This is a genomic window from Pedobacter sp. Bi126 (assembly GCF_918698245.1).
Classification (GTDB): Bacteria; Bacteroidota; Bacteroidia; order Sphingobacteriales; family Sphingobacteriaceae; genus Pedobacter.
Genome location: NZ_CAKKMS010000001.1, coordinates 749,729 through 807,399, shown reverse-complemented (window position 1 = coordinate 807,399; position 57,671 = coordinate 749,729). Strand labels below are relative to the sequence as shown.

Annotated in this window: 58 protein-coding genes (2 of these 58 running past the window's edge); 27 read left to right on the top strand and 31 right to left on the bottom strand. The window is 36.8% G+C overall.

The features are described 5' to 3' along the window. The 7 genes from LQ201_RS03045 to LQ201_RS03015 form a co-directional block, all read left to right on the top strand. A protein-coding gene (locus tag LQ201_RS03045; RefSeq protein ID WP_230143592.1) for a porin family protein crosses the window boundary here: on the top strand, positions 1-9 show its end. It extends 648 nt beyond the left edge of the window; only the last 9 of its 657 coding nucleotides appear in the window; its start codon lies beyond the left edge, outside the window; it ends in the stop codon at positions 7-9. Positions 10-527: 518 nt separating this feature from the next. Beyond that, complete coding sequence (gene gldF / locus LQ201_RS03040; RefSeq protein WP_230143593.1) at positions 528-1,253, top strand: gliding motility-associated ABC transporter permease subunit GldF; 726 nt, start codon at positions 528-530, stop codon at positions 1,251-1,253. Beyond that, entirely contained in the window at positions 1,253-2,938 is a 1,686-nt protein-coding gene (gene gldG, locus LQ201_RS03035) for a gliding motility-associated ABC transporter substrate-binding protein GldG (protein WP_230143594.1), read from the top strand. Before gldF ends, gldG begins: the two co-directional genes overlap by 1 nt. Before the next feature lie 33 nt (positions 2,939-2,971). Continuing rightward, positions 2,972-4,096: a DNA polymerase III subunit beta gene (gene dnaN, locus LQ201_RS03030; RefSeq protein ID WP_086545224.1), complete on the top strand. Its 1,125-nt coding sequence runs from the start codon at positions 2,972-2,974 to the stop codon at positions 4,094-4,096. Between the two features lie 86 nt (positions 4,097-4,182). Further along, on the top strand, positions 4,183-4,860 hold the full coding sequence (locus LQ201_RS03025; protein ID WP_230143595.1) for a DUF4397 domain-containing protein: 678 nt from the start codon (positions 4,183-4,185) through the stop codon (positions 4,858-4,860). Between the two features lie 59 nt (positions 4,861-4,919). Further along, positions 4,920-5,621 (top strand): DUF4397 domain-containing protein, encoded by a 702-nt coding sequence (locus tag LQ201_RS03020; RefSeq protein ID WP_230143596.1) that lies wholly within the window; start codon positions 4,920-4,922, stop codon positions 5,619-5,621. A gap of 64 nt (positions 5,622-5,685) precedes the next feature. Continuing rightward, positions 5,686-6,372, top strand: coding sequence for a DedA family protein (locus LQ201_RS03015; RefSeq protein WP_057932398.1), 687 nt, complete (start codon positions 5,686-5,688; stop codon positions 6,370-6,372). On the opposite strand, the gene LQ201_RS03010 is transcribed toward LQ201_RS03015, so the two are convergent. The 6 genes from LQ201_RS03010 to LQ201_RS02985 all read right to left on the bottom strand — a co-directional run bounded on the left by LQ201_RS03010 (position 6,373) and on the right by LQ201_RS02985 (position 13,104). After that, on the bottom strand, positions 6,373-7,329 hold the full coding sequence (locus LQ201_RS03010; protein WP_230143598.1) for a zinc dependent phospholipase C family protein: 957 nt from the start codon (positions 7,327-7,329) through the stop codon (positions 6,373-6,375). It abuts the gene before it with no gap. Between the two features lie 53 nt (positions 7,330-7,382). Next, on the bottom strand, positions 7,383-7,808 hold the full coding sequence (locus LQ201_RS03005; protein WP_230143600.1) for a VOC family protein: 426 nt from the start codon (positions 7,806-7,808) through the stop codon (positions 7,383-7,385). 115 nt (positions 7,809-7,923) lie between these two features. Continuing rightward, positions 7,924-8,376: a DUF1569 domain-containing protein gene (locus LQ201_RS03000; protein ID WP_230143601.1), complete on the bottom strand. Its 453-nt coding sequence runs from the start codon at positions 8,374-8,376 to the stop codon at positions 7,924-7,926. Positions 8,377-8,378: 2 nt separating this feature from the next. Then, on the bottom strand, positions 8,379-9,500 hold the full coding sequence (locus LQ201_RS02995) for a suppressor of fused domain protein (RefSeq protein WP_230143602.1): 1,122 nt from the start codon (positions 9,498-9,500) through the stop codon (positions 8,379-8,381). A 15-nt stretch (positions 9,501-9,515) separates the two neighbouring features. Further along, entirely contained in the window at positions 9,516-10,736 is a 1,221-nt protein-coding gene (locus LQ201_RS02990; protein WP_230146596.1) for a DUF3999 family protein, read from the bottom strand. Next, positions 10,726-13,104 (bottom strand): DUF2339 domain-containing protein, encoded by a 2,379-nt coding sequence (locus LQ201_RS02985; protein WP_230143604.1) that lies wholly within the window; start codon positions 13,102-13,104, stop codon positions 10,726-10,728. Before LQ201_RS02985 ends, LQ201_RS02990 begins: the two co-directional genes overlap by 11 nt. Before the next feature lie 305 nt (positions 13,105-13,409). On the opposite strand from LQ201_RS02985, the gene LQ201_RS02980 reads away from it, so the two are divergent. Further along, positions 13,410-13,853, top strand: coding sequence for a DUF4395 domain-containing protein (locus LQ201_RS02980; RefSeq protein WP_230143605.1), 444 nt, complete (start codon positions 13,410-13,412; stop codon positions 13,851-13,853). Between the two features lies 1 nt (position 13,854). On the opposite strand, the gene LQ201_RS02975 is transcribed toward LQ201_RS02980, so the two are convergent. The 4 genes from LQ201_RS02975 to LQ201_RS02960 form a co-directional block, all read right to left on the bottom strand. Next, complete coding sequence (locus LQ201_RS02975; protein WP_230143606.1) at positions 13,855-14,886, bottom strand: Atu2307/SP_0267 family LLM class monooxygenase; 1,032 nt, start codon at positions 14,884-14,886, stop codon at positions 13,855-13,857. Positions 14,887-15,008: 122 nt separating this feature from the next. After that, positions 15,009-16,316 carry a hypothetical protein gene (locus LQ201_RS02970; RefSeq protein WP_230143607.1) on the bottom strand — a complete coding sequence of 436 codons (1,308 nt, stop codon included), beginning with the start codon at positions 16,314-16,316 and terminating at the stop codon, positions 15,009-15,011. 337 nt (positions 16,317-16,653) lie between these two features. After that, positions 16,654-18,510: a molecular chaperone DnaK gene (gene dnaK / locus LQ201_RS02965; protein WP_230143608.1), complete on the bottom strand. Its 1,857-nt coding sequence runs from the start codon at positions 18,508-18,510 to the stop codon at positions 16,654-16,656. A gap of 759 nt (positions 18,511-19,269) precedes the next feature. Then, positions 19,270-20,505 (bottom strand): glycosyltransferase, encoded by a 1,236-nt coding sequence (locus LQ201_RS02960; RefSeq protein WP_230143609.1) that lies wholly within the window; start codon positions 20,503-20,505, stop codon positions 19,270-19,272. 153 nt (positions 20,506-20,658) lie between these two features. Between LQ201_RS02960 and LQ201_RS02955 the strand changes: the two genes are divergently transcribed. Then, a complete protein-coding gene (locus tag LQ201_RS02955; protein ID WP_230143611.1) occupies positions 20,659-21,240 on the top strand; it encodes a tRNA-(ms[2]io[6]A)-hydroxylase in 582 nt (193 codons plus the stop codon). Between the two features lie 65 nt (positions 21,241-21,305). Here the strand turns inward: LQ201_RS02955 and LQ201_RS02950 are convergent, their stop codons facing one another. The 3 genes from LQ201_RS02950 to LQ201_RS02940 form a co-directional block, all read right to left on the bottom strand. Next, on the bottom strand, positions 21,306-22,439 hold the full coding sequence (locus tag LQ201_RS02950; RefSeq protein ID WP_230143613.1) for a DUF3810 domain-containing protein: 1,134 nt from the start codon (positions 22,437-22,439) through the stop codon (positions 21,306-21,308). 4 nt (positions 22,440-22,443) lie between these two features. Beyond that, positions 22,444-22,824: a hypothetical protein gene (locus LQ201_RS02945; protein WP_230143614.1), complete on the bottom strand. Its 381-nt coding sequence runs from the start codon at positions 22,822-22,824 to the stop codon at positions 22,444-22,446. An 80-nt stretch (positions 22,825-22,904) separates the two neighbouring features. Continuing rightward, a complete protein-coding gene (locus tag LQ201_RS02940) occupies positions 22,905-24,239 on the bottom strand; it encodes a dihydroorotase (RefSeq protein ID WP_230143616.1) in 1,335 nt (444 codons plus the stop codon). 293 nt (positions 24,240-24,532) lie between these two features. Between LQ201_RS02940 and LQ201_RS02935 the strand changes: the two genes are divergently transcribed. The 4 genes from LQ201_RS02935 (at position 24,533) to LQ201_RS02920 (ending at position 27,257) form a co-directional block, all read left to right on the top strand. Further along, positions 24,533-25,879 (top strand): DEAD/DEAH box helicase, encoded by a 1,347-nt coding sequence (locus LQ201_RS02935; protein ID WP_230143617.1) that lies wholly within the window; start codon positions 24,533-24,535, stop codon positions 25,877-25,879. Positions 25,880-25,977: 98 nt separating this feature from the next. Beyond that, the gene (locus LQ201_RS02930; protein WP_230143619.1) at positions 25,978-26,250 is read left to right on the top strand and encodes a hypothetical protein; all 273 of its coding nucleotides are present in this window, start codon (positions 25,978-25,980) and stop codon (positions 26,248-26,250) included. A 100-nt stretch (positions 26,251-26,350) separates the two neighbouring features. Beyond that, positions 26,351-26,686 (top strand): gliding motility protein GldC, encoded by a 336-nt coding sequence (gldC, locus tag LQ201_RS02925; RefSeq protein ID WP_057932380.1) that lies wholly within the window; start codon positions 26,351-26,353, stop codon positions 26,684-26,686. A gap of 172 nt (positions 26,687-26,858) precedes the next feature. Then, entirely contained in the window at positions 26,859-27,257 is a 399-nt protein-coding gene (locus tag LQ201_RS02920; RefSeq protein ID WP_230143621.1) for a hypothetical protein, read from the top strand. 224 nt (positions 27,258-27,481) lie between these two features. On the opposite strand, the gene LQ201_RS02910 is transcribed toward LQ201_RS02920, so the two are convergent. From LQ201_RS02910 to LQ201_RS02875, 8 genes are all read right to left on the bottom strand, one after another. Next, positions 27,482-28,546, bottom strand: a complete 1,065-nt coding sequence (locus tag LQ201_RS02910; protein WP_230143623.1) for a hypothetical protein — start codon at positions 28,544-28,546, stop codon at positions 27,482-27,484. Next, a complete protein-coding gene (locus LQ201_RS02905; RefSeq protein ID WP_230143625.1) occupies positions 28,533-30,188 on the bottom strand; it encodes an NAD(P)/FAD-dependent oxidoreductase in 1,656 nt (551 codons plus the stop codon). The genes LQ201_RS02910 and LQ201_RS02905 overlap by 14 nt, the downstream gene beginning before the upstream one ends. Beyond that, complete coding sequence (locus tag LQ201_RS02900) at positions 30,166-31,677, bottom strand: polyamine aminopropyltransferase (protein ID WP_230143627.1); 1,512 nt, start codon at positions 31,675-31,677, stop codon at positions 30,166-30,168. The genes LQ201_RS02905 and LQ201_RS02900 overlap by 23 nt, the downstream gene beginning before the upstream one ends. Position 31,678: 1 nt before the next feature. Then, a complete protein-coding gene (locus LQ201_RS02895; protein ID WP_230143628.1) occupies positions 31,679-31,903 on the bottom strand; it encodes a DUF350 domain-containing protein in 225 nt (74 codons plus the stop codon). Between the two features lie 181 nt (positions 31,904-32,084). Beyond that, entirely contained in the window at positions 32,085-33,398 is a 1,314-nt protein-coding gene (locus LQ201_RS02890; RefSeq protein ID WP_230143629.1) for a DUF4178 domain-containing protein, read from the bottom strand. Continuing rightward, positions 33,398-33,772 (bottom strand): S-adenosylmethionine decarboxylase family protein, encoded by a 375-nt coding sequence (locus tag LQ201_RS02885; protein WP_230146595.1) that lies wholly within the window; start codon positions 33,770-33,772, stop codon positions 33,398-33,400. Before LQ201_RS02885 ends, LQ201_RS02890 begins: the two co-directional genes overlap by 1 nt. A 45-nt stretch (positions 33,773-33,817) precedes the next feature. Then, positions 33,818-34,216: a hypothetical protein gene (locus LQ201_RS02880; RefSeq protein WP_230143631.1), complete on the bottom strand. Its 399-nt coding sequence runs from the start codon at positions 34,214-34,216 to the stop codon at positions 33,818-33,820. 21 nt (positions 34,217-34,237) lie between these two features. Continuing rightward, positions 34,238-34,717 (bottom strand): methylated-DNA--[protein]-cysteine S-methyltransferase, encoded by a 480-nt coding sequence (locus LQ201_RS02875; protein ID WP_230143632.1) that lies wholly within the window; start codon positions 34,715-34,717, stop codon positions 34,238-34,240. 242 nt (positions 34,718-34,959) lie between these two features. On the opposite strand from LQ201_RS02875, the gene LQ201_RS02870 reads away from it, so the two are divergent. From LQ201_RS02870 to LQ201_RS02855, 4 genes are all read left to right on the top strand, one after another. Further along, the gene (locus tag LQ201_RS02870; protein WP_215125769.1) at positions 34,960-35,625 is read left to right on the top strand and encodes a heme exporter protein CcmB; all 666 of its coding nucleotides are present in this window, start codon (positions 34,960-34,962) and stop codon (positions 35,623-35,625) included. Between the two features lie 81 nt (positions 35,626-35,706). Then, positions 35,707-36,369 (top strand): cytochrome c biogenesis protein CcsA, encoded by a 663-nt coding sequence (gene ccsA / locus LQ201_RS02865; RefSeq protein ID WP_230143634.1) that lies wholly within the window; start codon positions 35,707-35,709, stop codon positions 36,367-36,369. Position 36,370: 1 nt separating this feature from the next. Continuing rightward, a complete protein-coding gene (locus tag LQ201_RS02860; protein WP_215125768.1) occupies positions 36,371-36,589 on the top strand; it encodes a CcmD family protein in 219 nt (72 codons plus the stop codon). 651 nt (positions 36,590-37,240) lie between these two features. Continuing rightward, the gene (locus LQ201_RS02855; protein ID WP_029275363.1) at positions 37,241-38,662 is read left to right on the top strand and encodes a Glu/Leu/Phe/Val dehydrogenase; all 1,422 of its coding nucleotides are present in this window, start codon (positions 37,241-37,243) and stop codon (positions 38,660-38,662) included. Positions 38,663-39,290: 628 nt separating this feature from the next. On the opposite strand, the gene LQ201_RS02850 is transcribed toward LQ201_RS02855, so the two are convergent. Genes LQ201_RS02850 through LQ201_RS02840 form a run of 3 tightly spaced genes read right to left on the bottom strand, consistent with a single transcriptional unit; the run spans position 39,291 to position 43,501 of the window. Further along, the gene (locus LQ201_RS02850) at positions 39,291-40,691 is read right to left on the bottom strand and encodes a hypothetical protein (protein ID WP_230143635.1); all 1,401 of its coding nucleotides are present in this window, start codon (positions 40,689-40,691) and stop codon (positions 39,291-39,293) included. A gap of 46 nt (positions 40,692-40,737) precedes the next feature. After that, positions 40,738-42,765 carry a hypothetical protein gene (locus LQ201_RS02845; RefSeq protein ID WP_230143637.1) on the bottom strand — a complete coding sequence of 676 codons (2,028 nt, stop codon included), beginning with the start codon at positions 42,763-42,765 and terminating at the stop codon, positions 40,738-40,740. Between the two features lie 55 nt (positions 42,766-42,820). Further along, a complete protein-coding gene (locus tag LQ201_RS02840) occupies positions 42,821-43,501 on the bottom strand; it encodes a hypothetical protein (RefSeq protein WP_230143638.1) in 681 nt (226 codons plus the stop codon). Positions 43,502-43,756: 255 nt separating this feature from the next. Between LQ201_RS02840 and LQ201_RS02835 the strand changes: the two genes are divergently transcribed. From LQ201_RS02835 to LQ201_RS02795, 9 genes are all read left to right on the top strand, one after another. Further along, positions 43,757-44,191 (top strand): cytochrome c maturation protein CcmE, encoded by a 435-nt coding sequence (locus LQ201_RS02835; RefSeq protein WP_230143640.1) that lies wholly within the window; start codon positions 43,757-43,759, stop codon positions 44,189-44,191. A 5-nt stretch (positions 44,192-44,196) separates the two neighbouring features. Further along, a complete protein-coding gene (locus LQ201_RS02830; protein ID WP_230143643.1) occupies positions 44,197-46,662 on the top strand; it encodes a heme lyase CcmF/NrfE family subunit in 2,466 nt (821 codons plus the stop codon). Between the two features lie 4 nt (positions 46,663-46,666). After that, positions 46,667-47,431, top strand: a complete 765-nt coding sequence (locus LQ201_RS02825; protein WP_230143645.1) for a Rossmann-like and DUF2520 domain-containing protein — start codon at positions 46,667-46,669, stop codon at positions 47,429-47,431. A gap of 40 nt (positions 47,432-47,471) precedes the next feature. Beyond that, the gene (locus tag LQ201_RS02820; RefSeq protein ID WP_029275355.1) at positions 47,472-47,804 is read left to right on the top strand and encodes a 2Fe-2S iron-sulfur cluster-binding protein; all 333 of its coding nucleotides are present in this window, start codon (positions 47,472-47,474) and stop codon (positions 47,802-47,804) included. A gap of 98 nt (positions 47,805-47,902) precedes the next feature. Further along, positions 47,903-48,145 (top strand): Fe-S cluster assembly protein IscX, encoded by a 243-nt coding sequence (iscX, locus tag LQ201_RS02815; protein WP_057932363.1) that lies wholly within the window; start codon positions 47,903-47,905, stop codon positions 48,143-48,145. Between the two features lie 77 nt (positions 48,146-48,222). Next, positions 48,223-48,750, top strand: coding sequence for an HAD family hydrolase (locus LQ201_RS02810; RefSeq protein ID WP_230143646.1), 528 nt, complete (start codon positions 48,223-48,225; stop codon positions 48,748-48,750). A gap of 275 nt (positions 48,751-49,025) precedes the next feature. Beyond that, the gene (locus LQ201_RS02805) at positions 49,026-49,415 is read left to right on the top strand and encodes a Spy/CpxP family protein refolding chaperone (RefSeq protein ID WP_086545265.1); all 390 of its coding nucleotides are present in this window, start codon (positions 49,026-49,028) and stop codon (positions 49,413-49,415) included. A 90-nt stretch (positions 49,416-49,505) separates the two neighbouring features. Next, positions 49,506-50,051, top strand: coding sequence for a nucleoside triphosphate pyrophosphatase (locus LQ201_RS02800; RefSeq protein ID WP_230143648.1), 546 nt, complete (start codon positions 49,506-49,508; stop codon positions 50,049-50,051). 52 nt (positions 50,052-50,103) lie between these two features. Beyond that, entirely contained in the window at positions 50,104-50,781 is a 678-nt protein-coding gene (locus tag LQ201_RS02795; RefSeq protein WP_230143649.1) for a hypothetical protein, read from the top strand. A 54-nt stretch (positions 50,782-50,835) separates the two neighbouring features. Here the strand turns inward: LQ201_RS02795 and LQ201_RS02790 are convergent, their stop codons facing one another. Together LQ201_RS02790 and LQ201_RS02785 are read right to left on the bottom strand one after the other, a co-directional pair. Next, complete coding sequence (locus LQ201_RS02790) at positions 50,836-51,750, bottom strand: exopolyphosphatase (protein WP_230143650.1); 915 nt, start codon at positions 51,748-51,750, stop codon at positions 50,836-50,838. Between the two features lie 258 nt (positions 51,751-52,008). Next, entirely contained in the window at positions 52,009-52,725 is a 717-nt protein-coding gene (locus LQ201_RS02785) for a DUF72 domain-containing protein (protein WP_230143651.1), read from the bottom strand. 499 nt (positions 52,726-53,224) lie between these two features. Here LQ201_RS02785 and LQ201_RS02780 point away from each other — a divergent pair, with 499 nt between their 5' ends. Beyond that, the gene (locus LQ201_RS02780) at positions 53,225-54,175 is read left to right on the top strand and encodes a DUF3829 domain-containing protein (RefSeq protein ID WP_230143653.1); all 951 of its coding nucleotides are present in this window, start codon (positions 53,225-53,227) and stop codon (positions 54,173-54,175) included. A 55-nt stretch (positions 54,176-54,230) separates the two neighbouring features. Here LQ201_RS02780 and dnaJ read toward each other — a convergent pair whose 3' ends face one another. The 5 genes from dnaJ to LQ201_RS02755 all read right to left on the bottom strand — a co-directional run. After that, a complete protein-coding gene (dnaJ, locus tag LQ201_RS02775; RefSeq protein WP_029278682.1) occupies positions 54,231-55,391 on the bottom strand; it encodes a molecular chaperone DnaJ in 1,161 nt (386 codons plus the stop codon). A gap of 89 nt (positions 55,392-55,480) precedes the next feature. Beyond that, positions 55,481-56,062, bottom strand: coding sequence for a nucleotide exchange factor GrpE (locus LQ201_RS02770; protein ID WP_215125753.1), 582 nt, complete (start codon positions 56,060-56,062; stop codon positions 55,481-55,483). 128 nt (positions 56,063-56,190) lie between these two features. Further along, a complete protein-coding gene (locus tag LQ201_RS02765; protein WP_230143655.1) occupies positions 56,191-56,874 on the bottom strand; it encodes a cell division ATP-binding protein FtsE in 684 nt (227 codons plus the stop codon). 1 nt (position 56,875) lies between these two features. Further along, positions 56,876-57,079 carry a hypothetical protein gene (locus LQ201_RS02760; protein ID WP_057932355.1) on the bottom strand — a complete coding sequence of 68 codons (204 nt, stop codon included), beginning with the start codon at positions 57,077-57,079 and terminating at the stop codon, positions 56,876-56,878. 51 nt (positions 57,080-57,130) lie between these two features. Beyond that, a protein-coding gene (locus tag LQ201_RS02755; RefSeq protein ID WP_230143657.1) for a gliding motility-associated C-terminal domain-containing protein crosses the window boundary here: on the bottom strand, positions 57,131-57,671 show its 3' end. 1,409 nt of this gene lie beyond the right edge of the window; the window shows 541 of its 1,950 coding nt (coding positions 1,410-1,950); the start codon falls outside the window, past its right edge — the gene reads right to left on this strand; its stop codon occupies positions 57,131-57,133.

Sequence of the window (57,671 nt, the reverse complement as noted above, 5' to 3'; positions counted from 1 at the left end):
TCTTTCTAAACCAGCCGAGAAATAAAGAAGAGGTTGTATCACAAAGACAATTTCTCCTCAGATTTTGTCATGTTATCCAAATGACTCTTACGGAGAGCCTGTCGAAACACATAAAAGTTGTTCAACTAAGTCTTCGACAGGCTACCACTGGCAGAATCCCTAGAAAGGTCGTCATTGCGAGGAACGAAGATAACCGAACGAAGCGAGCTCATGAATGCCTTTAAAAACAACTGCATAAATGAATAATCTTAATGCGCACGCTAGTAGCGATCGTTGTAAGATTGCTTCGTCGGCTGAAAAAGCCTTCTCGCAATGACGATTCCTCACAGCTTATTTACCGCACAAAAAAAAAATCTCTGTAATCTGTATCGGTTTTATAAAATAAATTATCCTTTAGGATGACAATCCGAAATTTATGATACGGCCTCTTTTTAAATTTAAGTATCACTGATTGGTAATACATTCATTTAATCAATTCCTTTTAAATTTGCAGGAATAAATGGTTAACTTCGGCGTTTTAATAGCACATGTACGCAGTTTTTAAACGCGAGTTATTCAGTTTCTTAAGTTCGATGGTTGCTTATATTACCATTGGCATTTTTCTATTGGTTTCTGGCCTGTTACTCTGGTTTTTTCCTGATACCTCGGTGCTTGATTATGGTTATGCCGAACTTGATGGTTTTTTCAGTTTAGTGCCTTATCTTTTCATGTTTCTTATTCCAGCCATTACCATGCGTTCTTTTGCTGAAGAGCGGAGAGAGGGAACCTATGAGCTTTTAATTACCCGGCCCATCCAAATCTGGCAGATTGTTGTGGCAAAGTACTTAGCAAGTTTGGTTCTGGTATTATTTGCCCTAATCCCGACATTAATTTATTACTATAGCATTTCAAAGCTGGGTTTTCCTGAAGGAAATATTGATTCGGGATCAGTTATTGGCTCTTATATCGGTTTATTTTTATTGGGTGCTGCCTTTACATCCATTGGCATTTTTTCATCTGCATTGACTAAAAATCAGGTGATTGCCTTTGTGATCAGTGCTGCTTTATGTGCATTCGCTTTTTTAGGTTTTGATTACAGCAGTCAGCTTGCTGCATTTCAAAGTATGGAACATATCATTAGCAATTTAGGGATTAATCAACATTATACTTCGATAAGCCGTGGTGTTTTAGATACCAGAGATCTAATTTACTTTATTTCTTTTTCAGTGCTGTTTTTATTGTTCACCAAAATAATAATAGGAGGGAAACGATAATGAAGCTGAAGAATAAATGGCTTAATGCTATCATCGTTATAGCCACGTTAATTATTTTAAATATCGTAGGTAAGTACGCTTTTCATCGTTTTGATTTTACTGCCGATAAGCGTTTTACTTTAAGTGATAAAACGAAATCTTTATTGGAGCAAAATAAAAAACCGGTAATCATTACGGTATTTTTAGCGGGAGAGTTACCACCTGCGTTTAAACGCTTGCAGACTGCGGTGTCAGATATTTTATCTGATTATCAAGCCTATGCTAAAACCGAGGTCAAGGTGGTTTTTGTTGATCCGATAGCGGGACTTAATCAGGCTGATCAAGATACAGTAATCAATAATTTGTACGAGAGCGGTATAGAAGCAACCAGTTTAAGTGTTAAAACTGAAAGTGGATTAACGCAGAAGCTCGTATTTCCGATGGCGATGATGGAAAGCGAAGGAAAGGAATTTCCCATTAAACTCTTTCAAAATTTAGATACCCGCGGAAATTACGAAGACAATATAAACCGCTCAATTGAAAACTTGGAGTATCTTTTTACTTCGAGTTTAAAGAAAGTACTTTCGGGTGATAACCCTCGGATTGGCTTCTCGGAATCAAATGGCGAACTGTCTGATTTACAATTGGCTGATGCCATTCACACCCTATCTAGCAGTTATCTGGTTGGCCGTATTGATTTAAATAGCATTGATAAAACAGGGCTTGATAAATTGAAAATGTTGATTATTGCCAAACCCAAAAAACCTTTTACAGAAACTGAGAAATACAAAATTAACTATTTCGTAATGAACGGCGGGAGGGTACTTTGGAGCATTGATCAGGTAAATGCCGAATTGGATAGCTTGCGGGGAAAAAGTGGTCAGATGGCTGTTAACAGTAATTTGAACCTTGATGATATGCTTTTTATGTACGGTGCAAGGATTAATTATAATATTATTGCCGATCCGGCAAACAGTGCCGAAATTCCGGTTTCTACGGGTGTTGTAGGCGGGCAGAACCAGATGCAACTGGTGCCTTGGATCTATTACCCGATTTTATTGCCCGATACTGCTGAAAGTGTTGTGAAAAAGCTGGATGGTGTAAAATCTGAATTTCCAAGTACAGTAGATACTATTGGTGTTAAAGGTGTAAAAAAATCGTATATTTTAGCTACATCTCCCTATAATAAAGTGTATAATGTGCCGAAATTGTTTAGCTTGCAAATGGTGAGCGAACAGTTAGACCCACGGTCTTTCCAAAGTAAACCACAGCATGTTGGTTTAATGTTGGAAGGTAATTTTCCATCGGTTTTTGCCGGGCGCCCTTTACCAGCTACCATTACGCAACCTTACACCCTGGAAAGTATAAGTAAACCGGCTAAAATGATTGTGATAGGAGATGGCGATATTTTTAAAAACCAGGTATCGGAGCAAAATGGAACCCCTTTTCCACTAGGTTTCGACCGTTATTCGCAGCGTACTTTTGGTAATAAGGCCTTATTGCTCAATATTGTTGATTATTTTACGGATAACAACAACTTAATTGCGCTACGGAATAAAGAAGTAAAAATCAGATTGTTGGATAAAGCCAAAATTAAGCTCGAAAAAACGAAATGGCAATTTATAAATGTAGTGGCACCCTTGCTATTGTTAATATTCTTTGCGATTTTTCAACATTATCACCGCAAATACAAGTACGCTAAATAATTTTTATATTTTTGAAGAAGACTAAATAATATCATGAGATTTATTGTATCCACATCAACTCTATTAAAACACTTACAAACCGTAAATGGTGCATCAAGCAGCAGTACGGTTTTGCCTATATTAGAAAATTTTCTCTTCGAAATTAAAGATGGAAACTTAACTATCTCTGCTACCGATCTGCAAACCAGCATGACAACTGCTTTGGCTGTAGAATCAAAGGAAGAAGGTAAAGTAGCTGTTCCATCTAAAATTTTATTAGATACGCTTAAAACATTGCCAGATCAGCCTATCGCATTTAATATCGATGATAGTACTTTTGCGATCGAGATCAGTGCCGGAGATGGTAAGTATAAATTAAGTGGTGAAAATGGTGATGATTTTCCGAAGATTCCAGTAGTAGAAAACGCGTCTTCTGTAAACTTACCTGCGTCTGTTTTAACTGAAGCCATTACAAAAACTATTTTTGCGGTAAGTAACGATGAGTTGCGCCCGGCTATGACAGGTGTATTCTGTCAGTTATCCCCTCAGCACATTACCTTTGTAGCTACCGATGCACATAAATTGGTGAGATACCGTCGTATGGATAGCAAAGCAGATAAAGCAACATCATTTATTCTCCCTAAAAAAGCTTTAACACTTTTGAAGGCTGCTTTACCTTCAACTGATATTAATGTATCAGTAGATTATAATGCAACAAGCGCTTTCTTTAAGTTCGAAAATATCAATTTAGTGTGTCGTTTAATAGACGAGCGCTATCCAGATTATGAGGCGGTAATTCCAACCAATAACCCTAACAAACTAATTATCGACAGAAGTTTGTTTTTAAATACACTTCGTAGGGTTGTAATTTTTGCGAATAAAACGACACATCAGGTAAGACTGAAAATTAGCGGAAGCGAATTGAATATCTCTTCAGAAGATTTAGATTTTGCTAATGAAGCACACGAGCGTTTAAGCTGCCAGTATGATGGTGAAGACCTCGAAATAGGCTTTAATGCACGCTTTTTAATCGAAATGTTGAGTAATTTAAGTGGTGATGAAGTTACTTTAGAGCTTTCGACACCAAATAGAGCAGGGCTTTTAATTCCACAAACCAATGATGAAAATGAGGATGTTTTAATGTTGGTGATGCCTGTGATGCTAAATAATAGTTATTAAAAAAAAAACTAATTTGTTAGTTTTATTAACAAAGTGGCTTGGTTTTTGACCGAGCCATTTTTGTTTATAACCAACTAACACAACCAATGAAAATCTATAACAACCTCTCGAAATCACTGCTTTTGCTCGCTGTCTTATGTAGTATAGGCCTATTATCCTGTAAAAAGGACAATCCAGATGAAGTAGTGAAAGGCCAGGCCAAGGTAAAAATGGTCAATGCATCACTGGCCGATGTGCATCAAGATGTTTATTTAGATAATGAAAAATTAACCACTGTTTCTTTAGCCTTTGGCGAAACCAGCGATTACGTAAAAATACCTTCTGGTAATAGAAATGTTTCTTATGCCGGCACAAATAATACCACTACAGATACCTCTTTAAACTTTACACCATCTATTACTTACACTACTTTTTTGGTTACCAATAAAAAAGGAGAGATGGAAATAGTGAGTTATGAAGATAATTTAAGTAATACAGAATCAGATAAAGCTAAAATCAAACTAATTAATCTGACGCCAAATTTTGCCACTGGCATAAATGTTATGGTACAAGGCGGTACCCAATTCGTAAATGGATTGGCTTTTAAAGAAGCGTCAAGCTATTTTACAGTAGATACTGGATTCAATTTAAGATATAATGTAGTAGGCTCTGGTAATGTTAAAACCATCCAAAGTACAGCTTTAGAAGGAGGAAAGATATATACCATTTGGTTTAGTGGTACAACGGCAGCAACCTTAGAAGCACATATCATTACCGATAATTAATTTCAAAGTTTAATATGCTTTCTGCTATCTTTACGTTTTATTAGCATCAGCGATTAATTATGAAAAACAAAGTATTGTTTCCTAAAATATTTCTTCTTCTTATACTTGCCGTTTTAATCAGCTCATGCATCAAAAACGATAATTTAATTGAAGGTGATGCTAAAGTTCGATTCTTTCAGGCTGCTTCGACTGATACTACGCAAAGTTTCTATTTAAATGGAATACAAATAGGAACACCTGTTGCTTACAATACAAACACAAGTTATGTGGTTGTTGCAGGTGATGCTGCTTATAATATAACCACACGAAATATAAATACTGGTGTTGATGTGGCTTCATTAGGAGAACAAACATTTAAAATTGGACAAAATTATTCTGTTTTTTATTATAAAGAAAAAACTGGTGATCCTGCAAAATTGAAAGTTTATACCGATGATGTAAAACCAGATCTTGATTCAGCTAAACTAACTTTTTTAAACCTTGGTTACACACTAGGCTCTAGTGTTATAATTACTGATAGCACAGATACAGCCAAACCTGTAGAATCTACAATTGCATATGGAGCGATTAAAACTTTAAAGGTTAAAGTTAATAAAAACATGAAATTTGCCTTTAAATTAACTAGTCCTACTGCGACAAACCCACCGCCTGTGGTACAACGATTAGATTCTCTTAATATTAATAATGGTAGGGTTTACCTTATATTATTTGATGGCGATAAAAAGGGAGAACTTAAAAATCGAATCATCTCAGCCAACTAATTTTATTGCAATATATTAGCATTTAATCCCTTTCATATTCATACTTTTGCCCAAAATTAGATAAATGGAACTACTACAGCAGCTTATAGATTTTATTCTTCATATCGACGTACATTTAGCTGAAATTGTTAACGAATACCGTACCTGGACTTACCTCATCTTATTCCTGATTATTTTTGCCGAAACTGGTTTTGTGGTAACACCGTTCCTTCCTGGCGATTCGTTGCTTTTTGCAATGGGCGCTTTAATTGCAGGTGAACATGAAACTGGTTTAAATATCTGGATCATGCTCATTATTTTAATTGTAGCAGCAATTTTAGGAAATACAGTTAACTATAAACTCGGGAGTGTTTTAGGCGCAGGTGTATTTAAAGAAAAAAATAAGATTTTGAAGCTTAAATATTATCATCAATCTCACGAATTTTTTGAGAAACATGGTGGTAAGGCTATTATGTTGAGTAGGTTTTTGCCAATTTTCAGAACCATTGCACCATTTGTAGCTGGAATAGCCAAAATGCCTTTCGGTCGTTTTACCTATTATAACATTATTGGTGGAGTAGCCTGGATATTTGCATTGTTGTTAGGCGGTTATCTATTAGGACAGATTCCGGTAATTAAAAACAACTTCGAACTGGTTATCATTTTTATTGCTGTGGTAACATTTGTTCCCGCCATCTGGGCAGCTGTTAGGAGCCGTTTTCAACCTAAAAAGATTGAGGCAATTATTGAAGGAGAGGATACAAAGGCATAATTATAGTTCCCTACCAATTAGGGAACCATTTTGATATTTTCTTTCTACCGCCTCACTTTCTATTTTCTCATCAGGTAATAACGCTATTTTAATCAGGTTTTTAAGCACTGGCTGACCCGCATCAACCCAGGCAGAATACCAGAATGATCCCGTTTTTAATATGGCAGCACGCATTTGCTTTTCTACCATGTTATTCATTTTAGTATGGTAAGCTTTTGAATAGGCCATAGCGTATTGTTTCAGTACAGTATTATTCCTTTCAGAAAAGCTATACTTTTTGTCGGAAGGAAATGATGCATTCAGTTCAGCTTCGAAAGTTAATACGGTATCAACCAAACTGTGCGTGTGTTTAAGTATTTTCCAGATTTCTTGTAGTGGGTTTTCAATATAATCTGCCTTGCCAACAACAAAATTGTACTGAGTTGAAAACAATTCGGGTAAACGGCTTTCCCAAAAGGCATGTATACCTACTTGATTGGTGAGTTGACCATTGTGGTTGGCAGTAGTATGTAAAGGAACGTGAGCATCACCAATGTAATGGCCCAGGTCTGCAGAATATTTTAGGATTTTTACCGAATCACGCATTTTAAAGGCTTTAACTAAACCATAATAACTACGCTGTATTTGCCAGGGGATAATACCATCAGTGTTTAGCTTTTTTTTGCCGTACTTAGCTAAGGCATCATCCCATTTTTCGGGAATACTATCAATATTTTTCTCATAGTTCTCCACATCGAGGTAGTGCCGTGGTGCTTCGAGCGTGTCAGCATACCTCCGTTTGTCTGGGTCAACGGCATGTTCGGTAATGTATTTGATATTCCTTTTATAGAAACCTATCATATCAGAGGGCAAAGTGAAAACAGCAAGGTTGTTTATCCTTTGATGTGCAAAGAAGCCCCAAGAGGTACAAAGAAATATAGGGATGATTAACGCGGTTAAAATCGTTAATCTTTTCATATAACCCAAGATATGCAAATTTCTTTGTAACTCAAAGGGCGTAGAAGTAAAAATTATGCCTCTTCCATTTTTTTCATATCAAGCTTTTTCATTTTCATAACGGCGTCCATTACTCTTTTTGCTCTGTCGGGCGTTGCCATTAACTCACCGATGTTTGATGGAACAATTTGCCATGAAAGTCCGAATTTATCCTTCAGCCATCCGCAAACGCTCTCTGTGCCCCCGTCATTTACGAAAGTATTCCAGTAATAGTCTATCTCTTCCTGACTGTCGCAGTTTACCATAAGAGAAATAGCTTCATCGAATTTAAATTGCGGACCGCCATTAAGTCCCATAAATTTATTTCCGTTTAATTCGAAAGTAACAACCATAGGGGTTACTTGTGTAATTTTGGAATCTTTAAAAACTGTACAATAGTATTTTGCTGCTGCTTCGGCTTGTCCGTCAAACCAAAGGCATGTTACAAGTGGTTTTGCCATTTTATATAATTTTTTTGTGTTACCACAAGTTAGGCAAGATTTTTAGCCTGCGTAAGGTTTAAAAGTGACGATTTAAGGGGGCGATCTGGACAATAATCTGCTCTTATGCTACTAGCTAAGCTCCAAATTGTGTTAAATGGTGGTCCAGGTGTTTATAAAACATATTGTTCCACTCCGTTTTTGCTAAGGGCCCAAATGAATGTGATTCTTTCCCATCGAAATGATTTTCACCGAGTTGTTGGGTTTGATTAATGTAATCGATTAAACGCATCTTCTCTTTTTCAAAATCTTTTTCATCCTTAATAATAAATTGAGGGGCAGTCTGATTATTTTTAGGATAAGGTTTTTCGCTTACTACTTTGCTTTTGACTAGTTTTTTCAGGATAAACCTCATTATTGGCCCCGGTTTTGGATGAATGTCATCGTAAACCATTTCGTAAGTTACATTGCAATGTGCCAGCATTTGTGCAACATTCATTTTACCCCAAAGTTGAGTGGTCGTAGGAGTAAGTCTGTTAATTCTTTCAATAATTTCGCTGGTTACTGCGGGTTGGAAAATGTTCTTCATGGTTAATTCAAGATGATTTCTGGACGATAGATATTAAAAACTTCAGATCCTATATTATTTAATTTTTCTATAAGTTGTTCACTGCCGTTTTCAATAACATGATTTCTTTCATTTTCAGTTATGGGTATCATCCACAAAACATTAACTGAACTACCTCTATAATCATCGAGTTCTAATTTAGGTAGAACATTTAAGTCCTTAACTAAAATTACAGAAGTGATTTTGGTATTCTTAAATTCTTTAAATGTTATAGTATGGCCATTGCCCATCCATGTAATTCTTTTCCAGGGGATGTCTGCCTGTCCGCTTATCCAATTTCCTATTTTGTCTAACTCCGATTGCTTTAAGCCTGATTTTAATATCAGGCCCAATTCTATTCTGTTTATTTGATTAGGATTTTCGCTATACATTTCAACCACTGGCATTGGAAGCAAAGAAAGGCCAGCCGTAACAAATACATCATTAAAATCTCCAGTTTTTAAAAATAGTCCTTTTGGTGGCCATTCATTTCCATCAATAGCATAATATTTATTGCTATTTCCTAAAATTTCTTCATAGCTTTTTAATAATTCTGGTTGTTTTATTTGAAATGGGTTTGTTTCGTTATCCCATAAAGCCCAATATTCTTGGGCACTTTTAACCCTATCTATTAAAATATTTGATTCAGTAAGTTCCCAACAGAATTCGCCGTGATCTTTACAATCTCTAGCGTAGCCGAAAAAGTCGCCATTGCCTGACCACGAAGGTATAATTGCAATAATTTCTTCTTTCGCTAATAAAGCTGCCGCGTCCCCCTCTTCGAGCCACACGATTTCCAAATCTTCACTTTTCAACGGAGGTTGCCCCGCTGGAAATCTACAAAATGAACTGGTAAGCATGGGTGATATCCCTTTTTTGATAAGATCCGTTTCAAGGTTTGTAGGTGCTGCAGCTAAGTTTCTGATCCAACAGCTTTTAATGCCAAAATTTGTGTCTTTATCGCCCCAGAGATAAAAGTAAGCAACTCTTTCATCTTGCTCTACGATTGCTGTAATCGGGCAGCATGGACTGCGAAATTCAGCAAGCACTTCTGGTTCTTGCCTTTTTTCTTCTCTCGAAGGAAATAACTTTTTTAAAAAACTCATCTTTAATTATAAATCTTAATTTCTTAACATTTTAAATGAAAACCAGCCTAGTAGTGCAATAATCACCGCCATTAATACCCAAAGCCATGCTTTGTTTTCAAATAATGGTTTTTCTGTTTTAATGGAATAGGCAGGATTTCGCTGTTCTGTTCCAATGTTTACGCTGGTTAAATTATTTGGGATTTTACTTTCAAATTTTTCAATTTCATAAAGCGGACCTGTAGCTTTTTCATTGCCATAATATAAGGCATATTCATCTTTTGGTTCGTCAAATCGGGCTATAATTTCATAGATGTTTCCTTTTAACTGTAATGTGTTTAGACGTAACGGCTTATTGTCGTTATTTTGGATAGTAATTTTCAATCTGGATGTAATGGTATTTGCAAAATTGAATGCAGGTTCTTCCAGAGAACTTATCGTACCTTCATAAAGATTCGCATAATTGTACTGAATGCCTTTGTCGGTTTTAAAACCATCTGTTGCATATTCAATTTTGATGGAACGGTAAAAATCAAAATCACTTTGTGCATTCAACCTTAAATTGGATAGCGGAACGGGATTGGCCAAGGTTACATTGATAATTGTTTCCTTTTTGGATACATCGTTTTTAAGATCGAAAGATTGATACTTAACCTCTTGATAAGTTCCCTTTACGGTATCTGTTTTCGAAATTTTTGCTTCCAATAATTCGGGCTGAACGGGGCTTTTTACCGCAATCCTAAAATATTGATATTTAGAATCAGGGAAATTCAATTTGGTAAAATGGTAATCTGTATCGTTGTTCTTGATTGAAAGAATTCGATAGTCTGTTAAGAGAGAAAACCACTCTTTATTATCGTTACTGCCTTCGAGGTTAACCTTCCAATCGAAGTTTTCTTGTTTAAAAGCCAAATTAATCTGGTTGATTAAATTTATTCCTGGTGACTGAAAAGTATAATAATAACCATTTGGGTTTGTACTTTGGTTAATCTGTTTAAATGCAATGTCATTTGTAGTTACCTTATCGGCACGCTGTTTTAACAGATAAGGAACTTCAAGGGTATCTTTTCCATTGATGCCAAAAATCCTTAAGTCTTCGAAACCTGCATTTGCTTTTTTATATAAATCATTTGGCAGTGCCATTTTATGCCAAACGGAATTAACACCCGTTATGCTCCGCTTAAATTTATAAGTATTGGTTTGTGCATTTGCAATAGTGACACAAAGCAAAAGCAAGGTAAATAGGTTAATTTTCAACTTTAGCATCATCAATAATTAAATGTTTGTATTTATTGTAAAGGAAAGAAATGATGAGCAATAATACACCCAACGACACAAAAACTATGGTTTTGGAAATTGTGCTTAAAGAATAGATATCGTAAAAGAAAAGTTTGATCAATGTTATCCCAAATAAAACCATTGCCCCAATGCGCAAGTGTTTTTTGTTTTTGGCCAGCCCCATGCTAATTAAGAATAATGAGAATGTGCCCCAAAGGATGCTCAATCCCAGTTTATAACTTCCTTCTGAATGTGATAGTTCTAAAATATTGATCAATTCGCTACTGATGATCCATAAGAGGGAAAGATAAAGCAAGTAATCGAACATGGTCTTCAAATCTTTTTTCAATAGACCCGAACGTTGCAACTGGTAGCATTGTACAATCAGCAAAGCAAAAAAAGCAATTGCTATATACCTGATGCCGATATTAAATGAACCAATAATGAAATATTTACTTTCAGGAAGCAAATAGCTATCTCTAAGTTCACTTAATTTATAGAGTCCGAAAGTTAGAAATACTATGATAACCCAGATGTTAATAATAAGGTTAGTGATGGCGAGTTTGCTATTTTTTAGCTTTTTAATGTTCAAATAACTTAATGCTGAAGCAAAAAATAGGGTGTAAATATAAATCCACGCTGTTTTTAAGGTGTTGTAATTGTAGTTGTATTCACTAATTGAATCGTAAAATCTGGTTTTTGGAGTGGTGTTGATCTTGCTCAGTTCGAAGAGGTTATTAAAGTATTTAGAAATCTCGATCCTAAGGGTAATGTAGATTACAAAAACTAAAATAGCGGGAATGGAATAACTAAGTATCTGTCTCATCCAGATCCATTGTACAGGCTCTTCACTTTCTTTTTTGCTGATGCTGAACATCCAGAAGAAGCAGGCAATAAATATGCATGCGGTTAAAAAGCCCACGTTAAGGATTGGTATGATTACGATTGCATTTCCGTTATAGAGGTCATAATAAGTTATCCAATCTTCCAGCAGACTAAAAAAAGCCAGAAATATTAATGGGAAGGAAAGTTTTTCGTAAATAACAATCTTTTTTATCCGTGCTAAGTAGAATAGTACAGCGGCCTCTACAACCCAGAAAATGGTTACCCAACCGCCATCTAGCTGAACAGGAACAGCCATGGTAATAAAGGTGATCACCATTGCTAGAATGAGGTAAAAGAGATTTTTATCTGCAAGATTTTTCTTGTAAATAATTAAGCTCACCACAAAGTGGATCACGGCATTTGCCAACGTAAACAAGCCTAATAATTCAGTGCTGTTCTTATTGTCTGATAATATTAGATAACCTATTCCGTAGTATACAAATGAATTCAAAAGTAAGATGACTACATCGCTAAAGCCAAAAACTTCTTTCTTGCTTACTTTGTAGGCTAGGTTGGTAATGTAAAAAATGAGAAAAAACAGGGTAGAAAATAATAGTGCGAGGCTAAAGTAATTGTTTGTGTTACTTAAAGCTAAGCGCCAAGCAGAAAAGATGATCCATGTTAAACCAAAGGATGCATAGAATAAAGGCTTCCAGTATTTTTTGAAACTGAGCACCAGGATGCCAATATTGATAATGGCCATGTAGGTAAACAAAACGCCGACTTTGCCCGAACCATCACTCAGTAAAAAAGGCACGGCATAAGCGCCAACCAAGCCGATATGGGCGATAACCTGTTTGTTATACTTAATTGCTGCAACAACGGTAAATGAGGTGAATACAAACATTAAGGCAAAGGCTAATGCCTGTGGAATTAAGGAGTAAAAATTGTAAGCTGCATAAGTGATAAAATACATAATCGCAATCGCACCACTAACCAAAACGGCTGAAAAATTTTCGTATTTGGCTTTAAGTTTTATAGCAAAAGCCATTAAACCGGCTCCAACGGCATAACCCAATACAATCCTAGTAAGTGGGCTAATCATATCATGATCAATGGCATATTTAGCGCCAATAGCCACACCAATGATTAAGATCAGGATTCCAATCTTGCTAATCAGGTTTTCTCCAATAAATTTCTCGAAATCAGATTTAACCATGTTTTCACGTTTAAATCTCTCGGCGAAGTTAGGTTGCGTTTGGTTTGCCAGAGCAGGAATTGGCGCAGGAGTAGGTTGAGGTACAGCCGAATGTTGTACGGCAAAGCTTGGAGCTGTATTTCTTGTTGGTGCTGTAATGATTGGGTCAGGATTTATTGTTGGAGGCGTTGATACTGAACCTGGTGATTGCAGCGCACGAACCTCGTTTCTTAAAGCTTCAATTTCGGCTTCAAAGCCTTGCTGCCTGAGCAATAGGTTTTCCAGCTTGATTAAGAGCAGGTTTAATTTTTCTGAATTATCCATTCGATATCTGGTAGTGCGTAATTTACTTTACTAAATATAGGAATGTATTTTAGAACGGGTGAAAAATTAGAGTGATGAATTGAGGCAACGCTTTTACCACCTCTTTTAGAATGTAGTTAGGCGTCTTTTACCACTGATGTGCACAGATAAACACAGATTTTTGTATTTGAGTTATCTCTGTGTATTCTTTTTATCTGTGATTGACAATACACCTCTGAGCTTAATCCTAATTAAATGACATTATAGTGGGTAGCTTTTTGATTGGCTGATTAAATTAATCGCTAATTTAGGACAAAATTAGTCCTATGGAATTATCTTGCCCAATATCAGCAGAAAGAATAAATGAAAATGTAGTTAGGGTTATTGCCTTTATGGTTGCTGCTATTGCAATTGCTTGTATCGTGTTTTCAAATTACTGGGCAATCGTTTTCCTGCTGTTTGATTTTGCTGTAAGGGCATTTACATCGGGTAAATTTAGTTTGCTAAAATTTATGGCCGTTAAAGTATCTAATGCATTTTCACTTTCGCCGAAAATGAAAGATCTGGCCCCAAAAAAGTTCGCGGCAACCTTAGGCTTTGGATTCTGCCTTTTGATTACCGCGGTATTTCTATTTGATTTTTATAATGCAGCGCTGATTTTTACCTCAATTATGATCGTTTTTGCCCTTTTGGAGAGTTTATTCGCCGTTTGTGTAGGCTGTTATATTTATTCTTTTTTGCAGATTTTCGCTAAAAAGAATGGGGCTTAATTTATTTCTTTAAAGCCTCGCGTACTTTTGGCGCAATTTTGCTCCCGAATAATTCAATTGATTTCATTAAGGCTGCGTGAGATGGACCCCCTACATCCATGTGTGCTGAGAAACGTGTTAAGCCAAAAGTTTCTTCGATGGCTAAAATCTTCTCTACCGATTCGTTTACATCGCCAATAATTAAAGCACCGCTATTGCTTCGGCCAGCATCGAACTGATTGCGTTGATAAGGTGCCCAACCACGTGATTTGCCGATCCTGTTCATTTGAGCAGAATAAAGCGGGTAGTAGTAATCTGCAACTTCACCACTGTTTTCGCCAAATAAAGCGTGCATATGCACACCTACTTCAAATTTACTCTTGTCATGCCCGTAAGCTTCGTAAACCCTTTTATAATAGTCGAAAAGCGGCTTAAACTGTATCGGCTGACCACCAATGATAGCAAACATTACAGGTAAACCTAATCTACCAGCACGTTCTACTGATTCTGGTGTTCCACCAACGGCTACCCATATTTTTAAATTGTCGTTTACGGCTCTTGGTAATATTTCCTGGTTATTCAGTTCTGGTCTGAATTTACCTTTCCAGCTGATTTTGGGCTCCTTGTTTATTTTAAGGAGCAATTCTAACTTCTCTTCATAAAGTTCGTCGTAATCTTGTAGGTTATAACCAAACAGCGGAAACGACTCGATAAAACTTCCACGACCAGCCATTAATTCGGCCCTGCCATTCGAAATTAAATCTATTGTGGAAAAATTTTGATACAATTTAACCGGATCGGATGAACTTAAAACCGAAACCGCGCTGCTTAATTTAATGTTTTTGGTAACCGTAGCTGCCGCAGCTAATATAATTTCAGGACTCGATACGGCATAATCAGGGCGATGATGTTCGCCGATTCCATAGAAATCTAAACCAACCTCGTCCATTAGTTTTATTTCTGCTATAATTTCCTGAAGTCTTTGCTGAGCGGGTTGAATTTCTCCTTTTGCATTAATCTGCAAATCGCCAAACATACCGATACCTAATTCCATAATGTTAAAATAATTTTAACAAAGTTAATAGATACGCGGAAGGTAGTTTTTGATGTATGGTAAGAAAAAATTACTTATATCATTGGATTCGAATAAACTATCGAACTAACTAGAAATAGCATCTATAAATTGTTTATTTTTTTCATCTCCCTTTCGAAGAAAATGTGATTTAATTCTTTATTGATATTTTCTTTTCTTTTAATCCATACAAAACCTTCACCCTTAGTAATTACGGCTATATCAACGGGTCCTCCTACAGTTTCTATATCAAGAGTTGCCTTTCTTTTTAATGTTGTTATGCCAACTAGAGACTCAGCAATTTCAATAAGATCCTCTTTCCTTAAAACCTCAATAGTTGTTATTATTGGGTCGATATGGATTTCCTTTCTTATTTCATCTGTTTTCTCGTAAAAAGTTTTTAAAAGATTACTTAACTTCTTTTCTAAAAAGTTTTTTGAAATTTTGGTTTTGTATTTTTCTATTAAATCATTTTTAAAAGCATCTAATAAATCTATCAGAAGTTCATTTGTTTTTTCATCCAGTTGGGGATCAATTCCTTGGAAAAAAGTGTCCACCATTTCTCTCTGAGCAAATGGCTTAACGATAGCGGTTCGATTACTAGTGATTTTTAAATTTTTAACTTTCTCAACTTTAATAATATTATCAATTAAAAATGAAAGTCTAATATCAATTATTGATGGATATATTTCATCTAAGCCATATCCTGCTATAACAATGCCTGTAAAGTCGTCGTCGTCGTTAATTTCTGATACAATTTCTTGATACAAACGAAGGACTATTAATTTTTTTGTTTGTAGGTGGTTTTTTTCTGATATTTTTTGGATACTTAAAAAACCAGATATTACTTTTTCAAAAACAGTATTATAAGTTTTTGAAAACTTGGTAATGGAATAGGCTTTGAGGTTTGCAGATTTTGGAAAATCTTTTTTAGATGTTAAGACATCTAGATATTCTAATAAAGTTTGTTCAAAATAGGTTCTTTCTTCGTCCTCGGTTTTTGGTCTAGTAATTATTTTCTGTCTAATATTTTCATCGATTATTTCTGTAACTGAATCTGTTATAATATCTAAGGATTCGTATAGTTTGTATTCAATTACCTCGCTTTTGATATCTTCTTCAATATGTTTTTTGAACTCGGTATCTAAAAAAAGCATGAAATCATCAGCACAGTCCTCAAGTTCTGAAAATTTTTTAGTTATCTTATCCCTATAAATTTTTATTATGAGCTCGAGTGGAATGCCCATCCAATTTGCATTGTTATAAATCATAATGCCTACGGCATCATTATAACTTAATTGAAAAATTTTGTTTGCTGTGTTAAAAACTTTTCTTCCGTTTCCAATTGTAACAGCACTATCTGCCGCTATTACAACTGCACTTTTATTTAGAATTCCTATTTCTGCAGTCACTTTAAGATTGTATTTAGATATAGCTAATATAAAAAAAAAAGTACATGCCGTGATCCTTAACCGAAGATAATTATTGGGATTTAGTTTATGCACCCTGCAACCTGAGTTTTTTATACTGGCCCAAGTTAGCTAAACCCGATTATAGCGAGCATCCCGATCTTTTCATCGGGATAAAGCGGTAAGCGGGGCTTTCGGAACCGATAAGCATTGTCTTTGCTTTCAAAACAAAAAAACAAATGTATTGACCTCAATAGCAGGAAGATCCTGAAATAAATCCGATAGCCATAGGATCAGGATGAGGTACTAAGGCTGAAAACTGCCAATTGCCAACTGAAAACTACTCTATCTTCTTACCTTTCATGGCAGTAGAAATCGCCGCATCCATTACACGTTCGGCAAAAGGACGGGTAAATTCATTCAGTTCGTCTGCTTTCTTCAAAATGGTATCTTTTTCTTGAGTAGCTAACGCCGTTCTAAGCGCTTCGATGTGTGTTTTGGTAGCTGAAATTTCTCCTTCGGTTAAATGCTCGGCATGTTTTTCGATAAAACGCTCGGCGGTATAAAGCAATTGTTCGCCTTCGCTTCTTGCTTCAATAAGCATACGTTGCTCCACATCACTTTTAGCATGTTCTATGCTATCAAGCAGCATTTTTTCTACTGTATCGTCGCTTAAGCCATAACTTGGGGTAATTTCGATCTCTTGTTTAACACCGGAACGTAACTCTATCGCCTGGACAGTTAAAATTCCATCGGCATTCAGTAAAAAATTGATGTCTACTTTCGGCAAACCCGCAGGCATTGCAGGAATTCCCTTTAAGTCGAACTCAGCCAATTTTCTGTTTTCTTTCACTAAATCGCGCTCACCCTGATAAACAGAGATTTTCATATTCACCTGTCCATCTATTGAAGTGGTGTATTGGCGACCAGCTTTTGTAGGTACTTTACTGTTACGGGCAATAATTACATCCATTAAACCACCCATGGTTTCGATGCCCAAAGAAAGTGGCGTAACATCTAACAACAAGATATCAGAACGGTTTCCTGCCAAAACATCGGCCTGAATGGCTGCGCCAAGTGCTACTACCTCATCAGGATTGATATTATCCTGTGGTTTTTTACCAAAGAAATTTTCTACAGCCTGTTTTACAAAAGGTGTACGGGTAGAACCACCCACTAAAATTACCTCATCTATATCGCTGGCTGATAGATCTGCATCCTTTAATGCATTTTTACAAGCAGTGATGGTTTCTTCAACCTTCGCTGAAATTAACTGCTCAAAAGTTTGTTTATCAAGCGTGCACCAGAATTCACCAACTTGCTCGTTATATAAGTTCTGGGTAGATAGTGCTTTTTTAGCAGCCTCAGCCTGTAGACGTAAGGTTTGCATCAAAATATTGTCCTGAGCAACTACGGCTACGTCAAGGTTGTTTTTCTCCAACCAATAGTTTAAAATGGCCCTATCGAAATCATCACCACCCAAATAAGTATTGCCATTTGTGGCCAATACCTCAAAAATTCCATTTTGAATCTGCAGAATAGAAACATCAAATGTTCCACCGCCTAAGTCGTAAACCGCTATTGTTTTTTGTTGAGAAGGATCTAAACCAATTCCGTAAGCCAAACTTGCTGCGGTAGGTTCATTTACAATACGCATTACATCTAAGCCGGCTAGTTTTCCGGCATCTCGCGTGGCCTGACGCTGACTATCGTTAAAATATGCCGGAACAGTGATTACAGCCCTGTTAACGGGAGTTTTTAGCGCATGTTCTGCCCTTGCCTTAAGCTCCTTCAAAATTTCGCCCGATAATTCGATCGGTGTGTAAAAACGGTCGCCAGCGTAGATTTTTACCAAAGCATCGCTATCATCATCGATAATTTTGTAAGAGAAAATATCCTTATGTTCGGCTACATCTTTGTAAGAGCGGCCAAGTAGTCTTTTAACTGAAAAAATGGTGTTTGAAGGATCAGTGGTTAGGTATTCTTTAGCCTCGTTACCTACAACGGCTTCATTCTGGCCATTAAAATATACCACCGATGGTACCAATATTCCTTTACCTGCATCGTTAATTACCTGCGGATTTTTATCTGGATTGATAAACGCCACCAAGCTATTGGTTGTGCCTAAATCTATTCCAACTATAATTTCTTCCTTTTGAAACGAACCTGTAGCAAGGTTAATTGATATTTTTGCCATGGCTGCAAATTTACAATAATGTTGTAAGGTTTTAAGATGGAAATGTTTTAATGTTGTAAAGATTAAAGTTCATTTTCTAATTCTTTATTGTTTTGAATTATAATGAGGAAATGAAGGGTTCTGCAATTCTTCGGTTGCAGCAGTCCTGCTGTCCCTCCTGCCGATTGAAGGATCGGCATCCGTACCATCAGGTTTATTTAACAAAGATCGTATTGTTTGAGTGCGAAAATGTTTCGATCTGTGGGGACACAGATCAGGGGATTAGGAAAATACCAAAAAATGTACTCACCCTGAGGGATAATTTATTCCATAAAAATCAATATGAGTGACGTACAATTGTTTTCTTTTTCAATACCCCAAGGGCTTACCTCGGCTCGCCGCCGCCGAAGGGCTCTTTCTTTTTGGCATCAAAAAGAAACAAAAAATGCCGGCTGAAAATTTTTCTTTTTAAGGCAGTTGTGCGGCTAGGACAGTGCGGCCCGAAAAAATTGTTAGGCCGGGTTTAAGTAGAACGGAGATACTCTGCTATGGCCTAGCTGGATGGAAATGTAAAAGCGATTAAAATTCTGATCAATAGTGGTTTGTAAACCAACGTCAATGGTAGCTTGTCGAAGGGCAAATGTTTTTGTTTCGGCAAATAAAGGTCTTCGACAGGTTCAGACTGACAACTATTAAATATTTGAGCCTAGAATCTATTCCCGACTTTCTGACTAAAAATACTCAACTCCCCACTAAAGACTTCTGACTGAGGGCTAGAGACTACTTTCTATTCTTCTCTTCAATCCATAACGACATATATTTGGTGCTTTGTGCTGTGTGGTGATTTAATAGCTGTCCGAAAAAGTTATTTTGCCGGTGTGCCCTTAAATCTGAAGCTAATTTTTCAACTTCTTTAATGAATTGATCTGTAAAATATTTAGCGGAATACCTTTGGTTAATGATCTGTACGCCATTCTGTTGTGCAATTTGCCAGGAGTTTTTATCCTGATATAACTTTACGGCTTCATCAATAAATAACTCTAAATTATCTTCAATGCTACCGTTCCAATCTAAATTGCCTTTCATGGCTTCTGCCCCGACCGATGTGGTTACCGATGGGGTACCTACTTGCATGGCGTCAATAAATTTACCTTTTACACCTGCACCGAACTGAATAGGGGCGAGCAATATTCTATGTTTAGCAATGGTTTCCTTAGCATCTAAAGCTCTTCCTTTAATTAAGAACTTTTCGCCTTTGTTGTCTAGTTGCAGCACTTTTTGCGAGGGATAAGATCCAAATATATTCAAATTCGCACCTGGAAGTCTTTTTCTGAGTACTGGCCAGATCTTGGTTTTTAAAACCTGAACGGTATTCCAATTGGGCTCATGAAGGAAATTGCCAATGAAAACGAAATCTGCCCGATTTTCAAAGGGAATCCATTTTTCGATAACCTGCTGATCGATTTCTTCTTCGAGAAATGGTAAATAATAAATCAGTGAAGGATCAATTTTGAATTGATTTTTCAGTATATCCATCTCCACTTCCGAAATCATTATAGATAAATCGCAGCGTAAAATTGAAGCAATTTCTCTTTTGGCCGTATCTGAAAATAAATCTAAAACTTGTTTTTTTTTGTCGCTTTGCTGTCGGGCACTTCTCAGACAATGTAAATCTTCGGTATCTAAAATCCTAAGTGCATTAGGGCATTCCTGCTGAACCCGCCAGCCATATTGCTCTTCTACCATAAAGCGATCGAACAGTACCATTTCGGGATTTAATTCTTTCAGAAATACGTTGAAACTTTCGTCGTTTAGTTTGATTTGTTGCTCAACAACACTTGTCTTACTAAAATCATAACTGAAATCGCTTTTTGATGCTGCCGATGCAAAATTAATCTGATAACCTTTAGACAGAAATAAATCAATCAATTGGATCATCCTCGTGCCCGCTGCCGATGAAGTGGGTTCGGGCCAAACAAATCCAATAATTAATAATTTCTTAGCGCTTGTATTCATTTACCTGCAAAATAAGTTCTTTTTTTTGGCTCTCGTAGATAAATGTGATTTTCGCGGAGTGAAATATAAAATCTGCATCATCTTTTAAATGTGTGGGGAATATTAAACGTATCTTAAATATTCTTAATTTTGCAGCTCAATTACAAGCACTACATGTTAGGATTAAAATTATTGACAGACCCACGTTGGGCAAATATTGCGGAATCAAATTTAGAAGAAATTTTATCTGACCATGCCTGGTGTGAACAAAAGGCGGCAACCAATGCCATTACTTTAATTACTCAAAATTCCGAGCATCAGGATCTTGTAGATGAATTAACAGCGATTGCCATCGAAGAAATGCAGCATTTCCAGATGGTAATTGAAATTATAAAAAAACGGGGTTATACTTTAAGCCGAGAGCGAAAAGATGATTATGTTGGTCGTTTGGTAAAATTTAGCAAAAAAGACGGAAGCCGGAATATGGCTTTTATTGATCGGTTATTGTTTGCGGCAATGATTGAAGCCAGGAGTTGCGAACGTTTCAGGGTACTTTCGTTAAATATAAAAGATCAGGAACTGGCCAAGTTTTACCACGAACTGATGGTTTCGGAAGCCGGACATTATACTACATTTTTAAATTTTGCACGTAAATACAGTACTGATGTTGATGTAGATAAACGCTGGAAAGAATGGTTAGATTTTGAAGGGGAATTGATTCAGAGTTTTGGAAACAGAGAAGCCATTCACGGGTAGTTCAGTTTGCGGTTCGGCGTCTTCTATAAACAACTGTGAGTTGATAATTGTAACTGAAGATATGACTAATTACGTTGGGGATGTTTAGTAATCCAACTTTCTGATGAACTGCGGGATAAGGTTTTTTCTAAATCTTTTTTATGATAGTTGTATAACCAGAGCACAATATCCTGATAGCTATCAATTCCCTTTTTCTGGTTGTTTAGTTTCAATAACCGATCAAAAGCTACACTCATATATTTCGACATATCAGAATTATTCTTTAACCAAAATTGGTTTTCCGTCTTAAAATCAGCCAATACTGTTGGTGCAATACGATCAAAAATCATTTGGTAATCGTTAGGCGATTTCATCCTGATTTCCCATAAAATACTACGGAACATACAATAATAACCAGCGTATTGGAAATTGATATCGTCACTTTTGATGGCTGTAATATAACCTAATAAATTGGCTTCATCTTCTTTGGCAATACCCGTTTGATGTGCAATTTCATGGCAAATGGTAAAAGGCAAAATGAAAGGAGGTAAGTTCATATTTATATTGGCTTCCCCACTTAATGGGTTGTAATAACCTTCAATGCCACTTTTTGCCACATAATTGGCAAATAAACATGCTTTTACGCTTGGTATGGTATAGTTAAAAACAGTATTTTGCTCAGCTTGGAATTGATAGCTTCGTGTTGCTGTTTTAGACAAAGCTGCAACCGAATATTGCTTTGGTCTGCTGTTCATACTATCTATCTTAAGCTTTAAATAAGTAATCTTAATGAGATAGTATTTACCTAAAGTTACCAGTTGGGCAGTATTATATTTTTCATCAGCTATACCCAATTTTTTTGCAATTGCTGGTCGCGAGTAATTTAAGGCCCAACTTAGTTTGAAAACAAGATAGAGTGCCAAAATAAGGTTGATGCATTTTATCCCTACCTGTTTTAAATTGATTTCTTTTGCACGATACTTTTTGAAGATTTTAAAAAAATACCACAATAAACAAGCAACTAATAGGATGTAGAGTACATCGCCGATTGCAAAAGGGAACAGGGCGCTTAAAAATCTTAGTAGTTTAGAAATTATAGGATAAAGATTATTGGAGTAAATTTTTTCGGTTAAACTCTCGCTTAATCCAAGCAGAAAAACTAAAAAGGCTGCTGTTGCAATGATAAACGTTTTGGAGTGCCCTAACTTTTTAGATGACATTAAATCACTTGTAGATTATAAAAAACAATAATATTGCAAGCAACAAGACTAGTAGTGTTTTTCTAAACCATCGCTGCTGTTCTGCTTTTCTAAGGTATCCATCTTTTTTTAATTCCCAAGAAAAAATAATTTCGATAAAAGTTATAGGCTCAAAAATAAAATCAAAAACTGAGTACGATTCTTTTGCTCTTTTTAATTCTTCTAATCTGGCTTTTTGTTTTGATGAGTGTTTAGCCTGTTTGATTTCTAATTCATTAACTTTTCTTAAAGCGAGCTCAGATTGGGCCTCTAATAAAGCGATCTCATTCCATTCATCTGGGGCACCTACAATTAAAAGGAGTTCTTTTGTTGTTCTTGCTTTGATGGGAGGATTGAAAGTAGTCATAACAAGTAATACAGCTTTCAGCGAAAATACAAAGATGAATTCATTATTTCTTTCGTCGCAAATAAGTTAAGCTAAACAATCTACCTTGCAAAGGTTAGGCGTTTTCCAATCTGATCGGTCGTAAATTTGCCATTTTGATAAGCCAAATTGCCTGATACAAAAGTGTGGGTAATGCTTGCCTGGAAGGTATCTCCATCGAATGGACTCCAACCACATTTATAGAAATTATTAAGTTTGGTTACTGTCCAGGAATCTTTCAGGTCTACCAGCACTAAATCTGCCCAGTAGCCTTCGCGGATGAAACCACGTTTTTCGATATCAAAACAGATAGCCAGGTTGTGTGCCGTTTTTTCGGCAATTTTCTCTAAAGATATTTTGCCTTGCAAATGCATTTCTAACAGGGCTGGTAATGCATGTTGAACTAGAGGTCCACCAGATGGAGCTTGACTGTAAGGTTGCTGCTTTTCTGCTAATGTATGTGGCGCGTGATCTGTTGCAATTACATCAATATAATCTTCAAGGACGCCTTTAAGCACGCCTTTTTGATCGTCTTCGGTTTTTACCGCAGGGTTCCATTTAATGAAATTTCCTTTTAAAGCGTAATCTTTATCGTTAAACCAAAGGTGGTGCACACAAGCTTCAGCCGTAATTTTTTTATCCTTTAGCGCGGTAATATTATCAAATAGTGCTATTTCTTTTGCAGTAGAAATATGTAAGATATGCAAGCGGGTTTGATAAGTTTTAGCCAGTTCGACCGCCAATGATGATGATTTATAACAGGCCTCCGCACTGCGGATTAAAGGATGCATCTCTATCGTTAAATCTTCGCCGTATTTGGTTTTAAATTCGGCCAGATTATGGCGGATGGTTGCTTCATCTTCACAGTGGGTAGCTACCAATATCGGTGCCTTACTAAAAATGTTTTCTAAGGTTTTTTCATTATCCACCAGCATATTCCCAGTTGATGAACCCATAAAGACCTTAATTCCGCAAACATTTTTAGGATCGGTTTTTAAAACCTCTTCAATATTGTCGTTACTCGCCCCCATATAAAATGAATAATTCGCTAACGAAGTTTGGGCAGCAATTTCATATTTATCAGCTAATAAATCCTGTGTTAAGGTATTGGGTACAGTATTGGGCATTTCCATGAAAGAAGTAATACCTCCGGCTACAGCGGCCATGCTTTCGGTAAAAATATCGGCTTTATGGGTTAAACCTGGTTCGCGGAAATGTACCTGATCGTCAATCATCCCTGGTAAAAGGTATTGCCCTTCTGCATTAATTTCTTGCGCATCAGGTGCAGATAGATTTTGGCCGATTTTGGCTATCAATCCACCTTTTATCAATACATCGGCAACAATTTTTTGTCCTTCATTTACAATTGTGGCAGCTTTTATCAGGTAAGTATTCATGGTTTCAAAGGTAGTAATTTAGTGTTAAGTAGTTAGTATCAAGTATCAAGATTTGATACTGTGGATAGGGGAAATTGAGTTTTATGCTACTGTTTTTGGTTAAATAAACCTGATAGTAGTGGGCATCCCGATTTTCATCGGGATAAAACGGATGGCAGGGCTGCCGGAACCGAAGAATTACTGAAATTGCTTTACACCTATCTTATAAAAAGAAGTCTTACATTTTAGAATGATTCGAAACCTTCTGCCTTACACCTTCTAACCGTCAACCTTAATCACTATCTTTGTGCGCTATGGCAAAATCGTTCGAAGAATTTAAGTTAAACAGGCAAATTTTAAATGCAGTTGCCGATGCAGGTTATACCGTTGCCACGCCGATACAGGAAAAAGCAATTGCACCAGTATTATCCGGACAGGATATTTTCGGTATTGCCGAAACTGGTACAGGAAAAACCGCTGCTTTTGTTTTGCCAATTTTAATGCAATTGAAATATGCTCAGGGCGATAATCCAAGGGCTTTAATTCTATCTCCAACACGCGAACTGGCCATGCAGATTGCCGAGCAGGTAAAGTTGTTTTCTACTTATACGGATTTACGTTCATTGGTAATTTTTGGGGGAATCGGTCCAAAGACACAGAAAGAGCAAATTGCAAAAGGGGTTGATATCCTGATTGCTACACCCGGAAGGTTCCTGGATTTATATTTAGCTGGTGATATTAATACACAGAGCCTAAAATTTTTGGTACTGGATGAAGCCGATAAAATGATGGATATGGGCTTTATTGGCTCAATACACCGGATTTTGGAAATCGTTCCGCGTAAACGCCAAAATTTATTGTTTTCGGCAACCATGAGCGATTTAGTGCAGAAAATTGCAGGGGATTTCTTGAATAATCCACTTGTGATTGAGGCATCTGCGCAAGCAACTCCTGCAGCAAACGTAACGCAGACTTTGTATTACGTTCCGAATTTCAAAACGAAAATTAACCTATTGCAGCATTTGTTGAAGAATGATGAGGCTTTTAACCGCCTGATCATTTTCTGTAAAACAAAAACCGTTGCCGATAATATTTACAGTTTTATTGAGCGCAGATATGGTGCTGAGAATGTTCGTGTAATCCACGCCAATAAAGGACAGAACACCAGAATTAACTCCATAAATAGTTTCAAAGAAGGTAATGTCAGGGTGCTAGTGGCTACAGATGTGGCAAGTAGGGGTATTGATGTAAGTGATGTAAGTCATGTGATCAATTTCGATGTGCCCATCATTATAGAAGATTACGTACACCGTATTGGCCGTACCGGTAGGGCTTTTGCCAAAGGTGATGCGATTACCTTTGCAACGGATGCCGAAAAATATTATATCCGCAAGATCGAAAAATTGATCCGCCAATATATTCCAGTGGCCGAAATTCCCGAAGGTGTTTTCATAGATGAAACGCCTTACGAGGAGCGTCAGCATATTGCGAAGGAGATCGATATGCAGAAACGTAAGGAAGACCCTGATTTTAAAGGGGCTTTCCATGAGAAAAAGCATGCTGCTGCGATAGAGAAAAAGGTACGAGAAAAAGCTAAAGCAAAGGCTGGTAAGCAGGTAAAGACTTTTAAAAAAGGTAAAAAATTCGATAAGAAAAAGTAATGAACCCGACACAATCGAAATAATTATTAATTTTCTAAATAATTATTTCAATTGTCAAAGGCTCCATCTGACAATTGAAAACGAATAAATAAACACAGATGAACTTTAGGATTACGCCTTTAAATATCGTTAGCGCCATTGGTTTGGGATTAGTCGCTGTAAATTTAGTTTCTGGGAAAAGCACAGCGCCACGCCATGTGGATATGAGCGGCTTTTATCTCCTGATTTTAGGTTGCCTTATTCTTGTAACCTTTATTACAGATATGATTTTCCGGTTCACATTAAAAGATATTAAAAGGATCTGGGTGGTAGAATTGATCTTTATCTTCATTGCGACAATCTTGATGTTAATATTACAAAAAGTAGTGTAAGGCTACGATGAAGTAAAACTAATATTAAGCATCTTTGCATCCGGAAAAATTAGTCGATAAATTTATGTAGTCTCTTTATCGGTGTAATCAATATTAGAAAATGAAAAAAGCAGAAATAAAAATAACCGTTGAGTTAGATGAAGGCAATAACCCAGATAACATACTTTGGGAGAGCACAGATGCTGGAAACGCTGATAAAGTGCCTGCAAAGGCGATGTTTTTATCGGTTTGGGACCACAATTATAAAAATACTTTAAAGATAGATCTTTGGACAAAGGATATGCCTGTTGATGAGATGAAACGTTTCTTCTACGAAACTTTGCAAACCATGGGCGATAGCTTTTTAAAAGCTACAAACGAAACGTTGATTGTTGAAGATTTACGTGATTACTGTGCCCACTTTGCAGATAAGATGGGGATTATTGAGGGGCAATAGTTCATTAGTCATTAGTCATTAGTCATTAGTCATTAGTCATTAGTCATTAGTCATTAGTCATTAGTCATTAGTCATTAAAAAATGCCAGACAAGTTAGCTATTAAACTATTAATCATCAACTTGTGTCATAAACTATTAACCAATTTATACAGTTAACCGATTAACCAAAAATATGTTAGTATTAAATAAATTCAGGGCTTGGTTGGGCATTTTGTTATGTGTTATTGCAGGTTTCTGCCCAATATTAAAAGTGCCAATTAAAGGCAATTGGAATTTGTATCAATCAGATGCGCGTTTGTTTTTGATCACTTACGCCATTATCGCCATTTCGGTATTGTTTCTGTTTATCAGAAAAGTTGGTGCCTTTAGGTTCATGAGTTTCGTAATGGCTATCTGGTATGTTTTAGCAGTAGTTGCAGTTTATTTTACGGCAAATAATTATACCAAATATGGCTTCGCCAATAAACTTATCGGTAAAGTTGTTCATCTCCAGTGGGGCTGGATTGTACTTTTAGTAGGTGTTATATTTATGCTTTTCAGTATTAAACGTGGCGAAAAAATTACAGCTTAAGCTTTTTCGTGCAATTGCGAGGTTAATTTAGACTCTTTACATCCTTTAGCTTTACATTAGGCTACAATTTCATCATGAGTTTTCTCCAGCATAGTCTGATTACAGCTCATGATGAACAAATTTATAACCGGGATTACCTACCACAGTACAAGAATAATCGTCTGCCAATTCGGTAATCCAGTAGTCAACCTTTATTCCACGAAACTGATAAACGGACAGATGCTTTAGAATTTGTTTTTTGCTCTCCAGATAAAGCCATCAAGTACATAATGCGTAGCCTGTGGCAAGGCTAAAAGTGGAACTAGCAGCGATAATAGTTCGCTATTGGTAACCTGTGGCAAGCTTGAAAAAGGTTTGAAAACCGATTGATGTTCTTTCCATACCAAACCATCCCAGAGGCCTTCTTCCAGATAGGCAAATAATACCAAAATCAATAAGAAATAAAATATCCCGAATTTTCCAAAACACAGATCCATGATTTTATTCTTAACGATTTTATCTCCGATTTTTTTCTTCTCAAAAAACCAGATAAGCGCCATATATGGAATACCATGCGAAATTACATTTAAGGTAGTAAAGGCCATATCGCCATTAAAATAAACGATGCCGAAATACCAGGATAAAAACGTTCCTATTACGATTAAGTTGCGCGGAATGTTAATCCATTTTTTGCTAATGATCAATAAAATTTCCTTAGCCATATAAATGGTTATGATTAAGATATACACCATGCCGGAGTATCTCAATAGCATATCATTCTTAAAAGTGAAAAAATCTCCTTCTACAAACCAATTGAAATTTCGGCCGCTGCTTAAATGCCAAAAAAGCAAAGGATATAAAGTTGCGGCATAAATGGCAATTTTATCAATGGTAGTTAACAGTTTAGTTGAATTTTCGTTACGGGAATACAGACGCATAAAGCCATATTGCTGTCTGATAAAATGGTAAACGGCCAAATAAGCCAATATTCTCCAAAACCATAAACCGTCGAACCGGTAAAGCATAACACCTGTAATATAACAGGCCAATGGAATAGAGATGAGCAATGTATACTGCCTTTTGAAATTACCTGGACTAAAATAGGTTCGGTATAGCGTGCTGTAAACATGCGCAACATCTATAAAAACAATTAAAAATACCCAATAAGCCAATGGAATACCTGATGAGTTTTGAAACTGATCTGGGAAAAGCAAAACCAGCGATAAAGAAAAAAATGCAGGCGATATAATGAAAATAACATCACTCCATGCAGTATTAAGCCAGGGCTGGATTTGTTTATGAGACAACATTTAGAACCTGTTTTGCTGCGTTAATACCCTGGTGAAAAGCCTCCTCAAAAATAGAAACCCCACTCAGGTCACTATGGGCAAAAAAAATCTTATTATTGATAGGAGCTTTCGCTTTTTTCAAATTTTCACTCCAAACAAAATTTGTGGTAGGTGCGATCATTCCGTGCCCCCAAACCCAGAAATCGATATTTTCAATAGCATCTGTAATTCCCGGATGTATCATCTCCAATTCAGGAACAACAATATCAAGCCATTGTTCGTAACTCCTGACATATGCTGCCAGCCGTGCAATTGCGGGTTCAAAATCGCACAGCGGCAGGTAATAAGTAATTACTTTTTTATCCTCCGAGAGCTTTAAATGTTGCTGCGCCGAATTTACATAACCAACAGATGGCGTATTATAGGCCACATTGTCCCAACATAGATTTATCCCCTTCGATTCTGGTAGTTCGTTGATGGTAATATTAGCGATCAGCCATGGCGAATAGTTAAAAGCTCTATAATCAATATTCCGGTTAAAGTTCTTGAGTAAGCGGTTGTTTACAAATTGTGGGCTGCATAAGATTATTTTTTCGGCTATTATTTCCTCAGTGGCGTTGGTATGCGTATTGAATATGGAAGCCGTTATATCGCCATTTGCCATCAATTTTAAACCATAACATAGGGTTGATGTTTTGATATGATCTTTTAGCTGCTTAGCAAGCTCCTTCATGATCCAGCCGTTGCCTTCTGGCCAGGTTAGTATGGCATTCTGTTCAGCATTTGCTGCTTTTCCTCTGCGCGAAGCGAAATAGTGTAAACCGGCCCAGGCCGATATTTTATCTATTTTTTGCCCGTAATCATCTTTGCAGGCATAGTTTAAATACCACAATAGATATTTAGAATCGTAGCCTTTTTCTTCGAGGTATGAATGGAAAGAAATTTTATCCAGTTTTCTGTAGCTAGGATCGCTTGACGAAGAGCTTAGCGGAATATTGAACAGAAATTTTCCGTCGTTTCCTTTGGTGTTTTTTAACTGATCTACCTCTTGTAAAAAGCGCTTAATCTGTTCTTTATCGGTTGCGGGGACGCCAAAATCGGGTACCAGACCTTCCTGCCATCCACCATTGATCAATAATCTTTCCTCGGGATCAAAAGTGAGGAAATAATCGTTGTAATAGGGGAGTTCTTTTTCGAAATGGGTAATTACATTAATTTCCTGCAAAAAATCGATAAGTAGGTTATCATCATTGTTTGCAATGGTAATATAATGTGCACCTAATGGATATGCGGATACCTTATTGGTGCCGAAATAAGAATTTCCACCAGTATGATTTTCCAATTCCAGAATTTCAAAATCCGTCTCACCATTCTTTTTTAACCATCTGCCAGCCGATAAACCTGAAATTCCGCTGCCGATAATCAGTGTTTTGATTTTTCTGGTGTTACTTGGGGCCGGTAATTTTATTTTATCGCGCAAAATATGACCAGCTTTTGCATTTGGACCCTGTAAAGTCCCTTTGATGTTGTATTTGGTTGATCTGATTTTTTTATAACAGCTGTTCAAAAAAATGCCACCTGTTATCAATCCAATTCTCAAGAGAAAAGAACGCCGTTTTAAATATGCCGATAAATCATCTTTATAAAACGTTTGCCCACTCATCTTCGAAATATTTCACCAAAATCTGGTTGTTTAACTTATTTACATCAGTTTCTACCTTGGCCATATCTTTTGGGAAAAAGAGCATGAGATCTAAACTTTCTTTCGAAACGAATCTTAAGCCAGGTAAATATTGCTGAGGTTTTTTGTAAATATTGTCCGGATCGGTTGCCATAATGTAACCCCACTCGCCAAAAGAAGGTACATAATTGTGATATGGAATGGTTTTTAAACCCACGCTTTCGAGGGTTTTGTTAACCGTCCAAAAAGATTTTGGTGCAACATAAGGTGAAGTCGATTGGACAACCATTAAACCTTTTGGAGCAAGTATGCCCTTAACCAGGTTGTAAAAAGCATTAGTATACAGTTTACCAACGGCATAATTTGAGGGGTCCGGAAAATCGATAACTATGAAATCGAATTTTTTATGCTGCACTTTGATCCAGCTAAAAGCATCGGCATTAATTACTTTTACCTTTGGCGATAAGAGTGCGTTTTTGTTTAAAGCTAAAAGGATCTTGTTCGATTGAAAAAGACTTGTCATTCCTTTATCTAAATCTACCAGTGTTACCGAATCTACATTCGGATATTTTAGAATCTCCCTAACAGCAAGCCCATCTCCACCGCCCATTACGAGCACATGTTTAGCAAAAGGCAATGCCTGCAAGCCAGGATGTACCAGTGCTTCATGGTATCGATACTCATCATCAGAGCTAAACTGTAGGTTTCCGTTTAAAAAAAGCCGTAAAACCTTATTCTTTTTAGTCAGTATGATTCGTTGATAAGGTGTGCTTTTTGAATAAATAATGGTATCGCTATAGGTCTGACTTTCGGAGAAACTGGTGATTTTATCTGCGTAAACGAAACCTGCGAGCAATAAAATAATGCTTACCATAGAGGCACTCTGCAGATATTTGGAAGCCCTGATTTCTTTTTTGAAACTTAAACACACAATTAAAGCCACAGCAACGTTCAGCATCCCAAACATATAAGCTGTTTTTACCAGTCCTAAATGGGGGATAAGCAAGAGCGGAAAAATTAGTGAGGCCAGTAGCGCTCCGATGTAGTCGAATGTAAAAACCTTCGAAACCAGATCTTTAAATTCATAGCGGTCTTTAAGGATGCGCATCAGCAATGGAATTTCTAAACCCACAAGAATACCTGTTAGGCTTACAAAACCATATAATACAATCCTGAATGAAGCAATACTTTCAAAAACAAGGAACAAAACGGTTGAACTAAAACCCCCAACTAAGCCGACTAAAATTTCGATCTGAATAAACCACGAGAGGATATTCTTTTCGAAATACTTAGAGATCCAGGAGCCTATACCCATAGAAAAAAGGTAAACGCCAATTATTGTAGAGAACTGGGTAACTGAATCGCCAAGTAAATAGCTGGCAAGTGTACCCGCAATCAGCTCGTAAATGAGACCGCAGGTGGCAACAACAAAAACAGAAATTAATAAAAGTGCCGGGAGCTTTTTGTTCATGCTAACTATGAATGGCTGAACTAATAATAATTGCCATTGCAATAATAAAAGCCGCAAAAACGATTGCTAATGCCAGGTTTTGCTTTTCCAGTATTTCTTTCCAAAGGTTTTCGGGGGTCATTTTTTCAATAATCCAAAAAGCTATAAAGAGAACCATTATGCCCAATACGGAATAAACCAATGATGCAATAATGTACTTGATGTTAATTAATTCATTTAAACTCATAATGTTTTTATTTATGGTAAAATCTATTTACATGACCGGAATGACTTTTATTGCCATTAAATTCTGTGTTTTTTTCTACTTTATCTGGGAAGTAAGCGCGCCCTTTTAAACCACTGTAGCCATAAAAACCTATAAGGGCCAGCAGTATAATAAGGTAATATTTTATCGGTTTCAGATTCATTTATTCTCCATTTACAAAAGGTGAAAAATCGCTGTTATTCCATCTTCTTTTTTCATAATCGCGCATTAAAAGCCAGCAGATGGCCGGAAAAATGCAGAGTAATAATATAGTGGTTATCGTATTGCCCCACATGGTTACATTACTCACCGCTTTTATGTAAAGGTTATTCCTAAATACATCTCCTGATGATGGATACACATTTAAATGGTATTTTCCTTTAGGTATTTCTGATAGTACAACCGATTCTTTTGTAGAACCTTCCGACCAGCTTTCGCCATCTTCAGTACCATGATAATATTCGATCCCCTTACTTACTTCCCAGGTTTTGTTATCGCTTTCGTTAACCAGTACAATTGTGGTTTCCAGCCAGTTATTATCAACTGCCGAGGCAATTTCAAATTCAATATTTGATGATTCATCATCAAGCGTAAAAGACGGCGTAATAAATGACCTGAAAGAATCAGGACCACCTTTAGTATCATAAACGATTAAAAAATCATCGTTTATTAGCTCCTTTTCAGGTTTTATTGCATTGAACAGTAAATGGAAAAGCAGCACTAAGATAATGGCTGCGCCTGTTATCTTTAATGAGGCTGTCCACCTATCGAAAGCCTTTGACGGTTGGTTTGCACCAATCCCAATCTGCTTAGGTAAGTCGTTTTTATCAATATTGAATGCATCGGCAATTACTTCAGCATCGAGGTATTCACCAATATAATAATTGGTTTGGTTGTTTGCTTTACTAACCTCCTTTACAACCATAAAAGGTGGTGCGATGTATTCGGTAGCTTTAATCCTTTCGTTAACTACATCCCAATCTACTTCACCAAGCATGGCTGTAACTATTGGTGTATACCTGTTAAAAAGTTTGTATTCAACATCTTTATAACCAATGCTTAATCCGTAAGATATAGGCGCTTTATAATCAGGAAGAAAATCTTCGCCTGCGATAAAATTCCAATGCCCATCGAATTCGGATAAGGTAACATAACCTTTATCGGGGCTGGTTAAGATATATTCGCGCCAGGCATAGCTGGTATTGGCTTCTTTTTTTTCGAGATAGGCAATTACCTTGAATTCAGTACCATGAATATTTGCCGTTGAGCCCAGTTTTAGTACAAGAACTTTTTCTGGTTGATCTAATTTCTTACTCAACCTGCATTCGGTGATGCTAATAATGTGCAAATAGGAATAACATGAAGGGCAAACGGTGTATTTGCTCTTTGCTGCCTCGTATAGTACAATATTGTGCTTACATATTGAGCAGGCAATGGTTTCTGACAGTTTGAAAAATGATTTTGCGGGAACTTCCATTAGCGAACCACTTCAGTTTTCTGTATTTCTATACCTTCAAAAAAATGGAGTACAGCTTCATAAATATCTTTAACCTTTTGGGTATTGTCTTTTTGATAGTTTGATAAAAAAATATCAAAAGTTGCCAGTTTAAATTCAGGCCATGTATGGATAGACAGGTGAGATTCTGTCAAACAGATTATGGCCGTAAAACCCCCATTAGGAAAATCGTGATAAACTTCGCCAACCTTTTCCAGCCCATTTGTCTCAATTAAGCAGTTAAAAAGTGCTTTACAATCGTGAAAGGAGGAAAGTTGTTCAGTTTTTTCAGACGAGAACTCTGATAAAATATGTAAGCCAGGATTGTAGTTCATTGAGCGTTTGGTATCTTCCAAAAATATAAATTATTTTAAATGTAGGAAGATTTTTAGGAGCAGAATTTAAAATTGAGTATCTGCGATAAAATAATCGTTGATATCATCTTCCAGGGGAATATAGATTCTTTCCCATTCATTACCTTCTATAACCTCCCATGTGTGCCCTTCTCCGGCCGTATCATTGGCAATGAGTATAATGCCCGGCTCGATAATAAAAGTTTCGCCATTGCTTACTGTAAACCGAAGTTTACCCTTAAGCGTAACTACGTATTGACGCCTTGGCGCAGGATGAGGGATCTTCTCTAAAGTTGATACATCGGTTTGGGCGAAAAAATAACTGGCATTAATATGCTGACGGATAGGGATTTTACCCGTTTCAAAAGCACATTTGTTATCTTCAATATTAATTAAACGGACGGCTTTTATATAATTTTTAGTTGTTTCGGCTTGCTCTGTATTCATCTGCAAAATAAAAGTATGGTTTTAAAATTTTAATTCAGTTTGTCCTTTTTGGGCAACTTCACGTTCGTGTTGTAGCAGCCATTGTTTACGCCATAAACCACCTGCATAGCCTACAAGTTTACCATTACTGCCAATTACCCTATGACATGGTACTACAACGGCAATATTGTTTTTTCCATTTGCTGCAGCAATAGCGCGTATAGCTAATGGATTGTGTGCAGAAAATTTGGCATATGAAGTGGTTTCGCCAAAAGGTATAGTCAGTAAATTCTGCCAGACCTCCTGTTGAAATTCAGTCCCTTTTTGCTTCAACGGGAAATCGAAAGTCTTTAAATCGCCTTTAAAATAATCATTTAACTGCTTGGCTACCTTTGCCGTAAGTGCGTTTTCTGATAATCCTGTAATATCCTTTTCAGCAAAAGTAATTACATGTACAAATTCGTCATCAGCTAAGATGGTTATTGTGCCAACAGGCGATGCTATAACTGATGCGTAGTTCATATCATAATTACTTTAACCACAGATTCTCACGGATGAACACAGATTGTTGTGGACATTTTTTTGTGTTCCGCGCTTAATTTAGATTTTTAGAACATTTGTGCTGTTACGAAAAAATGCCATCTGTGTTTATCCTCTTCATCTGTGGTTCAAAACTTTTTTCTGCCACCTAAACTTTAAACAAAATTACAACAATACAACAATTTAAGCGTGCAATATTTATCAATAAAAGTATCTTTGTGGTTATGCAATTGGCCAAAGAGGTTAAATATTTAATTCACAAGGAAGTATTGTTAGAGTGGCGCTCCAAATATACCATTAACGGTGTGTTGCTCTATGTGGTTTCTACCATTTTTACTTGTTACCTCTCTTTTGTTAGCTTGGGCGATAAATTAACATGGAATGCCTTGTTTTGGATCATCATGCTTTTTGCTTCAATTAATGGCGTATCGAAAAGTTTTTTGCAAGAAACTAAAGGCCAACAGTTGTATAGTTATATTTTGGCAAGTCCAGCTGCGGTTTTAATCTCTAAAACGGTTTACAATACACTCCTCATGTTGGTGCTTACTACAATTGCTTTAGGTTTTTATACATTGGTTTTCGATTCTTTTACCCCGCCCGATTTAGTGATGTATTACATCGCTGTGGTACTAGGGAGTTTAAGTTTTTCTACTGTATTTACAATGGTTTCGGCAATCGCAAGCAAAGCGGGGAATGGAGGAATGTTGATGGCTATTTTAAGCTTCCCAATCATTATTCCGGTGTTGATCTTGTTAATTAAACTGGCCAAAAATGCCGTTGACGGCTTGCCGTGGGAGAATAGTTACGATGAAATAGCGATGCTACTGGTGGTGAATGTACTGATGGTGGCAACGTCTTTATTGTTATTTCCTTACCTTTGGAGGGATTAAAAAATGATTGAATGAGAGAATGATTGAATAGAGAATAACATTCACTAATTCAATCATTCAAAACTCAATAATTATATAGGTATGAATAAAACTTGGTGGAAAATTTTAGGTTCGGTTTTGGTAATTTATACTGCAATAGCAGGTTTATTACTTGGGGTGCCGCATCTAGCTATTTTGAACGAAACAATCCGTAATCTGTATTTCCATGTTCCGATGTGGTTTGCCATGATTGTGCTCTTTTCGATCTCTGTTTTTTACAGTGTAAAGTCATTAAGCAGCAAAAGCGAAATCGATGATATTAAAGCTGTAGAAAGTGTAAACGCTGGGATAGTTTTTGGCGTTTTAGGTTTGGTAACAGGTGCTATCTGGGCTAAATATACTTGGGGGCAGTTTTGGAGTTTCGATCCTAAACAGAATTTTGCTGCCATTTCAATTTTGCTCTATTTTGCCTACCTCATTCTGCGCAATGCGATAGACGAAGAACAGAAAAGAGCCAAGATTTCGGCCATTTACAATATTTTCGCCTTTCCAATGATGGTGGTATTACTTTTTGTGTTACCCCGTTTAAAAGATTCATTACACCCAGGCAATGGCGGTAACCCAGGTTTTAACAGTTACGATTTAGATAGCCGCATGCGCATGGTATTTTATCCTGCATGTTTGGGCTGGATATTAATCGGTTACTGGGTTTATACCATCCGTTTCAGAATACGTAATATAGAAAATAAACAACAACATAACTAAAATGAAGAAGATATTTTTCTCCCTGATATTAATGATGGCCGCTATGCAATTATTTGCGCAGGATAATGGCGTAGAAATGGCTGATAGCCTTCGCAGCAATGGAAAGATATATGTTGTGGTAATATGTATCGTAATTATTCTTGTAGGTTTGTTGGCCTACCTGTTCTCCATCGATAAAAGATTAAAGAAAATCGAAAAAGAAAACCAAACTGATAAATAATAGCGTAAATACGATTCTCGTTAAAACCATATTTGGCTTTAATGGTTGGTAAATGGCTGTATCTTAAGACTAAATTCATTATTTTTTTGTATTTATCTAGTTGTAAAAGAGGTTTTTACTGATTTTAAAGACCCTAATTAAAAATACAGCGCAGTAGCAACATAAAATACCTACATAACAGTATTGTTTCTTGATTATTTATTGATCAAGTTTGGTTAGTTATAAATTAAATCAACGGGACGATTTAGATTAGCTTAAGAAGGTGATCAACACAATTGGTCACTTTTTTTATGTCCTGTTTTTATAGGCATTTGCAATATTCGTAATATTGATCTGTTTTTTAGCTTCTATTTGTTCAGTGTCGCAACAAAAGACTGTTTTGAATATTTTTTTTATAATTTTTTTTAGATCGAAATAGCCTGTAGAAAACCTATAAAAATAGTCGTTGTTATGATGTAAGTTGTCTAAGATATCTGCATTTAAACGTGTTTGGGTATAGTTTTTCGACAGTTTTCTCCAACGGGCATGAAAGCTGTTTTTAGGCTAAAACAGAATGGTGTTTGCTTTACACTAAGTCTTTTTGCATTTGGATATGTGCAGTTTTTTTAGGCAATTTTGCATCGAAAACTTATTCAATATAAAAAATAAATAATGGCTAATCTAGCAGACGAGAACAAGTTCTTTGCAGATGTTTGTAAGAACTTTGACAGTGCGGCTCAATTCACCAATCATCCAGAAGGTTTATTGAACCAGATTAAAACATGTAATAGTGTGTATCGTTTCCAATTCCCAATCCGCCGCGGAAACGGTTTTGAAGTAATCGATGCTTGGCGTGTAGAACACTCTCACCACATGAGCCCTACCAAGGGTGGTATCCGTTACAGTGAAATGGTAAACGAAGATGAGGTTATGGCGCTTGCGGCCTTAATGACTTACAAGTGCGCTATTGTTAACGTTCCATTTGGTGGCGCAAAAGGGGGTATTAAAATTAACACTAAACAATACAGTGTTGCTGAGTTAGAAACCATCACCCGCCGTTATACTACAGAATTAATTAAGAAAAATTTTATTGGCCCTGGTATCGATGTTCCTGCTCCTGATTATGGATCTGGCGAACGCGAAATGAGCTGGATAGCCGATACCTATATGACTATGAATCCTGGTCAGTTAGACGCTTTAGGCTGTGTAACTGGTAAACCAATTGCTTTACATGGAATCCGTGGCCGTAAAGAAGCTACAGGACGTGGTGTTGCTTATGCCGTACGTGAATGTGTAGAGGTGGCAGAAGATATGGCTAAAATAGGCTTTAAAGCTGGTTTAGGCGATAAAAGAGTAATCGTTCAAGGTTTGGGTAATGTGGGCTACCACTCGGCTAAATTCTTGGCAGAATTTGGTGCTACTATTGTAGGTTTATGTGAATTTGAAGGTGCTATCTACAATGCAAACGGACTAAATGTGGATGAGGTTTTTGCACACCGTAAAAATACTGGTTCAATTTTAGGTTTCCCTGGTGCTAAAGACTTTAAAAATTCGATGGAAGGTTTAGAGCAAGATTGCGATATCATTGTTCCTGCAGCTTTAGAAAACCAGTTCACCGAGCTTAATATCCGTAATATCAAGGCAAAAATTATTGCCGAAGGTGCCAATGGTCCGACAACGCCAGAAGCTGAAACAATTTTTACCGAAATGGGTGGTATCATCATTCCTGATATGTATTGCAATGCGGGCGGTGTTACGGTTTCTTATTTCGAGTGGTTGAAAAACCTTTCTCACGTGGCTTTCGGTCGTATGGAGAACCGGTATGCAGCTAACTCAAATGCCAATCTGATCAATACTTTAGAAAACCTAACCGGTAAAACGATCCTTCCTGAGCATCGTTTAATGATTGTTAAAGGAGCATCTGAAATGGAATTGGTAAACTCTGGTTTAGAAGACACCATGATCCATTCTTACCACGAAATCCGCGAAACATTAATGAACAAACCGGCAACTCAAACATTGAGAACAGCTGCTTTTGTAAATTCAATCGATAAAATTGCGGTTTCTTATATGAATTTAGGCGTTTGGCCATAATCAACTAATCGTCATTGCTACATCCGATCCTTTATCGGGATGTAGCAATCTTATTATGAAGCCTTGCAGGATTTAAAACTGCAGGGCTTTTTTTGCACCCAGGCCGTCATTGCGAGGTACGAAGCAATCTTACTACGATAGCAAGTCCGAATCCATGCTTGGTGATGTATCAGGCAAAAGGGTCACCATTTTTAACGAAAATTGTTTTGGAAATGAGAGGTTTGTGTTTCATGGGGATGGTTTAGCCCCTGCTGTACCTCCTGCCAATTGAAGGAATTGGCATCCGTCCCATCAGGTTTAGATACAAGGGTCTGTGCACCCTGCAACCCTAAAAATGAAACACTATCTTGCCTGCTTAGCCCCGGTTGCAGCGTTACCCTGCAGCAACGAGGTACGAGGCAGCGAAGCGTAAAAGCGTAAAACGGGAAGAAACTTTTTGTTTTGTACAGGCGGTGCGCTCCAAATAATGAATATAGTTTTTAGTTTTAGTAATGAAGCGTTATATTTCATTGGACTGGCTTGGCCCTGCTGTACCTCCTGCCGATGAAGGACCGGCATCCGTCCCATCAGGTTTAGGTACAATGGACAGTTAATCTGCGTAAATCACCTTGAATCTGCGGAAAATACTCTACTTGGTTACCGGAATATCAACAGAAAAATTAAAATTAATTGACCTGTTGAAACCATTTTTAAACACTTTTAAAAGCTGGATGAGGGCGTTGGCATCCTTGTTTAAAAATAAAAGTTCCGATTCAAGTTTGATTTTGTCTTTTCCTGTGCTTTTTGCTTTGATCTCTAATTGACTAAAAGTACCCAGTTTATCTGCAATTAAGGGTATTGGTGTTTGTTTAATCAGCTTTTTAAAATCTACTTTAAAATAAAAGAAATCGTCAGATGATATCCTTTTTAAATCGGGTTTAGCGCTTTGCACTGTGCTTAATTGAATACTACCACTATTGCCTTTAAAGTAAACCTGGTACAATGGAATCATCGAACTGCTGATCTTCCCGGTAGGTTGATCCAATGCACCTAGTGATTTAAGATAATCACTTACTTCTTGGTCATTGGCAGCCAGATTCATGGAAATAGAAGGAATCTTCCGGTCCTGAAGTACTTTTTTTTCAACCCTTTCAAAATCATCATTATATTCATAACCTACAACAGTATCTACCTGTGTAATGGTGTTTGTCCATTCAAAATCCACATAATCTTTGTAAAACCTGAAAAAGCTATCTTTTGAAAGGAGAGAAGGGCTCACGGTCTGATTTTTTTTAATTAAATCGGATTTAAATTTTCCGTTTAGCCACATACTTACTGTGCTTTCTGGGTTTAGAACCCGGTGCTGTGGTTTAGCCGCAGGCACGATCATTTGGTTTATGACCTCATTGCTGAAACTAATTTTTCCATCAGTAAAATTAATTTTGCTGAAGTTCCCGGTATTTTGAAACGAAATATGATCAGAAAGGTTTACAAGTTGTTTAAATCGGCTCTCGCCAACTTTAATCATATTTTTACGGTTCAGTATTTCTACCAGCGTAGTTTTTACCTGTTCTTTTTGTGGCGTATAGGCAAAAGCGACAGTTGTTTTGTTAAATAGAATAAACAAAGTCGAATCTTTGGATTGAAAGAAATTACTATCTTTTTTAATCAGCGGCAAAGAAGATTTTTTTTGAATAAAATGGTTAAATACAAGCGTATCTGCTATTTCGAAACTCGAAAAAAAAGTAGTTTTTGCTTTTCCTTTTAAACTATATAGGTAGATGTTTGCCGGGATTTTCAATCCGGTGTTTAAATCGTCTACCTTTTCCTTAATCCCTTTTTTATCTGATCCCGAATACTGATTTGGGTGTTTTATATAACTAACCGCAATGGTTTTGTAAAGTTCATCTACATTTATTTTAAGTAAAGCATTGGTAGAAATAGGGATGGATACATTATTGGCCCGGATCTGTCTGTATTTGAAAAAGCCGAAATAACAAATAAGCAGCAATAAAACTATTGCTGCTGTTATTTTTAAAAATTTCTTCATAGCGTATGGTTAACTGTAAGTTGCCAACTGATAATCGCCAACTAAACTACTTCGCTGCATTTTCAATTAAAGAAAACAGATATTTCAATGCATTTTCATGTCCGTTCGGAATTTCAGCACTAATGTCTGCCGAAACCAATCTGCCCTTAATCGGGTTCGATTTCATGTATACATTGCCCATTTTCTCTAAAGTGCTGTTAAATTTCTTAGCGGTTTCTTCACCACCAATTTCCGAATCTGGTACTTTGCCGACCAGGTTTTTGGCATTAAACAGAAAGCTGAAATTGTTTTTGCTCAATAGTTGTTTGTGCAGTTTACTTAATTTATTGCTGTTGTATTGATTGTTGCTAATGCCCTGCATTTCTGTTAACGAGTTGCCGAAAAATACAATACCATCTTTAATCATAAAGTAGATATCAATCGGGCTTTTCTTTTCCAATACTTTATAAATGTTGTTCTCAACAGATACATAATTTTTGTTTACGCCATATTTAATCAGTTTGTTAATCAATCGGTGATCTTCAGAAGAAAACATGAAAAGGAAATCTGGCAACGTTTCTTTCTTGGTTTTAACAATTTCTTTTTGTTTGTAATCATCATCATATTCGTAAGTGGTGTAAGTAACGTCTTTGGTGTTTAATCCATTAATTACGAATAACGCATCGCCTTTAATTACCTTGCTTACAGCTTCTTCATCTAGCAAAAGACTGAAGAGCTCAGTACCAAGATCAATTTCTTCATCCATTTTGCCCCCCAATAAAGAACCATAGGTTTGTTTCATTAATTTAGGGAATTCTTCCAGATAAGCTTTGGTATCAATCGAATAGCTCATAAAACCGAGCGCTTTTTCGCTGTTTACATATTTCAAAAAGTTTTTGTTTAACTTTCTGTTCATAATTTTTTTATACGCATCTGCCTGTTCCTGAGCTAATTCTAAGCCTGTAGAGATGCGGAAACTCTTGTCGTCCATAAAAAGTTTCGCATTTAAACTGCCATAACCTTTCATTAACCCTGCTTTACCGTAAGCACCAAATTCAGGAGAAATCGAATTGTAAACATCTTGAAGGCTCGATACCCAAAGTTCTGCAATAGCTTTATTATCTAAACTCGCCGTGTATGATTTATTGTTTTCGATAGACTCATAACTGCCAGTGAAAATCTGATCTGCCTGGGCGATCATCCAGGTAAAAGCCAATCTCTTTTTCTTTGCATCTTGCTCCAAACGCTCTTGCTGGTAGGTGTCATATTGCTCATCAACAATACCATGAACAGGAGTCATGGCGCTGGCAGTATCGACTGCGAATTCTCTTGCTTCTTCAAAATCTGAATCTATTCTAGCAACTTTTTTAGATTTTTTGGCCGTTTTCTTTTTACCGGTTTTTTTCGTTCCGACAGTTTTTTTAGTATTCTTTTTAGCCGTCGATTTTTTCCGAACTTTTACTTTTTCAACAACCGGGGCATCAACTGCTTCTACCATAGGCTCATCTGTTGTTGCATAAGCAGAGTCTACAGCCACAGCCGCGCTATCCGCAACTATTGCATCGTCACTTTGGAACCTTATATCTTTAATCCCATAACGTGCAGATTTAACAGAATCAGCAAAGAAAGATCCTTTTATGCTTCCGGTTACAAAATACAGCATGTTGTTGTTCCATTTAATAATGCTCGTGCTATCAGGCAAAACCATCGTACGGATATCGCCCTGTTGTGTAAACTTTTTCTCTTTGCTGTCAATCAGATTTTCGAATTTTTTGGCATCTTTTATCGGAATAAGAAAACAGTTATAAGTAATACTATCGCTTAACTGATTAAAGTAATACATGTTTTTCTCTAGGTTGATGCCGAAATCTTCTATGCTGGTAAAACTTTTATCAAGTGATTTTGAAGTTTCGGTCAATAATTTCTTGCCCACAAAAGATTCGTTAAAATCTTTTACAAACATCAATTTAAATACGTTATCGCCCTTAATGGTGGCAACTGTGAAGGCATTTGCAGGTATTTTCTTAACTAGATCCTGAGCCTTGGCCAGATTAAACGATAAGAAAAGAGCGATTGCAATTAGAATTTTTTTCATTAGATATAAATTGTTTTCAGTGGAGATGAAACTATCGTGAATTACTCAGCTTCATTTATTTAGATAATTGTATAGAATTAGATACGTTAATTTTTCCGTTAATTAAATCCATGATGCTACTTTTTAACATTACAGCTTTTTTAGATTTCGATACATTTGATGCCGGGTTGGTGCTACTTGTTACAAGAGATTCGAAACGATAGATGCTGGTGTAAGTTGCGCCGTTAAAAACTGCCTTGTCTTTTGCTTTTAATTTATTGAATTCTGTTTTAGCGGTACCTATTGCCTGATATTTTCGGCTAAAGGTTTTGGTGGCCTTGTTATAATTATACGAGGAGGTGTTAGTGGCCTTAATTTTTTGCTGTGCAAGAATGTTTTTGGTGATGTTATTGATATTTGAAACATCTTTAAAAGAAAAACTAATGGTTGCAATGTAATTGTTAAAATCGCTCGTGCTTTTTACATTCGAAATTCCTTCCGATTTTCTTAAATAGGCCACTGCTTCATTTAATTCCTGTTGAATTTTTTGTTTGCTGGGAACTTTATAGCCTTGTACGCTATCCAAAAGCATTACAGAAGCCACTTTGGTTTTGCTCTGGCTTAAGTTTATGGTGAGTACCACATCGCCGGTCCCATCGTTTTTCATAGCAATTTCTTCAATTACTTCAAAACAAGAGCTTAAAAAAGGTATTAAAACTATAAATAACAAAAGCTTATAAAACTGCTTTAATTTCATGTTAATCCGGTTTATGTTTTACTGTGGGATGTAAAAAAGGAATGATTATCTGACAGGTCAAACTTAACAATTTCAGCCCAAATTTTTAAACGATTTAAGATATTCCTTAAGATCGGTTATAAATAGGGCTTCAGAAAAAATATTTCTCCTTCAAAAATCAGGTAATTGTCAATATAAAGACAAGAAAAATGTAAAAGAATGCTGGCTAAGCCGATTTTTCTATCTTTGTTGCCAGCTTTTACAACAAGTATAACCATGAAGAAAAGTGCAATCATTGGATTGATTACCATCGCAATTTCCGTAGGGATTTTATTTAGCTTAAACGCAAATACCGACACCTACTCTAATTTTAAACAGGCAAGCCTTTCTGAGAAAGAAGAGCATGTTATGGGTTATTGGGTAAAATCGATGGGTACTTATTACGACGCCGTAAAAGATGCTAACCATTTTTCATTCCACATGAAAGATGAAAAGGGAGAAGTGAGAGAGGTAATTTACGCAGGTACCAAACCGCAGGATTTCGAAAAATCTGAAAAATTAGTGCTTATCGGTAAAATGGATAAAGACAAATTCTACGCATCGAAAATTTTAATGAAATGCCCATCTAAATATAACGATAACCTTGTTGAAATTAATAAAGACGGTAAGGTTGATACGGTAGGTAAGTACGGCGAAAAAAAATATAACTAATTTTAATGGATATTCAATTTGTAGGCGAAAACCTGCTACCGGGTAAAATCGGGCAGTTTTTTATTGTGCTGGCGTTTAGTGCATCATTACTTTCAACAATCGCATACTTTTATGCCAGTCGCGATAAAAATTTAGAAGATAAATCTTGGCGTAACTTAGGCCGGATTGGATTCTTGGTTAATTTTGGCTGTATAATTGGTATTGGAGCAATTTTGTTCTACCTGGTACTGGGCCACTACAATGAATACAGTTATATTTATTGGCACTCTTCAAAACAACTTCCAATTCATTATATTATCTCTGCTTTTTGGGAAGGGCAGGAAGGAAGTTTCTTGCTCTGGGCCTTCTGGCAATCGTTTCTAGGTACTTTATTAATCTGGAAAGCTAAAACCTGGGAGCGCCCTGTAATGACGGTTGTGGCCTTCTCTCAAGTGTTTTTGACTTCAATGCTTTTAGGTGTAGAGATTTTGGGTGAGCGCATCGGAAGTTCTCCGTTTATTCTATTAAGAGATTCTCTTGATCTGAAATCAATGGCTCCTGTAGTTTTCGCAAATCCTGAAAACTTCGCTAATTATTTAAAATTTATTACCGATGGCAGAGGGTTAAATCCATTGTTGCAAAACTATTGGATGGTTATCCATCCACCAACCTTATTTTTAGGTTTTGCCAGTATGATTGTGCCTTTTGCGTATGGAATTGCGGCTTTGTGGCAAAAAAGATATAAGGAATGGATTAAACCAGCTATGCCTTGGGCGCTTTTTGCGGTGATGGTTTTGGGTACAGGTATTATTATGGGTTCTTTTTGGGCTTACGAAGCGCTAAACTTTGGCGGTTTCTGGGCTTGGGATCCTGTAGAAAATGCCTCTTTAATTCCATGGCTAACCCTAATTGGTGCGGTACACGTAATGATTGCTTATAAAAATACTGGTCATGCTTATTTTACTGCAATTGCTTTAGTATTCTTAAGCTTTTTATTGGTGCTTTATGCATCGTTTTTAACCCGGAGCGGAATTTTAGGTGATACATCAGTTCACTCATTTACTGATATGGGGATGTTTGGACACTTGATTTTATACAATGTAGTTTTCGCTGTTTTAGCAATTGTGCTCATTGTAGTAAGATGGAAAGAATTACCAATTACCACCAAGGATGAAGAAACTTATTCTCGCGAATTTTGGATGTTTATTGGCGCTTTAGTGGTAACTATAGCTTGTATCCAGGTCATATTCTCTACATCAGTTCCTGTATTTAACAAAGCCTTTGGGACAAACTTTTCGCCTCCTATCGATGCTGTAAAATATTACAACCAATGGCAAGCACCTTTCGCGGTATTAATTACTTTGATTTCGGGTTTCTCTCAATATTTAAAATACAAAAGAACCGATCCACGCAAATTTTATAGCAGTCTGGTATCGGCAATTATTTTCTCCATTGTGTTAACAGCGGGTTTGGTATATGTGGCTAATATTTACACCAACACGATGTACATCCTCATCACCTTCAGTTGTTTATTTGCCGTACTTTCTAACGCTGCGGTATTATATCAGGCTTTCGGTGGCAAGGCGAAATTGGCTGGTTCTGCAATTGCACACATTGGTTTTGCTTTCCTGATCTTAGGCGCATTAATTTCTGCAGCTACAAACAAACCTTTATCCATCAACGCGAATAATTTTATTCCGGTAAAAGATTTCGAGAAAACAGAAAAACCAGGTGAAAACATCATGTTATACAAAAACGAACCTAAGAAAATGGGTAAGTACACTGTAACCTATGTAGCCGATACCACGGTAGCACCCAATACCATTTATACCCTTAATTTTAAAGTTTTAGATAAAGAAGGTAAGGTTAAAGAAGATTTTAACTTGCATCCACATGTGCAGGATAACGAAAAAATGGGTTTAATTGCTTCTCCTGATACCAAGCATTATTTAACCTACGATGTTTACACCCACATTACCAGTGCCGCTATTAAAAAAGAATCTCACGATGATCACGAAGGTCATTCTGATGATGAAAATTATAAAGCACCGCGTATTGTTAAGGTTTCAGTAGGAGATACCATTCACACCTCAAGCGGCATTGTTACCGTTAAGGATTTAAATAGAAAACCTACTGCAAAGGATTTGGTTTTGGGCCAGGGCGATTACGCTGTTGGTTTACCATTAGAGGTTAATGCTGCCGGTAAAGTTTACAATACAGAACCTATTTTCTTGATCAAAGGAAATAACACTTTCGATTTCGCCCGCAAGGTGGATGAACTGGATTTGAAATTCCGTTTTGCCAGGGTATTACCGGATGAGAAAAAAGTGGAGCTTCAGATTTTTGAAAAACCTCAGCAGGCTAAAGACTGGGTAGTTTTTAAAGCAATAGAATTTCCTTTCATCAATTTATATTGGGCAGGTACTATTGTAATGGTTGTTGGTTTCTTACTTTCAATTTTCAGAAGAAGAAAAGAGGCCAAAACCGCATAAAATCATGAAGATCGTTTTATTAGGTTCGGGAAACGTTGCCACACACTTAGCAAAAGCATTAAAAGCCAATGGCGAAGATGTGGTACAGGTGTACAGTCCAAATCTTAATCATGCGAAGTTATTGGCTGATTTGATAGCAGCTGAGGCCGTAAGTGATTTAAATGAGGTTAAACAGCATGCTGATTTATATATTATCTCGGTAAAGGATGATGCCATAGAAACCGTATCCAGATCATTAAAAAATGTAGGTGGTTTGGTGGTGCATACCTCTGGAACTACCGATATTAATATTTTATCGTCGCAGGTAAAAAAAGCAGGTGTTTTTTATCCTTTGCAAACTTTTTCGAAAGGTAAAGCGGTTTCATTTGAAAATATCCCGCTTTGTATAGAAGCGAACGATGAAAATCAATTGGCGATTTTAAACAATCTGGCAACTAAGATTAGCCGTCAGGTGTACGAATTAGATGGCGAGAAAAGAAAAGTATTACATCTTGCAGCAGTATTTGCCTGCAATTTTCCGAATCATCTATACGCTTTGGCAAATAAAATTTTAAGTCAGAACGGTTTGGATTTCGAAATCATCAGGCCGTTAATTGCCGAAACCGCTGATAAGGTAATGAGCAATCTACCTGAAAATGTGCAGACTGGGCCAGCAGTTAGGGCCGACGAAAGCACTTTAAATAAGCATTTGAGCACGTTAACCGATATGCCCGAATTGCAGAACATTTATCAAACATTGAGCGATAGCATAAAATTAACGCTGAAATAGCATAATTACGGCTTTTGCTTCTTACTTTTGCAAAATAATTATGAGCATTTTTAAACTAAAAATAAATTTTGAAGAAGCAGATCACGAATCTATTGAATTACCAATAGCAGCCGGCGAATCTGTTTTAGATGTTTGTCTGGATAACGGAATCGAATTACAGCACAACTGTGGTGGTGTTTGTGGTTGCAGTACCTGCCATGTATACGTAACAAAAGGTATGGATAATATCGAAGAGATTTCTGATAAAGAAGAAGACTTTATCGATAGAGCTGTTCGTCCGAAAATTACTTCCCGCTTAGGTTGCCAATGTGTGGTAATTAACGGCGATATCGAAGTTACCATTCCGGATCAGTCTGACTTTATGGGACACTAGTTAGTCTGGAGTCCAAAGCCTTCGGTCGGGAGTCGATTAGCCGATTTAAGCAGTTAACCGATTAAGCAATTCAAACAATTAACCAACAACAAAACAACATGAATAACGATAAATTTGCTTTACCTTTTTACTGGAACGATTACGAAGATATTGCAATGTCTTTATATGAGAAATTTGGTGATGATTTTACAGAAGCCAAAATCTACCGTATCCGCTTTACCGAACTTTTAGAATGGGTTTTAGCGTTGCCAAACTTTAAAGGCACCCGCGAAGAAAGCAGCGAAGGCCATTTAGAGCAAATTCAATCTGCCTGGGTTTACGAGTGGAGAGATAATCAGTAATTAGTCTTGAGTTCGGAGTCTTCAGTCCCTTCCCAGAGTCAGCACCGAGCGCTTAACCCTAAACGCCAAACGCGCGAATGTTTTTACAGAAACTAAAAGAGATCACTACTTTCATTTTTGATGTAGATGGTGTGCTTACAGATGGATCAGTTCAGGTTACTGATAATGGTCAGTCGTTGCGCACTTTTAACATTAAAGATGGCTATGCCATGCAGTTGGCGGTTAAAAAAGGATATAACATCTGTATTATATCCGGTGGAGATGGTATTGCCATGGGAAAGCGTTTTTTCAATCTGGGTGTAACCGATGTTTTCCTCGGTACAGGAGATAAGGTGGCCATTTTTAATCAATACCTCCAAGATAAAAACATTGCTGCAGAAGAAGTGCTTTACATGGGCGACGATATTCCTGATTTAAAAGTAATGAAACTCGTAGGGCTTCCAACTTGCCCGGCCGATGCCGTAGCAGAAATAAAAGCGATATCTACATTCATTTCTCCTTATAATGGAGGCAAAACCGCTGTCCGCGATATTATCGAAAAAGTAATGAAAGTTCAGGGCAGATGGCACGATGAAAATCCAAATGCTGCCGATTCGGGTATGTAAATTGGTTCAATAGTTCATTAGTCATTCGTTCATTGGTAGAAAGTCTCTAAGCGGATTGTCTTTCTGAACAAATCGACAGCTACCAAGAGCCGTCTTCCTGAACTTGTTTCAGGATCTTTCTAGTTATAAAAGATTTTTCCCTCCCTACGTTTAGAATGACAAAATAATAGGATAACGAATTTTTGCAACAGCTAAGTTACATACGGCGCGTTAAACTTTTATTTTTTTTTGCACTCCAACATGCTCAATTTTCAACCAAAAACAACAAAAACAACATGAAAAAATTAATGATGATTTGCGGATTAATGCTAGGTATAGCTGGTTTCGCTAACGCGCAGCAAGGTGGTGGACAAGGCAGAATGATGATGAAGCCTGAAGAACGCGTAAAACAGTTAGACGAAAAATTAAAGTTATCTGATGATCAAAAAACAAAGTTAACCACTGTTTTTACTGAGCAGGCAGAAACCATGAAAAAAATGCGTGAAGAAATGCAAGGTGGTGGCGATAGAGATGCAATGAGAGAGAAAATGCAAAAAATGCGTGCTGATAATGATGCAAAAGTAACTGCAGTATTAACAGACGATCAGAAAAAAACTTACGAAGCATGGCAAAAAGAGCAACGTGCTGAAATGGAAAAACGTAGACAAGGTGGTGGAAATAACTAATCTTGGTAAAATATCAAATAAGAAAAGCGGCTTTATGTCGCTTTTCTTATTTTAGCAGAAAAATAAAATATGCCTGCCAATTTCCCTCCCATGATTTTAGCATCTAAATCGCCACGTAGACAAGAGCTTTTAACGCTCATGGGCTTAAATTTTAAAGTGGAACTAAAAGATGTAGATGAAAGCTACCCATCGGATTTAAGTCCCGCGGAAATTGCCGTTTATATTTCAGAACAGAAGGCTAAGGCTTTTACTGCTAATGGTGAAATAGTGATTACAGCTGATACCATTGTAGCCTTAAACGGAGAAATTTTAGGTAAACCTGAAGATAGGGCGCATGCTCGAGAAATGTTAAAAAAGCTATCTGGAAGCAGGCATGAAGTTTTTACAGGTGTAACACTTGTGAAAGGCGATAAAATTCATTCGTTTTACGATAGGACAGAAGTTTACTGTAAATCTGTTACAGCTGAGGAAATTGATTTCTACATTGATAATTATAAGCCATTTGATAAGGCTGGGAGTTACGGCGTGCAAGATTGGTGGGGTATTGTAGTGGTAGAGCGCATAGAAGGCTCCTATACTAACGTGATGGGCTTGCCAACAGAAAAGCTATATAATGAACTGTTGAAGTTTATTTAAAACCTCTTGTGGAATTCTCCTGAAAGTTTCATCATCTCTAAAAACAACCACGATGAAAACGAGAATTAACGAAGTTACCATAGCCGAGCCATGTTTGCAGAACTGGGATGAAATGGATAAAGGAGAGGGCTTTAATTTCTGTAAAGCCTGTAGCAAAAACGTAATTGATTTCTCAGGTTATACCAATACCGAAATTATCAGCGTATTGGCCGGCGCCAGTTCTTCTGTATGTGGCCGTCTAAGCAAAACCCAATTAAATCAGCTTAACTACCACTTGTCAATTGTGCCAACAACAAATAGGAATTGGATGAGATATTTGGGCGTACTAGCTATAGGGGTGAGTGTTTTTGTAGTGGACGCCAGAGCGACAGGCTTTAAAGTGCCAATTGAAATTGCAAAAAGCATAAACAACAGAATCAACGATACGAAACCTATAGTGCCAAAAAAAATATATGGCTATGTTATTGACGCAGATCATAAACCCGCGGTTGGAATAAGATTAGTCATTGCTGATACTAAATTTTTCTCCATCACTGATAAAAATGGGCGTTACGAAATTACCTTAGACGACAGGTTTGACGTTAACAATAACAAGTTAATGGTTGAAAGCATGAGATATGGAGCAGTTTTAACCCTCGATTTTTCTAAGGAAAAACAAAATAACCTTAAACTCAAAAAAGCTGAACCCATGATTATGGGGAAGATAATGATTGCACCAAAGAAGAAATAACCTAAATTAATATACGCTAAACGCTCAATGATCCATACCAGTATGGATCATTTTTTATATTAGGCTGGCCAAAACACCCATCTTTAAATCATAGGTAGAAAGCGTTAAGCGGTTTATTTTACATCGCCCTAAAACATAGTTTGTAATTAAAGCAGCAATCACAATCATATCTACCCGTAAAGGGATCATACCGGGCATTTCGGCACGTTCTTTATGCGTGGCATTAAGTAATTTGATCGAAGTTGCAATGTAGTCGTCGAAATTGAATGCAAAAGTTTTGGCTGCGTTAATATCTGCTTTTAACTTGCTTTTTCTAATAATGAGCTCGGCAAATGTTTCGAAGGCTCCAGCAGATCCGATTAAAATTTCAGGGCGGTATTTTTCACAGATTTCGAAAAGATCGGCCAGTTGATTTTGAATGTGAAATAAAATGGCATTTTTCTCCTCATTGGCTATAGGATCTGATTTGAAGAATTGTTGCATTAAACGTGCCGCCCCAATGTTATAACTTTTTTTCCAGATCAGCTTTTCGGGATCACACAGGATAAATTCTACACTGCCACCCCCGATATCCATAATCAAAGATATCTCTGTAATTGCTCCACTCAGTTTTACACCTTGGTAAATTAATTCAGCCTCTTCATCGCCGCTAATCGTTTCGATGCTTATTCCGGTTCTTTCTTTTACAGCATCAACAAAATCTTTCCCGTTTTCTGCGCTTCTAACCGCCGAAGTAGCGGTAGCCCTTACCTCCATAACCTGATATTCAGCAATTGTATGGCCAAACGTTTCAAGGCAGTTCACGCCTCTTTCAAAGGCTGCCGGAATGATAATATTGTCGTTAATTCTTCCTTCACCCAATTTAACAGGCACATTGGTTTTGTATAAAATTTCAGGCTGGTTTCCTGCTGTTTCAGCAATAAGCAAGTGGAAGGTATTCGTACCCAGATCGATAACTGCAATGCGCATAGTTTATGTTTTTGTGTTTTGGAAAGCTTTGCAGTGGTTCTTTGGTAACTGTAGATCTGCTATCCATAAATTTCGTTATTGTGAGTGCTAAATTAAGCGTAGTAGTGCGAAATACCATTGCTATCAGGTTTATTTTGTTTTCTCGTGGTGTCGGATGTTACCATCCGACACGGCAAAAATCATTCAGCAGTATTCATTCGCCATATAATCGACCCAGTCAGATGGTAACATCTGACTGCACTGAACGCTTCTCAAAGCCTATTTCACAAAATCCTGCAATTGTTTTGCATTATGCAATGCTCCAACTCCCCAGGTATTGTTAAAATAAACAAAAACGTCGTTAACATCATCTTTAAGCTGATTTTTGAAGCCCGTAATTGCATTTATTTCATATTCTGATTTATACAATATGGGCTTCCCATGAAAACGGTAATACACAGTCTCTGTATTCTGAATTGCATCATCAGGTAGAGCAGAAGGATAGCTTTGACCGCTAAATATAATGTTGTTTTCAGCGAGGTTTTTATAAATTTCTTCATCAAACCAACTGATGTGACGAAACTCTACCACATTTTTAAAATCAGGTCTTAAATTTTCGATCAATAGGTTTAACCGTTCCACACTATAATCAAATTTTGGTGGAAACTGAAACAGTACACATCCCAATTTCTCTTTTAACCCAATTTGAATGGCCTCGTAAAAATCGTTTATGAGTTGCTTGCATTCATTGAACTGTTTATAATGTGTAATCAGCCGGGGCGCCTTAATCGTAAATAAAAAATCAGCCGGACTTTCATTATACCACTTATCGAACGATTTTTGAGTTGGCATTTTATAAAAGGTAGAATTGATCTCTATTGTGTTAAAATGCTCGCAATAATATTTGAACCAATCTTTTTGTGCCAAACCTTTTGGATAGAAAATCTCTTTCCATTCGCGATAATAGAAGCCTGAGCAACCAATTTTCCATTTCATATATAGAAAACAGACTATAAATGGAAAGGTTTATTATCCGTTATAGATTACACTGAAAATAATTAATGAGATACCGATATAACCCGATAGTTTTAAATAAATGTTACTTTTCCTGCTTAGAAAACCCAATGTCAACATCATTAACAAGTAAAAAATTGAAAGTGTTAAAAAGCTAGTAAAAGGAGAATGGTGGTCTTTTTTATTCTGCAAATTTTCTGTTGGAGCGGCGAAAAATATAGTTATCAGGATTGGAGAAATCCAACCGATACAATAACATGTAAATATCGTCCAGGCGATAGGATTCTTTTTAAAAGCGTTATTAATTTCCTCCATATTTATTATTAATACCTTGTTATTGAAATTGTAACCCCTAAAGAGGTCAATATTTAAGCAAATAACCAAGTTGTTGAGCGCCATTAAACAAACATTTATCCGATACACCTTTTTGGTTTAAAAATTGCTGTGATGGAAGATCAGATTTATGAAAAGAATAAAAACTATGAAAACACTCTTAAAATTAACTGCCCTTGCACTTGTATTGTCGGTTACAGCATGCAAAAATGATGGTAAAAAAGACAGTAATGCTAAAACAAGCTACGCTGAATCCGATGAAAAAGACGTAAATGAGATTATTGAGTACAACAATGTAGTGGTAAGCTTTACGGATAAAAACAATGATTATATTAAGCGTATAGAAGGTAACATTATTAAAATCGAAAAAGGTTTGGAAAACCCAAATGACAATTTCGCTTTTATTGGTTTAATCACCCCATTTTCTATGAGCACAATCAATAGCGGTAAAATGAAGCCAGACACTCCCCCAAGCGCCTTAAGCAGTGATGATCAAAAATTTTTTAAGGAAAACGTAGTATCCATGACAGGCGTACTTGATAAAATTAAAGAAACATATAAATCTTTAGATGAGTATATCCAGGCAGAAGATTGGAAGGATGACAAAGGGGTTAAAGGAAAAGCTTTAGTAGATTCTATTTATAGCATGGGCAAAAAATATTATGCTTATGATGAGCAGGTTTTGGCTAAATTAAATATAATTGGCGATGATGCAGAACGTGTAATTTTAAAAACCCACCCACTAAAAGAATATATTTTTGCCTTGAAAGATGACAGGAGTAAAGTAGCCGAATTTACTAAATTATTGGCCGGTAATAAAAATTATAAAATGATAGAGGCAAAAGCTAAATCTGCTTATCAGGCACTAGAAGACCAGCATCATAAACATGTAGCTATGGCTGCGCCGGATGCAGGTAAATTTCCTGGCAAGGACAGTTATTTTAAAAATTTTAACGATCAGTTAAATGATTATTTAATTGCAGCAAGGAAGATGATGCGCGATGCATCTGCTTCTGGTAAATTAACAGAATATAATATCGAGGAATTAGCTAGAAATCAGGATAATATGAGATCGGCTTATAACAATTTTGTTGACTAATGAAACAAAAAAACCGATGCTTGCGACATCGGTTTTTCAATTTATATTTAATTAATTACTCGAAGTATTCTTTCATTCTTTCGAAGAAACTCTTATCATTTTTACCCGGTTGAGGCTTAAAGTTTGGCGATTCACGTAATTTCTCTAAAGCATTGCGTTCGTCGCTACTTAAAGCTTTTGGTGTCCAGATATTGATGTGGATAATCTCATCACCTCTATGGTAAGAATTCACTTCTGGTAAACCTTTACCTTTTAAGCGTAATAATTTTCCGCTTTGTGTACCCGGATCGATTTTGATTTTTGCTTTACCATCAATGGTTGGTACTTCAATGCTCATCCCTAAAGCAGCATCAACGAAGCTTAAATGTAAATCGTAAACGATATTGTTGCCTTCGCGTTTTAAGGTTTCGTGTGGCGTTTCTTCAATTAAGATAATTAAATCGCCTGGGATACCGCCATTAGGTGCAGCATTTCCTTTTCCACTCATGCTTAACTGCATACCTTCACTTACACCAGCAGGAATATTGATGGTAATGGTTTCTTCGCCACGTACAACACCGTCTCCATGACAAACTGTACATTTTGAGGTAATTTGCTGACCGCTACCATTACAGGTAGGGCAGGTAGATGCTGTTTGCATCTGGCCTAAAATTGTATTGGTTACTCTACGCACCTGGCCGCTACCACCGCAGGTACCACAGGTACTTACCGATGATTTATCTTTCGCACCAGAGCCATCGCAGGTTTTACAAACAATTAGTTTATTAACCTTGATTTTCTTTTCTGCACCATGTGCAATTTCCTCTAGTGTTAATTTAACTTTTATACGTAGGTTAGAGCCTTTGGCTACACGACGGCCACCACGTTGCTGACCGCCACCACCTCCAAAAAAGCTTTCGAAAGGATTGTGACCGCCAAATACATCGCCGAAATTACTAAAAATATCGTCCATGTTCATGCCGCCACCGCCGTAACCACCGCCACTTGCGCCCCCAACACCCGCATGACCGTATTGATCATAACGTTGTTTTTTATCGGGACTGCTTAAAACTTCGTAAGCTTCGGCAGCTTCCTTAAATTTATCTTCAGCAGCTTTATCTCCTGGATTTTTATCTGGATGATATTTAATCGCCATCTTACGATAAGCTTTCTTTATCTCATCAGCGGCTGCGCCCCTAGTTACGCCTAATACGTCGTAATAATCTCTTTTACTCATCTTCTTTATAAAATGATTAAATGATTGGGTGATGAAATGAGAGAATGTTAATTCAATCATTCAAAATTCAATCATTCAATAATTATTTTTTACGCTCCAACTACAACTTTAGCAAAGCGGATTACATTATCATTTAAGGTATAACCTTTTTCAACTTCGTCTATCACTTTCCCTTTAAGATCATCGCTGGGAGCAGGTATATTGGTAATTGCTTCGTGGAAATCGGTATTGAAAGGCTGACTGATGCTTTCTACATCTTTCAATCCTTTTTGTGCTAAAGTGTTTTTTAGCTTTGTGCTTACCAATAAAATGCCTTCTTTAACCGGGGCAACATCAGCAGCCGTTTCCATTGCTTTTAATGCACGGTCGAAATCATCTAAAACAGGTAAAAGTGAAACAATTACATCTTTACCAGCCGTTTGCAGTAATTCTACGCGTTCTTTTTGTGTACGACGTTTATAATTATCGAACTCAGCGTATAAACGTAAATATTTGTCGTTAAGTTGCTGAACTTCCGCTTGCAATTTTTCTTCAGCAGATAATTCAGGTGCCTGCTCAGCTTCAGCGATAGGAGCATCAGTATTCTCTACATTCTCAGCAGTATTTTCTGATGTATTTTCAGGATTCATTATATTTTCTTCTTTATCGTTATTTTTCTTCTTATTAAACATAATACTGGGCTGAATTTTTTTGTGTTGATCTCAACTATTTTGCCATAAACGGAAATCAGCCAAGCTGTCAGATTTATTTGTATTTATCTGAACAGATTGGCTGATTAGCTGACGGATGTCAGAATTTTTTATACGATTTGTGCATCTTCGTGCACAATTCCATTCTCACATTTAATAATGCGCGAAGGGAAAGTACGGATAATATGGTAATCGTGTGTTGCCATTAAAACCGCAGTTCCGGCCTGGCTAATTTGTTTTAAAAGAGTTACAATTTCTTCTGATGTTTCCGGATCTAAATTCCCTGTAGGCTCATCAGCAAGAATAATCTCCGGATCATTTAACAAAGCTCTTGCAATAACAATACGCTGCTGCTCGCCACCAGAAATTTCGTGTGGCATTTTTTTGATTTTCGAACGCAAACCAACTTTGTCTAAAACATCTTTAACGCGTTCGTTGATTAGTTTTTCATCCTTCCAGCCTGTTGCCTTAAGCACAAATTCAAGGTTTTTTTCTATTGTTCTATCGGTAAGCAATTGGAAATCCTGAAAAACCACACCCAATTTACGGCGTAAAAACGGTACCTGACTTTCTTTTAGGTTTTTAAGGTCGAAACCAGCAATATTGCCTTCGCCATTACCAATATGTAAGTCGCCATATAATATTTTAAGCAAACTGCTCTTACCCGAACCTGTTTGACCGATCAGGAAGACAAATTCATCCTTTTCGATGTGTAAATTTACGTTTGAGAGGACTAGATGTTTCTGTTGAAAAACATCAACATTGCTTAAATGAATTACTGAGTTGCCTGCCATATTATATTTCTAATTTTGCAATCTGCCCGAAAGGCAAATCTTTAACCATTTCCATAATGTATTCTTGCTTATCTCCAAGTCCTAGTTTTTCCAACGACTTATCAGGCCTATCAACCCTAAAATAAGCTAAAAGTGTAAACTTGTCATCTCTTAACTGTACGTAATCTGGAATTTTGGCTATGCCTTTAACTTTAACGATATACATTGTGTCCAAAAATAGCATTTCCAAATGATAAGCGAAAGTAAGAAGCCCTTTTTATCTCATTAGCATTACCCAGCCGGTATAGGTTTTAAAATCTTTGTTTAAATAAATGCTGTAATAATATATTGCCGGTGGAAGATCTTTCCCGTTCATTTTTCCATCCCAGGCTTTAAAAGTTCCGTTGCTCTGGTAAACAAGCTGGCCATATCTGTTGGTTACTTTTACAATTGAATTGGGAAAAGATGTAATAGATGGAATATTCCAGCTATCGTTTACATTATCACCATTTGGCGTAAAGGTATTGGGGATTATAACTTTTGGATAAACCTTAATGAAAACCTCATCAATGATACTGTTACAGCCCAAATTTGAGCTGGTATGTAAAGTATAGGTAATGTCTTCAGTTGGTGTAGCAATGGGATTGAGTTTGGTGGGGTCATCAAGATAATCTGATGGTGTCCAGAAATAGGTAAAATCATCTCCACTTACTTTACCGTTTAAAATTGCTGATTGTCCGGTAACGATCGTTTGATCTGCACCTGCATCGGCCGTTACGTTTTTATTCACATTGATTGTAATTTCTGCTTCGGCTGAA

Excerpts from the sequence above, each read along its gene's own strand:
- LQ201_RS02905 (WP_230143625.1), bottom strand. The coding sequence starts at position 30,188 with ATGAGTGGGCAAACGTTTTATAAAGATGATTTATCGGCATATTTAAAA.
- gldC (WP_057932380.1), top strand. The coding sequence starts at position 26,351 with ATGAAAAAAGCAGAAATAAAAATAACCGTTGAGTTAGATGAAGGCAAT.
- LQ201_RS02975 (WP_230143606.1), bottom strand. The coding sequence starts at position 14,886 with ATGGAATTAGGTATCGGTATGTTTGGCGATTTGCAGATTAATGCAAAA.
- LQ201_RS02810 (WP_230143646.1), top strand. The coding sequence starts at position 48,223 with ATGTTTTTACAGAAACTAAAAGAGATCACTACTTTCATTTTTGATGTA.
- iscX (WP_057932363.1), top strand. The coding sequence starts at position 47,903 with ATGAATAACGATAAATTTGCTTTACCTTTTTACTGGAACGATTACGAA.
- LQ201_RS03000 (WP_230143601.1), bottom strand. The coding sequence starts at position 8,376 with ATGAAGAACATTTTCCAACCCGCAGTAACCAGCGAAATTATTGAAAGA.
- LQ201_RS02930 (WP_230143619.1), top strand. The coding sequence starts at position 25,978 with ATGAACTTTAGGATTACGCCTTTAAATATCGTTAGCGCCATTGGTTTG.
- LQ201_RS02785 (WP_230143651.1), bottom strand. The coding sequence starts at position 52,725 with ATGAAATGGAAAATTGGTTGCTCAGGCTTCTATTATCGCGAATGGAAA.
- LQ201_RS02825 (WP_230143645.1), top strand. The coding sequence starts at position 46,667 with ATGAAGATCGTTTTATTAGGTTCGGGAAACGTTGCCACACACTTAGCA.
- LQ201_RS02830 (WP_230143643.1), top strand. The coding sequence starts at position 44,197 with ATGGATATTCAATTTGTAGGCGAAAACCTGCTACCGGGTAAAATCGGG.
- dnaJ (WP_029278682.1), bottom strand. The coding sequence starts at position 55,391 with ATGAGTAAAAGAGATTATTACGACGTATTAGGCGTAACTAGGGGCGCA.
- LQ201_RS03025 (WP_230143595.1), top strand. The coding sequence starts at position 4,183 with ATGAAAATCTATAACAACCTCTCGAAATCACTGCTTTTGCTCGCTGTC.
- LQ201_RS02855 (WP_029275363.1), top strand. The coding sequence starts at position 37,241 with ATGGCTAATCTAGCAGACGAGAACAAGTTCTTTGCAGATGTTTGTAAG.
- LQ201_RS02950 (WP_230143613.1), bottom strand. The coding sequence starts at position 22,439 with ATGTCATCTAAAAAGTTAGGGCACTCCAAAACGTTTATCATTGCAACA.
- LQ201_RS02910 (WP_230143623.1), bottom strand. The coding sequence starts at position 28,546 with ATGTTGTCTCATAAACAAATCCAGCCCTGGCTTAATACTGCATGGAGT.
- LQ201_RS02895 (WP_230143628.1), bottom strand. The coding sequence starts at position 31,903 with ATGAGTTTAAATGAATTAATTAACATCAAGTACATTATTGCATCATTG.
- LQ201_RS02770 (WP_215125753.1), bottom strand. The coding sequence starts at position 56,062 with ATGTTTAATAAGAAGAAAAATAACGATAAAGAAGAAAATATAATGAAT.
- LQ201_RS02880 (WP_230143631.1), bottom strand. The coding sequence starts at position 34,216 with ATGAATACAGAGCAAGCCGAAACAACTAAAAATTATATAAAAGCCGTC.
- LQ201_RS02995 (WP_230143602.1), bottom strand. The coding sequence starts at position 9,500 with ATGAGTTTTTTAAAAAAGTTATTTCCTTCGAGAGAAGAAAAAAGGCAA.
- LQ201_RS03005 (WP_230143600.1), bottom strand. The coding sequence starts at position 7,808 with ATGGCAAAACCACTTGTAACATGCCTTTGGTTTGACGGACAAGCCGAA.
- LQ201_RS03015 (WP_057932398.1), top strand. The coding sequence starts at position 5,686 with ATGGAACTACTACAGCAGCTTATAGATTTTATTCTTCATATCGACGTA.
- LQ201_RS02790 (WP_230143650.1), bottom strand. The coding sequence starts at position 51,750 with ATGCGCATTGCAGTTATCGATCTGGGTACGAATACCTTCCACTTGCTT.
- LQ201_RS02985 (WP_230143604.1), bottom strand. The coding sequence starts at position 13,104 with ATGGATAATTCAGAAAAATTAAACCTGCTCTTAATCAAGCTGGAAAAC.
- LQ201_RS02850 (WP_230143635.1), bottom strand. The coding sequence starts at position 40,691 with ATGAAGAAATTTTTAAAAATAACAGCAGCAATAGTTTTATTGCTGCTT.
- LQ201_RS02890 (WP_230143629.1), bottom strand. The coding sequence starts at position 33,398 with ATGGAAGTTCCCGCAAAATCATTTTTCAAACTGTCAGAAACCATTGCC.
- LQ201_RS02870 (WP_215125769.1), top strand. The coding sequence starts at position 34,960 with ATGCAATTGGCCAAAGAGGTTAAATATTTAATTCACAAGGAAGTATTG.
- LQ201_RS02845 (WP_230143637.1), bottom strand. The coding sequence starts at position 42,765 with ATGAAAAAAATTCTAATTGCAATCGCTCTTTTCTTATCGTTTAATCTG.
- LQ201_RS02800 (WP_230143648.1), top strand. The coding sequence starts at position 49,506 with ATGATTTTAGCATCTAAATCGCCACGTAGACAAGAGCTTTTAACGCTC.
- gldF (WP_230143593.1), top strand. The coding sequence starts at position 528 with ATGTACGCAGTTTTTAAACGCGAGTTATTCAGTTTCTTAAGTTCGATG.
- LQ201_RS02765 (WP_230143655.1), bottom strand. The coding sequence starts at position 56,874 with ATGGCAGGCAACTCAGTAATTCATTTAAGCAATGTTGATGTTTTTCAA.
- LQ201_RS02920 (WP_230143621.1), top strand. The coding sequence starts at position 26,859 with ATGTTAGTATTAAATAAATTCAGGGCTTGGTTGGGCATTTTGTTATGT.
- dnaK (WP_230143608.1), bottom strand. The coding sequence starts at position 18,510 with ATGGCAAAAATATCAATTAACCTTGCTACAGGTTCGTTTCAAAAGGAA.
- LQ201_RS02795 (WP_230143649.1), top strand. The coding sequence starts at position 50,104 with ATGAAAACGAGAATTAACGAAGTTACCATAGCCGAGCCATGTTTGCAG.
- gldG (WP_230143594.1), top strand. The coding sequence starts at position 1,253 with ATGAAGCTGAAGAATAAATGGCTTAATGCTATCATCGTTATAGCCACG.
- LQ201_RS03020 (WP_230143596.1), top strand. The coding sequence starts at position 4,920 with ATGAAAAACAAAGTATTGTTTCCTAAAATATTTCTTCTTCTTATACTT.
- LQ201_RS02860 (WP_215125768.1), top strand. The coding sequence starts at position 36,371 with ATGAAGAAGATATTTTTCTCCCTGATATTAATGATGGCCGCTATGCAA.
- LQ201_RS02840 (WP_230143638.1), bottom strand. The coding sequence starts at position 43,501 with ATGAAATTAAAGCAGTTTTATAAGCTTTTGTTATTTATAGTTTTAATA.
- LQ201_RS02940 (WP_230143616.1), bottom strand. The coding sequence starts at position 24,239 with ATGAATACTTACCTGATAAAAGCTGCCACAATTGTAAATGAAGGACAA.
- LQ201_RS02980 (WP_230143605.1), top strand. The coding sequence starts at position 13,410 with ATGGAATTATCTTGCCCAATATCAGCAGAAAGAATAAATGAAAATGTA.
- LQ201_RS03010 (WP_230143598.1), bottom strand. The coding sequence starts at position 7,329 with ATGAAAAGATTAACGATTTTAACCGCGTTAATCATCCCTATATTTCTT.
- dnaN (WP_086545224.1), top strand. The coding sequence starts at position 2,972 with ATGAGATTTATTGTATCCACATCAACTCTATTAAAACACTTACAAACC.
- LQ201_RS02760 (WP_057932355.1), bottom strand. The coding sequence starts at position 57,079 with ATGTATATCGTTAAAGTTAAAGGCATAGCCAAAATTCCAGATTACGTA.
- LQ201_RS02960 (WP_230143609.1), bottom strand. The coding sequence starts at position 20,505 with ATGAATACAAGCGCTAAGAAATTATTAATTATTGGATTTGTTTGGCCC.
- LQ201_RS02945 (WP_230143614.1), bottom strand. The coding sequence starts at position 22,824 with ATGACTACTTTCAATCCTCCCATCAAAGCAAGAACAACAAAAGAACTC.
- LQ201_RS02835 (WP_230143640.1), top strand. The coding sequence starts at position 43,757 with ATGAAGAAAAGTGCAATCATTGGATTGATTACCATCGCAATTTCCGTA.
- ccsA (WP_230143634.1), top strand. The coding sequence starts at position 35,707 with ATGAATAAAACTTGGTGGAAAATTTTAGGTTCGGTTTTGGTAATTTAT.
- LQ201_RS02900 (WP_230143627.1), bottom strand. The coding sequence starts at position 31,677 with ATGAACAAAAAGCTCCCGGCACTTTTATTAATTTCTGTTTTTGTTGTT.
- LQ201_RS02805 (WP_086545265.1), top strand. The coding sequence starts at position 49,026 with ATGAAAAAATTAATGATGATTTGCGGATTAATGCTAGGTATAGCTGGT.
- LQ201_RS02935 (WP_230143617.1), top strand. The coding sequence starts at position 24,533 with ATGGCAAAATCGTTCGAAGAATTTAAGTTAAACAGGCAAATTTTAAAT.
- LQ201_RS02955 (WP_230143611.1), top strand. The coding sequence starts at position 20,659 with ATGTTAGGATTAAAATTATTGACAGACCCACGTTGGGCAAATATTGCG.
- LQ201_RS02780 (WP_230143653.1), top strand. The coding sequence starts at position 53,225 with ATGAAAACACTCTTAAAATTAACTGCCCTTGCACTTGTATTGTCGGTT.
- LQ201_RS02820 (WP_029275355.1), top strand. The coding sequence starts at position 47,472 with ATGAGCATTTTTAAACTAAAAATAAATTTTGAAGAAGCAGATCACGAA.
- LQ201_RS02875 (WP_230143632.1), bottom strand. The coding sequence starts at position 34,717 with ATGAACTACGCATCAGTTATAGCATCGCCTGTTGGCACAATAACCATC.